This window comes from Brevundimonas sp. GW822-FHT03E11 (genome assembly GCF_058801445.1).
Genome location: NZ_JBXANG010000009.1, coordinates 1 through 56937, shown reverse-complemented (window position 1 = coordinate 56937; position 56937 = coordinate 1). Strand labels below are relative to the sequence as shown.

General features: G+C 65.9%; 50 protein-coding genes and 2 pseudogenes. 25 read left to right on the top strand and 27 right to left on the bottom strand.

Annotation, left to right across the window (positions count from 1 at the left end):
* The first annotated feature begins 450 nt into the window (after positions 1-450).
* The 3 genes from AC1RKE_RS13485 to AC1RKE_RS13475 are packed head-to-tail and all read left to right on the top strand — an operon-like array spanning position 451 to position 1933.
* Positions 451-1062: a DUF2975 domain-containing protein gene (locus tag AC1RKE_RS13485; protein WP_287397742.1), complete on the top strand. Its 612-nt coding sequence runs from the start codon at positions 451-453 to the stop codon at positions 1060-1062.
* Between the two features lie 23 nt (positions 1063-1085).
* Complete coding sequence (locus AC1RKE_RS13480; RefSeq protein ID WP_182714542.1) at positions 1086-1325, top strand: helix-turn-helix domain-containing protein; 240 nt, start codon at positions 1086-1088, stop codon at positions 1323-1325.
* Positions 1322-1933, top strand: a complete 612-nt coding sequence (locus tag AC1RKE_RS13475; RefSeq protein ID WP_348683332.1) for a Smr/MutS family protein — start codon at positions 1322-1324, stop codon at positions 1931-1933. Before AC1RKE_RS13480 ends, AC1RKE_RS13475 begins: the two co-directional genes overlap by 4 nt.
* A 431-nt stretch (positions 1934-2364) precedes the next feature.
* Here AC1RKE_RS13475 and AC1RKE_RS13470 read toward each other — a convergent pair whose 3' ends face one another.
* Positions 2365-3006, bottom strand: a complete 642-nt coding sequence (locus AC1RKE_RS13470; RefSeq protein ID WP_054764542.1) for a TetR/AcrR family transcriptional regulator — start codon at positions 3004-3006, stop codon at positions 2365-2367.
* 203 nt (positions 3007-3209) lie between these two features.
* Positions 3210-5045: a cation:proton antiporter domain-containing protein gene (locus AC1RKE_RS13465; protein ID WP_348682996.1), complete on the bottom strand. Its 1836-nt coding sequence runs from the start codon at positions 5043-5045 to the stop codon at positions 3210-3212.
* Between the two features lie 155 nt (positions 5046-5200).
* Here AC1RKE_RS13465 and AC1RKE_RS13460 point away from each other — a divergent pair, with 155 nt between their 5' ends.
* On the top strand, positions 5201-7321 hold the full coding sequence (locus AC1RKE_RS13460) for a M13 family metallopeptidase (RefSeq protein ID WP_054764544.1): 2121 nt from the start codon (positions 5201-5203) through the stop codon (positions 7319-7321).
* 370 nt (positions 7322-7691) lie between these two features.
* On the opposite strand, the gene hisS is transcribed toward AC1RKE_RS13460, so the two are convergent.
* The gene (gene hisS, locus AC1RKE_RS13455) at positions 7692-9179 is read right to left on the bottom strand and encodes a histidine--tRNA ligase (RefSeq protein WP_183216173.1); all 1488 of its coding nucleotides are present in this window, start codon (positions 9177-9179) and stop codon (positions 7692-7694) included.
* Between the two features lie 151 nt (positions 9180-9330).
* Here hisS and AC1RKE_RS13450 point away from each other — a divergent pair, with 151 nt between their 5' ends.
* Complete coding sequence (locus tag AC1RKE_RS13450) at positions 9331-9534, top strand: hypothetical protein (RefSeq protein ID WP_152951046.1); 204 nt, start codon at positions 9331-9333, stop codon at positions 9532-9534.
* Positions 9531-10112 carry a peptidase S14 gene (locus tag AC1RKE_RS13445; RefSeq protein ID WP_152949359.1) on the top strand — a complete coding sequence of 194 codons (582 nt, stop codon included), beginning with the start codon at positions 9531-9533 and terminating at the stop codon, positions 10110-10112. Before AC1RKE_RS13450 ends, AC1RKE_RS13445 begins: the two co-directional genes overlap by 4 nt.
* Before the next feature lie 10 nt (positions 10113-10122).
* Here the strand turns inward: AC1RKE_RS13445 and hslV are convergent, their stop codons facing one another.
* Positions 10123-10677 carry an ATP-dependent protease subunit HslV gene (hslV, locus tag AC1RKE_RS13440; RefSeq protein WP_152949360.1) on the bottom strand — a complete coding sequence of 185 codons (555 nt, stop codon included), beginning with the start codon at positions 10675-10677 and terminating at the stop codon, positions 10123-10125.
* 237 nt (positions 10678-10914) lie between these two features.
* On the opposite strand from hslV, the gene AC1RKE_RS13435 reads away from it, so the two are divergent.
* Both AC1RKE_RS13435 and AC1RKE_RS13430 read left to right on the top strand, forming a co-directional pair.
* The gene (locus AC1RKE_RS13435; protein WP_152949361.1) at positions 10915-11334 is read left to right on the top strand and encodes a BLUF domain-containing protein; all 420 of its coding nucleotides are present in this window, start codon (positions 10915-10917) and stop codon (positions 11332-11334) included.
* Positions 11335-11385: 51 nt separating this feature from the next.
* A complete protein-coding gene (locus AC1RKE_RS13430; RefSeq protein ID WP_054764549.1) occupies positions 11386-12123 on the top strand; it encodes a HesA/MoeB/ThiF family protein in 738 nt (245 codons plus the stop codon).
* Between the two features lie 10 nt (positions 12124-12133).
* Here AC1RKE_RS13430 and AC1RKE_RS13425 read toward each other — a convergent pair whose 3' ends face one another.
* A complete protein-coding gene (locus tag AC1RKE_RS13425) occupies positions 12134-12385 on the bottom strand; it encodes a hypothetical protein (RefSeq protein WP_054764550.1) in 252 nt (83 codons plus the stop codon).
* Between the two features lie 116 nt (positions 12386-12501).
* Complete coding sequence (locus AC1RKE_RS13420) at positions 12502-13488, bottom strand: 2-hydroxyacid dehydrogenase (RefSeq protein ID WP_348682994.1); 987 nt, start codon at positions 13486-13488, stop codon at positions 12502-12504.
* Positions 13489-13551: 63 nt separating this feature from the next.
* Between AC1RKE_RS13420 and AC1RKE_RS13415 the strand changes: the two genes are divergently transcribed.
* The 4 genes from AC1RKE_RS13415 (at position 13552) to AC1RKE_RS13400 (ending at position 17853) form a co-directional block, all read left to right on the top strand.
* Positions 13552-14124 carry an SH3 domain-containing protein gene (locus AC1RKE_RS13415; protein ID WP_333896578.1) on the top strand — a complete coding sequence of 191 codons (573 nt, stop codon included), beginning with the start codon at positions 13552-13554 and terminating at the stop codon, positions 14122-14124.
* 79 nt (positions 14125-14203) lie between these two features.
* A complete protein-coding gene (fabA, locus tag AC1RKE_RS13410) occupies positions 14204-14740 on the top strand; it encodes a 3-hydroxyacyl-[acyl-carrier-protein] dehydratase FabA (RefSeq protein ID WP_152949363.1) in 537 nt (178 codons plus the stop codon).
* A gap of 65 nt (positions 14741-14805) precedes the next feature.
* Positions 14806-16023, top strand: coding sequence for a beta-ketoacyl-ACP synthase I (gene fabB, locus AC1RKE_RS13405; RefSeq protein WP_152949364.1), 1218 nt, complete (start codon positions 14806-14808; stop codon positions 16021-16023).
* 102 nt (positions 16024-16125) lie between these two features.
* Positions 16126-17853: an ATP-binding protein gene (locus tag AC1RKE_RS13400; RefSeq protein WP_348682991.1), complete on the top strand. Its 1728-nt coding sequence runs from the start codon at positions 16126-16128 to the stop codon at positions 17851-17853.
* A gap of 86 nt (positions 17854-17939) precedes the next feature.
* On the opposite strand, the gene dut is transcribed toward AC1RKE_RS13400, so the two are convergent.
* Complete coding sequence (gene dut, locus AC1RKE_RS13395) at positions 17940-18398, bottom strand: dUTP diphosphatase (protein WP_183216163.1); 459 nt, start codon at positions 18396-18398, stop codon at positions 17940-17942.
* On the bottom strand, positions 18395-19618 hold the full coding sequence (gene coaBC, locus AC1RKE_RS13390; protein ID WP_348682989.1) for a bifunctional phosphopantothenoylcysteine decarboxylase/phosphopantothenate--cysteine ligase CoaBC: 1224 nt from the start codon (positions 19616-19618) through the stop codon (positions 18395-18397). Before coaBC ends, dut begins: the two co-directional genes overlap by 4 nt.
* A 108-nt stretch (positions 19619-19726) precedes the next feature.
* Between coaBC and AC1RKE_RS13385 the strand changes: the two genes are divergently transcribed.
* Together AC1RKE_RS13385 and AC1RKE_RS13380 are read left to right on the top strand one after the other, a co-directional pair.
* Positions 19727-20251: an S-type pyocin family protein gene (locus AC1RKE_RS13385; RefSeq protein WP_348682988.1), complete on the top strand. Its 525-nt coding sequence runs from the start codon at positions 19727-19729 to the stop codon at positions 20249-20251.
* A gap of 42 nt (positions 20252-20293) precedes the next feature.
* Positions 20294-21154: a haloacid dehalogenase-like hydrolase gene (locus AC1RKE_RS13380; protein ID WP_054764558.1), complete on the top strand. Its 861-nt coding sequence runs from the start codon at positions 20294-20296 to the stop codon at positions 21152-21154.
* Positions 21155-21156: 2 nt separating this feature from the next.
* On the opposite strand, the gene AC1RKE_RS13375 is transcribed toward AC1RKE_RS13380, so the two are convergent.
* The 8 genes from AC1RKE_RS13375 to sdhC all read right to left on the bottom strand — a co-directional run bounded on the left by AC1RKE_RS13375 (position 21157) and on the right by sdhC (position 29785).
* Complete coding sequence (locus AC1RKE_RS13375) at positions 21157-21504, bottom strand: PilZ domain-containing protein (protein ID WP_152949368.1); 348 nt, start codon at positions 21502-21504, stop codon at positions 21157-21159.
* 99 nt (positions 21505-21603) lie between these two features.
* Positions 21604-21924, bottom strand: coding sequence for a 2Fe-2S iron-sulfur cluster-binding protein (locus AC1RKE_RS13370; RefSeq protein ID WP_054764560.1), 321 nt, complete (start codon positions 21922-21924; stop codon positions 21604-21606).
* Positions 21925-22100: 176 nt separating this feature from the next.
* On the bottom strand, positions 22101-25667 hold the full coding sequence (locus AC1RKE_RS13365; protein WP_348682986.1) for a YobI family P-loop NTPase: 3567 nt from the start codon (positions 25665-25667) through the stop codon (positions 22101-22103).
* Between the two features lie 265 nt (positions 25668-25932).
* Positions 25933-26307: a gamma-glutamylcyclotransferase family protein gene (locus tag AC1RKE_RS13360; protein WP_191554878.1), complete on the bottom strand. Its 375-nt coding sequence runs from the start codon at positions 26305-26307 to the stop codon at positions 25933-25935.
* Positions 26308-26317: 10 nt separating this feature from the next.
* Positions 26318-27115 carry a succinate dehydrogenase iron-sulfur subunit gene (locus AC1RKE_RS13355; RefSeq protein WP_348682984.1) on the bottom strand — a complete coding sequence of 266 codons (798 nt, stop codon included), beginning with the start codon at positions 27113-27115 and terminating at the stop codon, positions 26318-26320.
* A 12-nt stretch (positions 27116-27127) separates the two neighbouring features.
* Entirely contained in the window at positions 27128-28912 is a 1785-nt protein-coding gene (gene sdhA, locus AC1RKE_RS13350) for a succinate dehydrogenase flavoprotein subunit (RefSeq protein WP_054764564.1), read from the bottom strand.
* Positions 28913-28919: 7 nt separating this feature from the next.
* A complete protein-coding gene (gene sdhD, locus AC1RKE_RS13345; RefSeq protein ID WP_348684579.1) occupies positions 28920-29324 on the bottom strand; it encodes a succinate dehydrogenase, hydrophobic membrane anchor protein in 405 nt (134 codons plus the stop codon).
* Positions 29321-29785, bottom strand: a complete 465-nt coding sequence (gene sdhC / locus AC1RKE_RS13340; RefSeq protein ID WP_348684578.1) for a succinate dehydrogenase, cytochrome b556 subunit — start codon at positions 29783-29785, stop codon at positions 29321-29323. Before sdhC ends, sdhD begins: the two co-directional genes overlap by 4 nt.
* 289 nt (positions 29786-30074) lie before the next feature.
* Here sdhC and AC1RKE_RS13335 point away from each other — a divergent pair, with 289 nt between their 5' ends.
* Positions 30075-30953 (top strand): pirin family protein, encoded by an 879-nt coding sequence (locus AC1RKE_RS13335; RefSeq protein WP_348684577.1) that lies wholly within the window; start codon positions 30075-30077, stop codon positions 30951-30953.
* A gap of 87 nt (positions 30954-31040) precedes the next feature.
* Here AC1RKE_RS13335 and AC1RKE_RS13330 read toward each other — a convergent pair whose 3' ends face one another.
* Positions 31041-31553: a hypothetical protein gene (locus AC1RKE_RS13330; protein WP_054764567.1), complete on the bottom strand. Its 513-nt coding sequence runs from the start codon at positions 31551-31553 to the stop codon at positions 31041-31043.
* 360 nt (positions 31554-31913) lie between these two features.
* On the opposite strand from AC1RKE_RS13330, the gene alaS reads away from it, so the two are divergent.
* A complete protein-coding gene (alaS, locus tag AC1RKE_RS13325; RefSeq protein WP_395941866.1) occupies positions 31914-34562 on the top strand; it encodes an alanine--tRNA ligase in 2649 nt (882 codons plus the stop codon).
* Between the two features lie 85 nt (positions 34563-34647).
* Here the strand turns inward: alaS and AC1RKE_RS13320 are convergent, their stop codons facing one another.
* From AC1RKE_RS13320 to AC1RKE_RS13310, 3 genes are all read right to left on the bottom strand, one after another.
* Positions 34648-35199, bottom strand: coding sequence for a DUF2939 domain-containing protein (locus AC1RKE_RS13320; RefSeq protein ID WP_191554885.1), 552 nt, complete (start codon positions 35197-35199; stop codon positions 34648-34650).
* Positions 35200-35244: 45 nt separating this feature from the next.
* Positions 35245-35826: a DUF2939 domain-containing protein gene (locus tag AC1RKE_RS13315; protein WP_191554886.1), complete on the bottom strand. Its 582-nt coding sequence runs from the start codon at positions 35824-35826 to the stop codon at positions 35245-35247.
* Positions 35827-36038: 212 nt separating this feature from the next.
* Positions 36039-37259, bottom strand: a complete 1221-nt coding sequence (locus AC1RKE_RS13310; RefSeq protein WP_152949378.1) for an NADP-dependent isocitrate dehydrogenase — start codon at positions 37257-37259, stop codon at positions 36039-36041.
* Positions 37260-37567: 308 nt separating this feature from the next.
* Between AC1RKE_RS13310 and AC1RKE_RS13305 the strand changes: the two genes are divergently transcribed.
* From AC1RKE_RS13305 to AC1RKE_RS13295, 3 genes are read left to right on the top strand one after another with little or no spacing between them, the layout of a single operon-like run.
* Entirely contained in the window at positions 37568-37780 is a 213-nt protein-coding gene (locus tag AC1RKE_RS13305; protein ID WP_152949379.1) for a hypervirulence associated TUDOR domain-containing protein, read from the top strand.
* The gene (locus AC1RKE_RS13300) at positions 37777-38925 is read left to right on the top strand and encodes a DUF1176 domain-containing protein (RefSeq protein ID WP_348684787.1); all 1149 of its coding nucleotides are present in this window, start codon (positions 37777-37779) and stop codon (positions 38923-38925) included. The genes AC1RKE_RS13305 and AC1RKE_RS13300 overlap by 4 nt, the downstream gene beginning before the upstream one ends.
* On the top strand, positions 38922-39830 hold the full coding sequence (locus tag AC1RKE_RS13295; RefSeq protein WP_263596137.1) for an NAD(P)/FAD-dependent oxidoreductase: 909 nt from the start codon (positions 38922-38924) through the stop codon (positions 39828-39830). Before AC1RKE_RS13300 ends, AC1RKE_RS13295 begins: the two co-directional genes overlap by 4 nt.
* 10 nt (positions 39831-39840) lie before the next feature.
* Here AC1RKE_RS13295 and AC1RKE_RS13290 read toward each other — a convergent pair whose 3' ends face one another.
* Both AC1RKE_RS13290 and glmM read right to left on the bottom strand, forming a co-directional pair.
* Positions 39841-41676, bottom strand: coding sequence for a DUF885 domain-containing protein (locus AC1RKE_RS13290; protein ID WP_348684789.1), 1836 nt, complete (start codon positions 41674-41676; stop codon positions 39841-39843).
* A 248-nt stretch (positions 41677-41924) separates the two neighbouring features.
* The gene (gene glmM, locus AC1RKE_RS13285) at positions 41925-43274 is read right to left on the bottom strand and encodes a phosphoglucosamine mutase (protein WP_082382587.1); all 1350 of its coding nucleotides are present in this window, start codon (positions 43272-43274) and stop codon (positions 41925-41927) included.
* 166 nt (positions 43275-43440) lie between these two features.
* On the opposite strand from glmM, the gene glmS reads away from it, so the two are divergent.
* Positions 43441-45255 carry a glutamine--fructose-6-phosphate transaminase (isomerizing) gene (glmS, locus tag AC1RKE_RS13280; RefSeq protein ID WP_348684399.1) on the top strand — a complete coding sequence of 605 codons (1815 nt, stop codon included), beginning with the start codon at positions 43441-43443 and terminating at the stop codon, positions 45253-45255.
* A gap of 15 nt (positions 45256-45270) precedes the next feature.
* On the opposite strand, the gene AC1RKE_RS13275 is transcribed toward glmS, so the two are convergent.
* Genes AC1RKE_RS13275 through AC1RKE_RS13260 form a run of 4 tightly spaced genes read right to left on the bottom strand, consistent with a single transcriptional unit; the run spans position 45271 to position 48978 of the window.
* On the bottom strand, positions 45271-46014 hold the full coding sequence (locus AC1RKE_RS13275; protein WP_182713353.1) for a Crp/Fnr family transcriptional regulator: 744 nt from the start codon (positions 46012-46014) through the stop codon (positions 45271-45273).
* Complete coding sequence (locus tag AC1RKE_RS13270; protein WP_224761162.1) at positions 46011-46280, bottom strand: DUF6894 family protein; 270 nt, start codon at positions 46278-46280, stop codon at positions 46011-46013. The genes AC1RKE_RS13275 and AC1RKE_RS13270 overlap by 4 nt, the downstream gene beginning before the upstream one ends.
* A gap of 53 nt (positions 46281-46333) precedes the next feature.
* Positions 46334-47833 (bottom strand): phosphomannomutase/phosphoglucomutase, encoded by a 1500-nt coding sequence (locus tag AC1RKE_RS13265; protein WP_182713354.1) that lies wholly within the window; start codon positions 47831-47833, stop codon positions 46334-46336.
* 59 nt (positions 47834-47892) lie between these two features.
* Complete coding sequence (locus tag AC1RKE_RS13260) at positions 47893-48978, bottom strand: glycosyltransferase family 4 protein (protein WP_182713355.1); 1086 nt, start codon at positions 48976-48978, stop codon at positions 47893-47895.
* Between the two features lie 270 nt (positions 48979-49248).
* Between AC1RKE_RS13260 and AC1RKE_RS13255 the strand changes: the two are divergent.
* A pseudogene (locus AC1RKE_RS13255) lies at positions 49249-50219 on the top strand (DDE-type integrase/transposase/recombinase).
* A 67-nt stretch (positions 50220-50286) separates the two neighbouring features.
* Here the strand turns inward: AC1RKE_RS13255 and putA are convergent.
* Positions 50287-53418 (bottom strand): bifunctional proline dehydrogenase/L-glutamate gamma-semialdehyde dehydrogenase PutA, encoded by a 3132-nt coding sequence (gene putA, locus AC1RKE_RS13250; protein ID WP_395941865.1) that lies wholly within the window; start codon positions 53416-53418, stop codon positions 50287-50289.
* A gap of 108 nt (positions 53419-53526) precedes the next feature.
* Between putA and AC1RKE_RS13245 the strand changes: the two genes are divergently transcribed.
* The 4 genes and pseudogenes from AC1RKE_RS13245 to AC1RKE_RS13230 all read left to right on the top strand — a co-directional run.
* Positions 53527-53988 (top strand): Lrp/AsnC ligand binding domain-containing protein, encoded by a 462-nt coding sequence (locus AC1RKE_RS13245; protein WP_287397813.1) that lies wholly within the window; start codon positions 53527-53529, stop codon positions 53986-53988.
* A gap of 124 nt (positions 53989-54112) precedes the next feature.
* On the top strand, positions 54113-56329 hold the full coding sequence (locus tag AC1RKE_RS13240) for an AGE family epimerase/isomerase (protein ID WP_348684856.1): 2217 nt from the start codon (positions 54113-54115) through the stop codon (positions 56327-56329).
* A gap of 175 nt (positions 56330-56504) precedes the next feature.
* Entirely contained in the window at positions 56505-56672 is a 168-nt protein-coding gene (locus AC1RKE_RS13235) for a leucine zipper domain-containing protein (RefSeq protein WP_348684854.1), read from the top strand.
* A gap of 55 nt (positions 56673-56727) precedes the next feature.
* Positions 56728-56937 (top strand): annotated as a pseudogene (locus tag AC1RKE_RS13230) (transposase); the annotation flags it as partial.

Here is a 56937-nt window from a genome sequence, read left to right as displayed (position 1 = left end):
CCTGAAACAGTCTATTGCCAAAGTTTAATATCGTTAAACGATATGTAACGTGATTTTCCGCAGGACACGGCCTATCTATTGATCGTCGGGAACGAGGCCGCAACGTTCAAGGCGCCGGAAAAAACCGGCATGATCATGCGGAAAAAACACAAAACGGGCGATGATCGCCCAACAGGAAAAACGGAGACACATTATGCATACGATGAACCTCTCGCTGCTGCTGGACAAGGTCGGCGCCGCCTTCGTCAACACGGTTCTGATCGCCGCCCTGCCGACCGCCCTGGTCGCCATCCTGGTCCAAGCCTTCTGATCCTCCTCAAGTCCAGTCCTTATCGATCACGAGAGCTTTGACGACCTTGACGAAGATCGCGATGTATAGGGCTGCGTGCGGGTTCGCCGGACCCCGCGCAGCCGCCGCGTCCTTCCTTCCGGCCTGAGCACCGATCAACCATGCGCCTGCCCCTGCCCCATCTGCTGAAGCGAGGCGAGGGGCGCACGCCGCAGCGGTGGGCCCCGATCACCGCCCCGTTTCGCGCCCTGGGACCGGGTTCGGTCTCCAGCGTGCTGAAGGTGGCCCTGGACGTGGCCTATGTCCTGCTCTGGCTGGTCACCGGCCTTCTTCTTCTGCTGCTGATCGCGGCCGTCTTCATCCCGCTGGACAATGTGAACATCACCGTCAGCGGCGAGACCGGCGGCCGCCAACTGCCCCTGACCCGGCTGCTTCTGCTGTTCGGCCTGGGGGCGGCCACCGCCTATTTCGGCGGCTTCATGCTGATTCTTCGCAGCCTGCGCCTCATCTTCCGTACTCTGATCATGGGCGACCCCTTTCATCCGGCCAATGTGCGCCGCCTGCGCCAGATCGGCCTGATCCTGGCCCTGGTCACCGGCGGGGTCTGGCTGGCCCAGGGCGTCGTCGCCGCCCGCCTGGCGCCCGGCGTCATGGACCCCCAGGGGCTGGGCGAACTCCTGACCCCGGTGTTTTCCGTCCTGATCGTCTTCGTCCTTGCGGAGGTCTTTCGCGAGGGCGCGCGCCTGCGCCGCGAATCCGAACTGACGATCTGAACCGTTTCCGCTAGGACTTCCCCATGGCCATCCGCGTCCAGCTTGATCGCGTCCTTGTCGAACGCCGCATGTCGCTGACCGAGCTGGCCGACCGGGTGGGGGTCACGGTGGCCAATCTGTCGGTCCTGAAGACGGGCAAGGCGCGGGCGGTGCGGTTTTCCACCCTGGACGCCCTGTGTCGTGAACTGAACTGCCAGCCGGGCGATCTCCTCATCCATGAACCCGGCCCCGCCGACCCGACCGAGGACGACGAAGCGGCATGAGGCGCAAGGGTTCCGGCCGGGACGAGAACGGCCTGACGCCCGAGGACCGTCGCATCTGGAACCGCATCACCGGCACGGTCTCGACGCCCCGAACGCGCAAGGCCGCGAGGGTCACGCCCGGCGCCGAGGCGCCGGCCCATCTGATCGCCCCGATCCCGGACCACCCTCTGTCGCGCGCGGAAAAGCCCCCGGCCAAGACCTCTCCCGCGCGGTTCGCCCGCACCGAACCGACGTCCGAGCCGCGCTCCCCGGTTCGCCCCGCGCCCTCTCGCCTCCGGCCCGCGCCTGAGGATCTGGAGCCCCGCCGCAAACAGCGGCTGTCGCGCGAGCGCGATCCGATCGAGGCCCGGATCGACCTGCACGGCTTCGGCCGGTTCGAGGCCGAGGACCAGCTGCGGGCCTTTCTGACCGGCTGCCAGGCGCGCGGCCTGCGGGCGGTCCTGGTCATCACCGGCCAAGGGCGGCTGGGCGGCGGGATCATCCGCGCCTCCTTCGCCGAATGGATGCAGTCGCCGGCCCTGCGCGGCGTGGTCTCGGGCTTCACCTCGGCCCATCGGCGCCACGGCGGCGACGGCGCCTTCTACGTCACCCTGAAACGCCGCGGCTGAGGGTCGATCCTCGCAAGTTCAAAGACAAGGTCCTGGCTTTTCAAGGGACAGGCTCTCACGGGCGGCCTCGACCCGGCGCCCTTTGAAACCGTGTTAGGCTTGCGGCCCGGTCTTTGACATTGTGCGGCTCTGGACGTCTCTCCGCCTCCCGCCGGCGGCCTCGAGGTCCATCGGACGCCCCGCCGGACACCGATCGGACTGTCCGACACGATGCGCCCAAAATCCGCTTTTAAAACAAAGGGCGTCGGACACATCGGACACATCGGACAGTCTTTTTCGATGTCCGAAACCCCGATCGCGGCGTCGGACCGATGGGACTCATCGGACTGTTTTTTCTCGGTCCGATGCGAGGCCCGGCCCCAGACGGACGAAGGCCCGCCGGCGACGGGCGCGGGCGGGCCTGAAGGGCGCTCTGAAAAGGGAAAGGCGGCCTATTTGGCCGACAGGGCCCCGGCCAGGATGACGTCGATCTGCTTGCCCATATGGTCCGACAGGGCGGCTGCGTCCCATTCGTCATAGGCGGCGCGGCGATAGTTGGACAGATAGGCGTCCCAGATCAGCTCGACCAACAGGCGCAGATCGGCGTCCTGGCGCAGCTCGCCCTTGGCGACCGCCTCCTGAAGAATATCGCCGATGGTCAGCAGCAGCTTCTTGGTCGCGGCCCGGGCGCGCATCTCGGCCGCCAGGGGCTGGAACCAGGATCGGGCGACGATGGCCTGGAACAGGGGCAGATGCTCCAGCGACGAATGATAGCCGGCGCTCAGCGCGCCCAGCAGACGCTGGCGGACCGGCTCGCCCTCGGGCGCCCCGGCCTCGACCACCTCGGCCAGGCGCGACATGTCCTCGGTCAGGACCGCCTCGAACAGCTCGGCCTTGTCCTGGAAGTTGGCGAAGACCGCGCCGGTCGACATGCCCGCGCCCTTGGCGATGTCGCGGATGGTGGCGGGTTCATAGCCCCGCTCAGCGAACAGGGAGCGGGCGGCGTCCAAAACCTTCTGGCGGGTCCGCACCTTGGCCGCCTGACGACGGTTCAGGCGGGGCGCAGCTTCGGTCGATAGGGCGGATTCGGTCATGAAATCAGGTTGAACTCTACGCAATTTCGGATGCGCCTAGGCGGTCCGAGTTGACTTTGGGTGAAGCGCCTTGAGCTGACGAGAGAGGCGTTGCGGCCCGGACCTCGTCATCGGCGCGATACTGAGGGACGGCTTGCATCACGGAACCATGACGAAAATGGGTCGGCCGATTTTTCTCCTGTGAGGCGAGAGAATATTCAAGGTTAACTTTCAAGCTTGGCTGTATTGATTTGGGACATTCTCAACGCGCGGGTGGTTCTACTGCGTCCTCCTGCGGGCATGGCGGCCTGGAAGGCTCTGCGGAATTGTTCGCGCTTCTCATGGATGGAGACCAGGACGCGGCCCATGGGCACGCCCAGATCGACCAGGGTGTTCTCAGCCAGCTGCAAACTGGCCTCGGTCGTCTCCGGCACGGCGTCCGTAACCCCCAGGGCGTAAAGGCGCGCCGCATGCTGATCGTCGCGCGCTCGGGCGATCAGGATCAGATCCTCGCGCAGGGCGCGGGCCGCCGTCACCACCTCATCGACCTTGCCCGGCGCGTCCATGGTGACGATCAGGGCGCGGGTGGTCTGAACCCCGCAATGGGACAGCATCTCGGGCCGACCGGCGTCGCCGTAGAAGACGTCGAACCCGTCCCGACGCCCCGCCGCCACGGCCGCGGCGTCCGTGTCCAGGGCGATGAAGGGCTGGTCGTGCGCCTTCAGCAATTCGCCGATCAGGCGGCCGACGCGGCCGAAGCCGACGACGATCACCGCCCCGTCCGCCTGTTCCGGCGGCGCGGCGCCCTCGGGCGTGGTCGGGCGGTCGGGGGCCTTGGTGCGCGACAGCCTCTGGCCCAGCAGGGCCAAAAGCGGGATGGAGAAGATGCTCAGGGTCGCCGACAGGGCCACTGTGCTGGTCAGGGCGGGCGGGGCGATCCCCTCCACCATGCCGGTGGCGAAGACGACGAAGGCGAACTCGCCCGCCGGCGCCAGCACCAGGGCCGTCTCCAGGGCGGGCCGGGCGCCCATGCCCCACAGCCGGGCCAGGGCGAAGATGACGCCGGTCTTGACCACTGTGACGGCCAGGGCCAGGCCGAACAGCAGGACCGGATCGGCCGCCACCGCGCCCAGGTCCAGCCCCAGCCCAACCCCGACGAAGAAGACCCCCAGCAACAGGCCCTTGAAGGGTTCGATCGACACCTCGACCTCGCGCCGGAACTCGGTCTCGGCCAGCAGCACCCCGGCGACCAGGGCGCCGATGCTCATCGACAGGCCGACCGACTGGGCCGCCAGGCCCGCGCCCACCACCACCAGCAGGCTGGCGGCGACGAACAGCTCCCCGCCCTGGGCCGCCTTGCGCGCCCGCGCCACCGACCGGAACATGGGCCGCAGCACCACCCGGCCCAGCAGCACCAGAAGGCCCAGGCCCATCGCCGCCGGGACCAGGGTGAACAGGGCGCGGCCCAGGACGGCGGGGTCCAGCGTTCCCCCGCCCTGGGCCAGGGCCGCCATCACGCTGACGGTGATCAGAATGGGGGCCACGGCCAGGTCCTGAGCCAGGAGGACGGCGAAGGTGGATCGGCCGACACTGGTCTTCAACCGTCCGCCCTCGGCCAGAACCGGCATCACCACCGCCGTCGACGACAGGGCCAGGCCCATGCCCAGGACGGCCGCGCTGACCAGGCTTTGGCCGAGCAGCATGAACAGGCCCGCCAGCACCAGGGTGCAGGCCGCCACCTGCATCAGCCCCAGGCCGAACACCAGCCGTCGCAGGGCCCGCAGCCGTTCCCACGACAGCTCCAGCCCGATCATGAACAGCAGGAAGGCGACTCCCAGCTCCGACAGCTGGGCCAGCTGGCCGGGGTCGCTGATGGTGAAATAGGACAGCCAGGGCAGCCGGTCGGCGAAGCGCGCCAGGCCGTCGGGGCCCAGCACCACCCCTGCGGCCAGGAAACCCAGGACGGGGCTGATCTTCAGACGATTGACCAGGGGCACCATGACCCCGGCGGCCGCCAGAAACACCACCAGATCCTTATAGTCGCCGCCGTGCGTCTGCATTCGCCCTCCGAGCTCTGCCGGCATGTGACCCGGAACCGGCGCCTGTGGCGAGAGGTCGCGGCGCTTTCATGAACTTTTTTTAAGGCGACAGGCCCCGCGTCGGGTCTAGGGTCCGCTCCGACCCGCCCGTGGGGGGTGGAACCGAGGATAGAGTGATGAAAAGACTGCTTATCGGGGCCGCGGTCGGCGCCCTTCTGCTGCCGGCCGCCGCCCTGGCCCAGGACGTCGATCACGACCACGCCTGCCTGGACGAAACCTGCTCCGTCGTCTCGCTCTTCTCGGGCGAAGAGACCGCGGCGGGCTGGCAGGGAACCCAGGCGCCCAAGTACGGGACCTGGGGCTTCGACATGGCCGGCCGCGACACCTCGGTGAAGCCGGGCGACGACTTCTTCCGCTACGCCAACGGGACCGCGATCGACAAGATCGTCATCCCATCGGACCGCACCAGCTACGGCTCATTCGCCCTGCTGCGCGAACTGTCCGACAACCGGATGAAGGAGCTGGTGCTGGGCCTGGCCGCGCGCACCGATCTGACGCCCGGCTCCGACGAGGCCAAGGTGGCTGACGCCTATCGCTCCTACATCGACGAGGCGCGGATCGAACAGCTGGACGCCCAGCCGCTGCAGCCCTATCTGGCCGCCATCCGCGCCGCCGACAGTCATGAGAAGATGGCCGTCTACATGGGCCAGACGGTCGGCCGTTTCGGCGGCTCCTTCTTCGGCAGCGGCATCACCATCGACGCCAAACAGCCGACGCGCTACGTCGTCTCCACCGGTCAGTCGGGCATCGGCCTGCCGAACCGCGACTATTATCTGGACGCCCGCTACGCCGACAAGAAAGAGAAGTACCAGGCCTATGTCGCCGACATGCTGGGCATGATCGGCTGGGCCAATCCGACCGAGACCGCCGCCCAGATCGTCGCCCTGGAGACCAAGATCGCCGAGGCCCACTGGAGCCCGGTCGAGAACCGCAACCGCGACCGCACCTACAACGAATACACCATCGCTCGCTTGGCTGAAGACGCGCCGGGCTTCGCCTGGCAGTCCTATTTCGACGCGGCCAAGCTGGGCGGCGTTCCGCGCCTGATCGTGCGTCAGGACACGGCCATGCCCAAGATCGCGGCCATCTACGCCGAGACGCCGGTCGAACTGCTCCAGGCCTGGGAAGCCTTCCACACCGCCGACGACATGGCGCCCCTGCTGTCCAAGCGGTTCTCGGACGCCCAGTGGGGCTTCCGCGCCCGCGACCTGTCGGGCCAGCCCGAGCAGCGCACCCGCGAGAAGCGGGCCATCTCCTTCGCCGAGGGTTCGCTGGGCGAGGCGACGGGCCGGCTCTATGTCGCCCAGTACTTCCCGGCCGAATCCAAGGCCAAGATGGAAGAGCTGGTCGCAAATCTGCGCACGGCCCTGTCGCACCGGATCGACAACCTGACCTGGATGGGCGACGAGACCAAGGCGGCCGCGCAGGAGAAGCTGCGCAAATTCACCGTCAAGATCGGCTATCCCGACAAGTGGCGCGACTATTCGGGTCTCGAGATCCGCGCCGACGACCTGGTCGGCAACGCCGAGCGTCGCGGCCTGTTCGAATGGAACTACGATCTGGCCCGCCTGGACGAGCCGGTCGACAAGTCCGAGTGGGGCATGACCCCCCAGACGGTCAACGCCTACTATAACTCGGCCAATAACGAGATCGTCTTCCCGGCCGCCATCCTGCAGCCGCCCTTCTTCGATCCGAACGGCGATCCGGCGGTCAACTACGGCGGCATCGGCGGGGTGATCGGCCACGAGATCGGCCACGGCTTCGACGACCAGGGCTCCAAGTCCGACGGCGACGGCGTGCTGCGCAACTGGTGGACGGCCGAGGACAAGGCCAATTTCGAAGCCCTGACCGCCCGTCTGGGCGCCCAGTACGCCACCTATGAGCCGATCGCCGGCTATAAGATCAATCCGGGCCTGACGATGGGCGAGAACATCGGCGACGCCTCGGGCGTGGCCGTGGGTCTTGAAGCCTATCACCTGTCGCTGAACGGCCAGCCGGCCCCGGTGCTGGACGGCACGACCGGCGACCAGCGCTTCTTCTACGGCTGGGCCCAGGTCTGGCAGTCGAAATATCGCGACGAGGCCCTGAAGCAGCAGGTCGCCACCGATCCCCACTCGGCCGCCCAGTTCCGGGTCATCGGCCCGCTGCGCAACGTCGACGCCTGGTACGACGCCTTCGACGTCCAGCCGGGGACGAAATACTATCTGACGCCGGAAGAGCGCGTCCGCATCTGGTAGGTCGCCGGATCGCAAAACGGGAAAAGGCCGGGGTTCGCCCCGGCCTTTTTTCATGAGCCCTTGGACACATCAGACTGAAAATTGGTCGATGGCCGCGACAGTTTCTGCAAATTTTCGATGTCGGCCTGGACTCCAGACGCGAAAAAGCCCGCTGCGGGGGATACATCGCAGCGGGCTTTCGCGCTCTTTAAAGAGCGGACGTTTCCTCCCCGAAACGCCTTCGAGTGCTGCGCGCTTGAGCAACGCTTGCCCTCGAGTGAGTTCATTTGACGCAACCCCGCCGAGGTCGTCAACGGGCTTCTGGGACGGAATCGAACTTTCTTCGACTTATCGTCGATAACTCACCCTGCTCAGAGTTATTTATCGAAGCTTATTCGATAATGGCTCGAAGGGCGCCGACCAGTGCCGTTCGGGCGACACGCATCTGCCCCGGCCGTTGCGCCTTCCAGGCGTCATTGTCGGCGATGGCGGCGGCGGCGGCGCGCCCGGCGTCCAGGTCCTTGATCGTGACCTCGCCGGCGGCGATCTCGTCCCCGCCCAGGATGACGACCGCAGGCGATCCGCGGCGGTCGGCGTATTTCATCTGGGCCTTCATCCCGGCCCGTCCCAGATAGAGTTCGGCCGCGATCCCCGCGCCGCGCAGTTCGGCGACGGCCGTCAGATAGTGGGCCATGTCCTCTTCAGAGAAGACGATGACCACGACCGGCCCGCGCACGGCGTCCTCCGCGCCGCGTCCGGCCGCGCGCAGGGCGGAGGCGAGGCGCGAGACCCCGAAGGAGAAGCCGGTCGCCGGGGTGCTCTGGCCGGTGAAGCGCGCGACCAGGTCGTCATAGCGGCCGCCGCCGCCGATGGAGCCGAATCGCACCGGCCGCCCCTTGTCGTCGGTCGTCTCCAGCAACAGCTCCGCCTCGAAGACGGCGCCGGTGTAATACTCAAGGCCCCGCACGATGGTGGGGTCGAACTTCACGGCGTTCTGGCCCACCGACATGGCGTTCAGCGCCCGGTCGATCGCCGCCAGTTCGCTCAGCGCCGCATCGCCCGCCGCCCCCAGGTCGCCGGACCGGGCTACGGCCTCCAAGGTCGCCGCTCGGGACAGGCCGGGCGTGTTGGCGGACGCCAGGAAGGCCTCGATTGCGCCCGTGACCTTTGCGGGCAGCCGCGCGCCCTTGGTGTAGTCGCCGGACTCGTCCAGTCGCCCTTCGCCCAGCAGCTGAACCACGCCTTCCCAGCCCAGCCGGTCGAACTTGTCGATGGCGCGCAGGGCCGTCAGCCTCTGGCCGGCCTCGGTCACGCCCCCCGCGTCGAACAGGCCGTCGAACAGTTTTCTGTTTGAGACGCGGATCTGGGCCTGGCCCGCGTCCAGGCCGGCGGCGCCCAGGCCTTCGCAGGCCATGGCGATGATCTCGGCGTCGGCCTCGGGCCGGTCCGAGCCGACGGTGTCGGCGTCGCACTGCCAGAACTCGCGGAACCGGCCCGGACCCGGCTTTTCGTTTCGCCACACCGGCCCATAGGCGTAGCGGCGGAACGGCTTGGGCAGGGTCTCCCAGGTCTGGGCGGCGAACCGGGCCAGGGGGGCGGTGTGGTCGTAACGCAGGGCCATCCATTCGCCCGGCTCGTCCGAACCCGCATCGTCCTGAAGGGCGAACACCCCCTCATTGGGCCGGTCGGCGTCAGGCAGGAACTTGCCCAGGGCGTCGGCGTATTCGAAGGCCGGCGTCTCCAGCGGCTCGAAGCCCCAGCGCTCATAGACTTCCGACACGCGCGCCACGATGCGGCGTTCGGCGGTCAGGTCGCGGCCGCGCTTGTCGGCGAAGCCGCGTGGATTGCGGGCGAGGGGGCGAGGAGGGGCGTCGGTCATGCCGGGCGCTTAAGCCAAGGGGCGGCGCGGCGCAAATGGTCCGGCGCCGCGCTGCGCCGCCCTGTTCGCCTCAGTCTGTGCAATGTACTGACCCTAAAGGAAAAACGCCTACACAGTGGGAACAGGCGTCGGTCGTCGCCGTTTCAGCGCCATGATCCCCCACGCCCTCGTCTTCACGCGGACCTGCAGAACCTCCGACCGGCGGACCATCCGGTGGTATGAGTGCGAACTGATCGACGACCAGGGCGCGCGCCGTCTGCGAAACCGGGCCTTCTTCTCGCTGGATGAGGCCAAGTCCTGGGCCTCGTCCGAAGGCTATCCGGTGGACGACGCCGACATCCAGGACGCGCGATGATCGGCGCCGCCCCCTCGGGTCCGCTCGACGCCTCGGCCTTCGACACCCCGCGCATCCTTCTGGCCGGCGCCGTAGACTACGCCATGTACGACCGGTTCCGCGACCGACTGACCCAGGCGCCCGACAGCGGCCTGGTGGTGATCGAACTGTCCACCCTGGGCGGCGATCCGGAGGTGGCGCGAATGATGGGCGAGGACGTGCGGTTTCAGAGCGACATCAACCCGGCGCGCCGTCTGGTCTTTCTGGGCAAGGCCGCCATCTATTCGGCCGGCGCGACCTTCATGAGCTTTTTTGCGGTGGAAAACCGCTATCTGACGCGCGGCGCTCGGGTGATGATCCATGAGCGAAAGATGGACAAGACGCTCCACATCGCCGGGCCGCTGACCACCTGCATCGCCTCGGTCAAGGCGATGCTGAACGAACTTGAGCACTCCATCGCCATCCAGAACGAAGGGTTCGAGAACCTGGTGCGCGGCAGCGCCGTCACCATGGACGAGGTGCTTCGGCGCGCGCCGGAGAACTGGTACATCGAGGCTCAGGAGGCGAAGGCCCTCGGCCTGGTCGCCGGCGTGCTGTGACCCCGCGGCGTCAGTCCCCCAGGGTCTCCACCGTCAGATTGCCGTTGGTGTAGACGCAGATTTCGGCGGCGATCTTCATGGCCTTGCGGGCGATCGCCTCGGCGTCCAGATCGGTTTCCTCGATCAGGGCGCGGGCCGCCGACAGGGCGTAGTTGCCGCCCGAACCGACGGCCGCGACCCCATGCTCCGGCTCCAGCACGTCGCCCACGCCGGTGACGGTGAAGATCGACGTCTTGTCCGCCACCAGCAGCATGGCCTCCAGCCGCCGCAGATAGCGGTCTGTGCGCCAGTCCTTGGCCAGATCGACGCAGGCCCGGGCGAGCTGGTCCGGGTACTGCTCCAGCTTGGCCTCCAGGCGTTCGATCAGGGTGAAGGCGTCGGCCGTCGCCCCGGCGAACCCCGCCAGAACCTTGCCGCCGGCCAGGGTCCGCACCTTTCGCGCCGCGCCCTTGACGATGGTCGGTCCCATCGAGACCTGACCGTCGCCGGCGATCACCGTGCGGCCGTTCTTGCGAACCGCCAGTATCGTGGTGCCGTGCCAGTCGGGAAAATTGGATTGGGTCATGGTCCGCAGATGGAGCGGCGGCCCGTCGCGATCAAGCCTCGCTCGCCTGTTGAGGGGTGTGTCACATTTCCTTGGCCTTACCTGGCTACCGCAGAGGTTCCGGCGTCCGTCAGCCTTAACCTAAGCGAGAGCGGCGCCGGCCGCAGTGTGCGATGGGTCGAACCAAGGGGGCTTCGTTAACCCTCTCGCTCCTAGAGCCTTTTTCGTCGGTCGAGTTGTTAAGCGTATGAGTACCCTATGAGTTTGTTTCGCATCTTCTATGTCAGCGACGCCGTGGGCGACGCGGGCGCGGGGCTTCTGCCCTTGATCGACATCATCGGGGCCTCGGATCGGAACAATCGGCGCGACCACGTGACCGGTTTCCTGCTGCGGCATCAGGACCGATTCTTCCAGCTGCTGGAAGGCGGGCGGGTTGATCTGGAGCGGTTGATGGGCCGGCTGGCGGCCGACCGCCGTCATCAGAATATTCGGGTCCTGGTCGATACGCCGGTGGACCGGCGTCTCTTTCCGCAATGGGCCATGGCCCAGATCGACCCCCTGCCCAGTCTTGAACCGATCTTGACCCGTTTGGCCGGGACGCGGCTCCTGTCGGAAGTGACCTTCGAAGTGGATCAGGTGATCGCCGACGCCCGTCTGGCCCTCGATGGGACGCGCTGACGGGGCCGCACGCGCCATTCCACCGCCCTCGCCGACGGTCTAGAGACGGGCATGGCCTTTTCTGACGATGAAGTCGAACGCTACGCCCGCCATCTGGTGCTGGCCGAGGTCGGAGGGCCGGGGCAGCAGGCGCTGAAGCGCGCCCGCGTCCTGGTCGTCGGCGCGGGCGGGGTCGGAGCGCCGGCCGCCCTCTATCTGGCGGCGGCGGGCGTCGGGACGTTGGGCCTGATCGACGACGACGTCGTGGCCCTGTCCAATCTTCAGCGTCAGATCCTTTTCGCCACCGCCGACGTGGGTCGGGCCAAGGTGGAGGCGGCGCGGGACCGATTGGCCGGCCTCAATCCGCATGTCGCGATCCAGACCTTCGCCGAACGTCTGACGCCCGAAAACGCAGCGCGCCTGATCGCCGACTTCGATCTGGTTCTGGACGGGACCGACGACTTCGCCACGCGCCATACGGTCAACGCCGCCTGTGTGGCGGCGGGCAAGCCCCTGGTCTCGGGCGCCCTGGGTCGGTGGAGCGGTCAGGTGGGGGTGTTTGCGGGTCGGCCCTGCTATCAGTGCCTGACGCCCGAGGTTCCGCCGGATGCGGAGACCTGCGCGCGCGTGGGGGTCGTCGGCGCCCTGGCGGGGGTGATCGGTTCGATGGCCGCCCTGGAGACGATCAAATGGATCGTAGGCGCGGGCCAGAGCCTTCAGGGGCGGCTGCTGATCTATGACGGCCTGGCGGGAACGGCGCGAACGGTGCGGATCGCGCCTGATCCCGCATGCCCGGTCTGCGGCGGCTGATTTGTCCGACTCAGGCGGCGGTTTCGAACCGCACGTCGTCCAGGGCCAACTCGGGCAGGGGAGCGGCGAAGCCCAGGGCAGGATTGCTGAGCACCGTCACCAGCCGCTCGCCGCAATAGAGGCAAAGAGTTTCGAATCCCGGCCAAGTCGCCGCCACATCGGCCAGGGCCCGGTCGGCGGCGCGATCGTCCTCGGCCTTCAGAACGCAGATGTCACGCACCGGAACACCCGGCAGGTTGACGATACAATAGTAGGAGTCCAACGCACGCTTCCCTTACAGGCCGCCGAAACGATCCCTGATCGCGGCGGTTCCTCCAGTGATCGGCGTTTTCGACAGGGGTGTGAGGCCCCCCCGACAGTCCTGTGAAATCGCAGGTCCTAAAGCATCGCCGGAATGACCCGGTCGGGCGGGCGATGGCCGTTCTGGAAGGTCATGACATTGGCGATGACCCGGTCGCCCATGTCCTGGCGCGCCTCCAGCGTCGCCGAACCGAGGTGGGGCAGGAGGACGACGTTGGGATGGCCCATCAGGCCCGGATGGATGGCCGGCTCATGTTCGAATACATCCAGGCCCACGCCGGCGATCGCCCGCGCCGCCACCGCCTGGGCCAGAGCCGCCTCGTCGATCAGTTCGCCGCGCGCGGTGTTGATCAGGATGGCGTGGGGCTGAAGCCGCGCCAGGCGTTCGGCCGACAGAAGATGATGGGTCTCCCGTGTGGCTGGACAGTTCAAGGAGACGATGTCCATCCGCGCCAGCATCTGGTCCAGGTCGTCCCAATAGGTGGCGCCCAGCTCCTCGGCGATCAGGTCCGAGACGGGCTTGCGATTGTGGTAATGCACCTGCAGGCCGAAGGCCTTGGCGCGACGGGCCAGGGCCTGGCCGATCCGGCCCATGCCGACGATCCCCAGCCGCTTGCCCCACAGCTTGCGCCCGCACATCCAGGTCGGGGTCCAGCCCTCGAAACGGCCTTCGGCCACCACCTGGGCCCCTTCGACGATGCGGCGGCTGACGGCCAGGATCAGGCTCATGGCCAGGTCGGCCGTATCCTCGGTCAGGACGCCGGGCGTATTGGTGACGATGATGCCGCGCGCCACGGCCGCCTCGACGTCGATATGGTCGACCCCGGCGCCGAAGTTGGCGATCATCTTCAGCTGTTCGCCGGCGCCGTTGATCAGGTCTGCGTCAATGAGGTCGGTGATGGTGGGCGCCAGGACCTCCGCCCGCTGAACCGCCGCCTCCAGCGCCGCCCGGTCCATCGGCTGGTCCTTAAGGTTCAGCTCGGCGTCGAACAGTTCGCGCATCCGCGTTTCGACCGCGTCCGGCAGGCGTCTGGTTAATACGACCTTAAGCTTGCGAACGGACATTGCGGGCCTTGGTTAGCGGGCGATGGTTCAGGATCGAAGCCCGCGCGACGGGTCGTTCCAACTGTGTCTAGCAAAGCCGCCGCCATCTTCCAAAGCCTGCGACGCCGCACCGCCGTCGCCCTGGCCGTTCTGGGCCTGGGGGTGATGGCCGGCGCCGGCGCGACCATGCCCGATGGGCGCCCCACCCCGACGGGGCTGGAGGTGCCGCGCTGGATCTCGCTGAAGTCCTCCCACGTCCGCGCCCGCCAGGGGCCGGGGCTGGACTATCCGATCCTGTGGGAGTATCGCGCCGCCGGCCTGCCGGTCCAGGTGATCGCCGAGACGACCGAATGGCGAAAGATCTGCGATCCGGACGGGGCCGTAGCCTGGATTCACCGCACCGTCTCTTCCGGCCGCCGCTATGTCTTCAACACCTCGGCCGAAGAGGTGATGATCCACGCCGGCAAGTCCCAGGCCTCGGCGGTCCGTGCGCGCCTGTCGCCCCGGTCCCTGGTGTCGCTGGACGAATGCGAGGACGGCTGGTGCCGGGTGCGGGCGCGCCGCCTGCGCGGTTGGATTCAGGAAAGGGCCGTCTTCGGCGTCCAGCAACGCGCGCTATGCAACGCCAACCGGCCCGCAGGAACCGGCCGAAGCTGAAGGGCCGAAAACCGGCGGTGTTGAGCGAAGCGGCTCGGTCGTGTAACCCGCAGGCAACAGCAGACCTGACGGAATCGCCTTGACCCAGTCCCAATATCCCTCGTCCTTCGATCACGAGGCCCTTCTCGCCTCCGGGCGCGGCGAACTGTTCGGTCCCGGCAACGCCCAACTGCCTGCGCCGCCTATGCTGATGTTCGATCGGATCACCCAGATCACGGCCGACGGCGGCGCCCATGGCAAGGGCTATGTGGAGGCCGAGCTGGATATCCATCCCGACCTCTGGTTTTTCCAGTGTCACTTCATCGGCGATCCGGTCATGCCCGGCTGCCTGGGTCTGGACGCCATGTGGCAGCTGGTCGGCTTCTATCTGGGCTGGATCGGCGGCCCTGGCCGCGGCCGTGCGCTCGGCGTCGGCGAGGTCAAGTTCACCGGTCAGGTGACGCCCGACATCAAGAAGGTCGTGTACAAGATCGACCTGAAACGGGTGATCAATCGCAAACTGGTGATGGGCATAGCCGACGGCGTGCTGGAGGCCGACGGCGAGGTCATCTACACCTGCAACGACATGCGGGTGGGACTCTTCGGCGCCGCCAAGGACGAGCAGGCGGGCGCCTAACACCTATATAACCGCGGACAGCGCGGAAGACCCCCAGGGTCGAGAAGCTAGAGTAAGGAAACACCATGCGTCGTGTCGTCGTCACCGGCCTGGGCATCGTCTCTTCCATCGGCCACGGTGCCGAAGAGGTGACCCAGTCCCTGCGCGAAGCCCGTTCGGGCGTCGTCCATGCGCCTGATCACGCCAAATACGGCTTCCGCAGCCAGGTCTGGGCCCCGCCCAAGATCGGCCCTTGGGAGGAGCTGGTGGACCGCCGCGCCGCCCGCTTCCTGGCCAACGGCACGGCCTGGGGCCATATCGCCTTCGAAGAGGCGCTGAAGTCGTCGGGCATGACGGCCGAGGAAATCCGGGACGACCGCATCGGTCTGATCGTCGGCGAGGGCGGCCCCTCGACCCAGGTCATCCTTCAGGCCGCCGCCACCACGGTGGAAAAGACCTCGCCCAAGCGCATCGGGCCGTTCGCGGTGCCGAAGGCCATGGCGTCCGGCCCCTCGGCCGTGCTGTCGACCTGGTTCCAGATGCGCGGCGTCAACTATTCGATCAGCTCGGCCTGCGCGACCTCCGCCCACTGCATCGGCGCCGGGGTCGAACAGATCCAGTGGGGCAAGCAGGACGTGGTCTTCGCCGGCGGCTGCGAGGACATCGACTGGTCCATGTCGAACATGTTCGACGCCATGGGCGCCATGTCGTCGAACTTCAACGAGACCCCCTCGGTCGCCTCGCGCGCCTATGACGTCAACCGCGACGGCTTCGTCATCGCCGGCGGCGCCGGCATAGTGGTGCTGGAGGAATACGAGCGGGCCAAGGCGCGCGGCGCGACCATCTATGCCGAGGTCACCGGCTATGGCGCCAATTCCGACGGTTATGACATGGTCGCCCCCTCGGGCGAGGGCGCCCAGCGCTGCATGAAGATCGCACTGGAACAGGCCGGCAATCCGAAGATCGACTATCTGAACCCGCACGGCACCTCGACCCCGGTCGGGGATTCGAAGGAAATGGAGGCCGTGCGCGCCGTCTTCGGCGATCAGATGCCGATGATCTCCTCGACCAAGTCCCTGACGGGCCACTCGCTCGGCGCGGCGGGCGCTCAAGAGGCCATCTACTGCCTGCTGATGATGCAGAACGGTTTCGCCGCCGAGAGCGCCCATATCGAGACCCTTGATCCGGCCTTCGAGGGCATGCCGATCCTGCGTCAGCGCCACGAGGGCGAGCTGACCCACGTCATGTCCAACAGCTTCGGCTTCGGCGGCACCAACGGAACCCTGATCCTGTCGAAGGTTTAAGAGCGGAGGGGCGACCCTCCGCCCTTAGGTAGTGTCCCTCAGCCCGGCGAAAGCCGCGGTTAGGGAATCCCGTGCATGCTGCAGGCCGGGAGAAACACAAGAATGCACGCGCGTTACGCACGGATCGCCGAGGCCAGGCAACGCGAAATTAAGGTCAGGGTCGGCTTCGCCGTCTTCATCGCCTGCACCGTCTGGGCGCTAGCGCCGTCGAAATGGCCGGCGATCTGGCTGGCGCTGGTCTTCGCCGGACAGTCGGCCGACTGGATCGTCTTCGGCGCCATCCGCAGGCTGGGAGGGGGAACGCCCTCGCGGGGGCTCAGGATCGCCGCCTGCATCAGCCTGTTCGTAAACAGCATCTTCTATTCCGCCATCGCCGCCTATCTGTGGGCGGACGGGGGTGGGTCCCAGATGGTGTTCGGCAGCATCTTAATCGCAGGGGCGCTGCTTCATGTGACCATACACCTCTATCATGAGCGTGAAATCCTCATCAGCGCCGCCACGCCGCCCGTCGTCTACTTTCTGGCCCTGCCCGTCATCCACGGCTATGTCCTGGGCCAGCCGACCGATCTTCTCGTGGCCGTGGGTTGCGTCCTGTACATGACCCATCTGCTGGTCGCGGTGCGGCAGAGTTCACAGACCAACCGCGCCATTCAGATCGCCAACGACCGCGCTCAGGAGGAGCGCCGCAGGGCCGAGGTGGCCAGCGCCGCCAAATCCGACTTCCTCGCCGTGGTCAGCCACGAAATCCGCACCCCCATGAATGCGGTGGTCACTTCGGCCAATCTGTTGGAACGGTCCCAGCTCGATCCGGCGCAGAAAGAGCACGTGGTGATGCTCAAGGACGCCAGCGAGGTTCTGATCGGCCTGTTGAACGACGTTCTCGACTTTTCGAAGATCGAGGCCGGAAAGATGGAGCTGGAAGAGGCGCCCGTCGATCTGGTGGACAAGCTGAAGGCTCTCGAGCGGATGTGGGCGCCCAAGGCGCAGGCCGCCGGCGTCGCCTTTGAGGTCTCCCTGCCTGACGACCTGCCGCGCCACGTGCGGACCGATCCGCTGCGGCTGCAACAGATTCTGTTCAATCTCGTCTCGAACGCCGTCAAGTTCACGGCGACGGGACGGATCGAGGTCCGGGCCCGCTGGAACGCCGCCCTGGGCCGGTTGACCGTCGCGGTGACCGATACCGGATGCGGTATTCCCGACGACCGCCTGCCCTATGTCTTCGACGTGTTCGAACAGGTCGATGCGGGGGTGACGCGCCGGCACGGGGGCTCAGGCCTCGGCCTGGCCATCACCTGCAAACTGGCCCAGCTGATGGGCGGGTCCGTGTCGGTCGAAAGTCGATTGGGAGAAGGCTCTATCTTCACGGTCGATCTGCCGATGGGGATCGCGGCCGCCCCCTCGGCGACCCTGGCGGTCAGCGCACCCTCGACCTTCGCACACGGGCTGGACATTCTGGCGGTGGACGATCACCCCGTGAATCGTCGGATCGTGGCCCTGCTGCTCGAGCCCATGGGGTGTGTCCTGACCTTCGCCGAAAACGGTCAGGAGGCTGTGGAGGCGGCGGCCCTGCGCCGGTTCGACGCCATTCTGATGGACATGCAGATGCCGGTTATGGACGGATTGACGGCGACGCGGGCCATTCGCTCGGAAGGGCCCAATGCCGGCACGCCGGTCATCGCCCTGACGGCCAACGCCCTGGAGACCCATCGCGCGGCGTGGGCGACAGTGGGGGTGGACGACTTCGTCACCAAGCCGATCGACCCGGAGCGCCTCGCCTCGGCGCTGGAGGCGGCCGTGCGAGGCGAGGCCGCCTTGGCCGCGACGGCCTGAGCGGCGCGCAATCGGATCAGCGCGCCGGGGCGGCGCCGTCTCCGACAAGGCCGGCCTGAGGCCGTGGTCCCGCCTTCAGGTGAGCCCTACCGCCCCGTCGAACCGAACCCCCCCGCGCCCCGCGCGGTGTCGTCCAGGGTCTCGACCTCGATCCAGTCCGCCCGTTCGTGTTTGGCGATCACCAGCTGGGCGATGCGTTCGCCCCGGCGAATGACGAAGTCTTCATCGCCGATATTGGCCAGGATGACGCCGCACTCGCCGCGATAGTCGCTGTCGATCGTGCCCGGCGCATTGGGGCAGATGATCCCGTGCTTCAGGGCCAGGCCCGAGCGGGCGCGGACCTGGGCCTCATAGCCCAAAGGCAGGGCGATCTTCAGCCCCGTTGGCACCAGGGCGCGCCGGCCCGGCGCCAGGGTCAGGGGCTGGTCCTCGGGCACGGCGGCGCGCAGGTCCATGCCCGCCGACCCGGCCGTCTCATAGGCGGGCAGGGGCAGGCCCTCGGCGTGGGGCAGGCGCAGGATCTGAACGGAGACGGCTTCGGTCATTGGGCGCTCTTGAAATGGTCGGCGATACGGTCGGCCAGGGCCTGGGCGACGGCGGTCTTGGATTGGCGGGGCCAGACCTCGGCGCCCTGGGCGGTGACCAGCAGAACGGCGTTGCCGTCGGATCCGAACACCTCGTCCGAGACGTCGTTGCCGACGATCCAGTCGCAGCCCTTCCTCGACAATTTGGCGCGGGCGTTGGCCTCGAGATCGGTGGTCTCGGCGGCGAAGCCGATGACCAGGGCGGGCCGGTTCGGTCCCGGCGCGGCGACCCCGGCCAGAATGTCCGGGTTCTCGATCAGGGCCAGCGTCGGCGGCCCGCCCGGCCCCTTCTTGATCTTGCCCCCGGCGACGGTGTCCACACGCCAGTCGGCCACGGCGGCGGACAGGACGGCGATGTCGGCCGGCAGGGCGGCTTGCGTCGCCGCCTTCATCTCCAGGGCGCTTTCCACCTCCATCCGAGTGACGCCGGGCGGAGCGGACAGGGCGGTGGGGCCGGACACCAGCGTCACCTCCGCCCCCCGCTGGGCCAGGGCGGCGGCGACGGCGTAGCCCTGTTTGCCGCTGGAGCGATTGGTCAGGCCGCGCACCGGGTCGATCGGCTCGAAGGTGGGGCCGGCCGTGACCACCGCCCTTCGTCCGGCCAAAGGTCTGGGGCCCGTCAGCAGGCCCTGGATCGCCTCCACTATGGCCGCCGGCTCAGCCATTCGGCCGGGTCCGTACTCGCCGCACGCCATCTCGCCCTCATCCGGTCCGACCACGGCCGCGCCGTGGAAGCCGGGGAAGGATTTCAGCCGCTCCATATTGGCCTGGACCGCCGGGTGGTCCCACATCCGCACATTCATGGCCGGCGCCAGCAGCACCCGCTTGTCCGTGGCGATCAATGTGGTGGAGGCCAGGTCGTCGGCGATCCCATTGGCCGCCTTGGCGATCAGCCCGGCCGTCGCCGGCGCCACGACCACCAGATCGGCCCAGCGCGACAGCTCGATATGGCCCATGCTGGTCTCGTCGTCCGGGTGGAACAGGCCGGACCGCACCGGATGGCCGCTGAGCGCCGCCAGGGACAGGGGTGTGACGAACTCGGCCCCCGCTTCGGTCAGGATCACCCGGGTTTCGCCGCCCCCCTTGGCGATCAGACGCACCAGCTCCAGCGCCTTATAGGCCGCTATGCCGCCGCCGACGATCAGCAGCACCTTTCGGTCGGTAAGCGCGCGCATGTCCATGGCCCCGCTCTAGCGGTCTCAGGCGACGGCGTCGAGACGATCAAAAAGAACATTGTGCGAACAATCGAGTTGTGCTTACGTCGCCTTCAGCGGGTATCGGAGGGGAAAATGATCGCGCTGAGGATAAGAGGGGCCGTTCCGGTCTCGTTTGGCCTGCTGTGCGGCCTAATGGCCCTGGCGGCCTGCGACAACAGTTCGGCGGTGCAGACGCGGGACCGGACGGCGTCGGCGCCCGTCGGGGCCGGCGATCCGTCGTCCGAGTCGGCCGAGGCGCCGGCGGCGGAAACGGCCAAGCCGGTGTTGACCGCCAGCCGCCGGGAAACGGTGGACGCCAAGATCGCCCGCCTCTATGCGCGCAACGGCGCTGATTTCGGCGCGACCTCGGCCGAAGCCTATCTGGACAAGGTGACGGCCTTCACCACCCGGCCGCCCGGCGACGCCGAGACGGTGAAACGGCCGAACGGCGACACCCTGATCTATCAGGCCTCGACCAACACCTTCGCCGTGGTGGCCAAGGACGGCACGCCCCGCACCATGTTCAAACCGACCACCGGGGCCGACTATTGGGCCGAGCAGAAGGCGGCGGCCCCGACCTTCGGTCAGAGGCGGAGATCGACGCAGGAGGCCGGCTGATATAGAGGGCGGGGTTCCCTGCCGCTCTTCCGGACCTCGCCCATGGCCGACGCCCCCTCTGCCGCGCCCCCGCTCAAGACCGCCCTGATCTATGATTTCGACGGCACCCTGGCGCGCGGCAACATGCAGGAGGTCAGCTTCATCCCCTCGGTGGGCATGGACGTCGGCGCCTTCTGGGGCGAGGCCGAGGCCCTGACCAAGGACGCCGACGGCGACGGCATACTGATGTACATGCAGCTGATGCTGCACCATGCGCGCCAGAACGGCGCCCCTGTGACGCGCGAGACCCTGCGTCGCCACGGCGAGGCGGTGGCCCTGTTCGAAGGTCTGAAGGACCTCAGCTGGTTCGACCGGATGAACGCCTTCGGCGCCCGATACGGGCTGGAGATCGAACACTATATCGTCTCGGCCGGGCTGGAGGAGATGATCGACGGCACGCCGATCCGGCCCGCCCTGACCCACGTCTTCGCCTCCCACTATGTCTATGACGAAAAGGGCGAGGCGGCCTGGCCGGCGGTCGGCGTCAACTACACCACCAAGACCCAGTACCTCTTCCGCATCAACAAGGGGGTGAAGAACCACTGGGAGCACGAGCGGATCAACCACTTCATCCCCGACGACCAGCGGCCCGTCCCCTTCGACCGGATGATCTTCATCGGCGACGGCGACACCGACGTGCCGACCATGAAGATGATGCACACCAAGGGCGGCTTTTCGATCGCCGTCTATGACCCGCGCTCGAACGAGAAGGACCAGAAGAAGGTCTATTCCCTGATCTCGGAGGATCGGGTCAATTTCGTCGCCGCTGCCGACTATCGCGAGGGCTCGGCCCTGGACCTGATTGTCAAGGGGCTGATCGGCCGGATCGCCATCAACGCCGGGGCCATGCCGGCGGGGATGTAGGCCTAGCGGCCCCCGGCCCTCACCCAGGCGTCGCGCGCCCCGGCCAGCCGGGCGGGCGCCAGGCCGCGCAGGGATTTGGCGCCCGTCTGTTTCAGACCCGCCTCCTGCCCCTTTTGCCAGACCAGGGTCGCCTCATAGGCCAGGCCCTCGGCCACATCGATCACCACCACCTGGGCCGGCAGGGCCGCGCTGCGGTCCAGCCTCAGCCGCATTCCCGTGTCCGACAGATCGACGATGACGCAGACCGTCTCCAGCCCCGCCGCGCTGACCACGCCGCGCGCATTGACGGTGCGACGAGCCTCGCCGCGTCGATCGGCGGGCAGGGCGGGCTTGGATCCGAACAGACGCATGGGGAAACTCGGCCTTGGAAACACTGCCGTCCTGCAACGCGCGCCGACGACAAAGGCGCCGGGCGGCCTGACCTCAGTACGGGGTCTTGGGGCGGGTTCTTAGTGCTGGTTTTGGGGCAGGCGCACGACCAGGCCGTCCAGCGCCTCCGACACCCGGATCTGGCACGACAGCCGGCTGTTGGGCTCGACCTCCTCGGCGAAATCCAGCATCGACTCCTCCATGGCCGAGGGTTTGCCCGTCGCCTCGCGCCAGGCCTCGTCGACATAGACATGGCAGGTGGCGCAGGCGCAGGCCCCGCCGCAATCCGCATCGATCCCCGGCACATTGTTCCGGATCGCGCCCTCCATGACGGACAGCCCCGGTTTCACGTCGACCACGTGCTCGGTTCCGTCATGCTCGATATAGGTGATGCTGGCCATGCGCCGCTCATATCAAGCCGGGGCGATGGTGCAAGGGCCGATGGACGGCGGGCGGCGGTTGAGGCGGGTTGGTGGAGGCGGAACCTGACTCAAGGCGGCGGTTGGCCCCTTCCGTTTCCCGCTGGTTACGTAGCGCACTTACCGAATGAACACGAGAACTACGTACATGGCAATGTTCACTTGCGATATAGATTAATCACAATATCATCGCCCCACCATGCCTTGCCAAAGGATGATATGACTTTTCTGTGAGTCAACCATTCTGCCAACGTACGGTTTTCATCAGAATTTTCTAGCTGCGGACGACCGTAACCGGTGGTAATCTCCTTGTACGGCCGAGGTAAAAGTTTCAACGTCTCTCGTACCTGCTGCACATCCATCGTTTGATGTAGTTCGTTAAGCAGTTTGATCTTTGTTATGGTGGGGCTAGATGCAAGGATCATCTCTTGCGCAACTTCGAAAGTAATATTTTTAACCTTGCTATCCGTTCTCGCAAGAATCTGACCTACTAGAGCAGCTCTTTCTGGACGGCCCACGAGCTGATTCAAGTCCATTAAGTCGATTAAATTGCGCTTATATCGATCCTCGATGTTTGACCTGAGAAGGCGCTCTCGGAAATCGTCATCAACCGAAACTGCGGCAGGATTATCCAGGTACGTCGCTATGTTATTAGCGACAAAAACAACCTGCAAATCCATATCACCATCGAGAGATGCGAAAATGTCTGCGTCGAACGTAACTCCGCACTCCTCCACTAGTATCCGGCGCTTCGTGGGCTCAAGGGTCGTCGGAATTGTTTTTGCCTTGTTACGCAGAGCAGCGACGTACTCTCGATAGACGTCGTCGGGCATTCCGTTTGCATTTCGCAAAAATCTTCGCAGTGAAAACGCGTCCTCCCCAGTGGGGATCGGAGTTTTCAAGAGTGCGGAGCGAGCATCATCATCTGTCAGAAAATGGATAAGGCTCTCGGCTTTGCCGGCATCATCGCGTAGAAACGCTAAGCAATTCGTCCAGCTGGGCTCGATCTTCACCAAGCGAAATAGCGACGAATGGTAGCGTTCGGGAACACCCTCCAGAGATGGGAAGACGGCGTTTTGCTTGTCGATGAACTTTTCAACCTTCTCGGCATCGAGCTCGTCGTGCGAAAGCAGCTCAAGCAAGGCCGAGACAGACTCGTCATCGTTACGGTCCAGCCGGCAGAGGACGCTATCGAAGTATACGCCAAACTCCGATCCTATACGCTCCAGAAGCGGTCTGCTGTTTAGCTCGCGGAGGGTAGAAAAGTGTCGACGATGGAGGCTCTCCACATCGGACTGTCCAAGTACCGACACGTAGATGAAATCCAAGTTCTCAACTGAAAGGCGATAATGACCGCTTTCAAATAACGCGCGGACGATCCCGTGATGATGCTCGATTGCGGATAGGTCTTGCACCTGGATTGCTAACGGTTCGAGCTTCGACGGATCTAACCCCTCGGCGTGAGACAGGATTCCGGGTAGCGCCCCGGAAAGATATCGGCCCAATTCGGAATGCTCGCCCGCAACACGACCCAGCACCTCGGCTGGAGCATGCTCGATCAGCCTCGCAAGGTGGATGTCACATATAGGGCTCTCGAGCACCGCAGGGACTAGACCCGGCCAAGCTGCGGAAAGCCCCACCAGCAACTTCTCGATCTGGGTGCCAGTGGAATAGTACGCTTGAAAGAACCCTTCGCACTCGGAAAACTCGGTTGCGAGGAATCTAAATATCTTGTCTTTGCGGCCATGCTGACTTGGCTCGCTGAGCAGGACATCGACAATCTTAACATTAAGAACGTAGCCAAGACCGAAGTCGTCCTCCCGCATATTTTCGATAACTTCTTTGGCATTATCGATTGGAAACTCTGGATCTGGCGTAACAAAACTTCTGATATGCCGAAGGAACTTGTTATCGCTCGGGGAAAGTCTTCCAGAATGAAACATGGAAGTGTATTGATAGTAGCTGTCGTCGAGGTGCCCTTCCAGCAGTAGGAATCGAGCCAATTCTCCGCCATCTCCTAGCTGGCCTAGCGTTTCTGTCAGTTGATCGATGTCATTCCTCAGCAAAAGGTTGAACTTGCAGGTGCGGACGTACGTCATCCTCGCTCGCAGTTCCCCGATCCGCTTTTGTGCCGCCTCCCTCCTCTCCTGCGATTTTCCCTCGATCAAGGCGGCTCTATCACGGTAGCTCAATTTTGGATCAACACCGGACTGTAAATCCCTGATATCGCGCTGCCCCCCACCATGCTGGGCCGAATTATAGGTAACCCTCTCGGCGGTGATGATGTCGTCGAACGCCTCGCTGTCCGTCAGCTGAGGGGCGGAGATCATGCCGTTTCCGCTCGTACCCACGGATATCAGGGCAGATGGCAACTTCTGAAACAGCGCCATCGCGTAAATGCGCCGTAGATCCCGGAGGTCCTTTGGAACCTGCTGTTCAGCGGCTTGTATCTCATGCTCGAGCTGCGCGATCTCCGTCTTATACTTCCGCTCCGCCTCCGCGATCAGCACGTCCTTCCGGTCAAAGATCGACGCCAAGACCCCGTCGCCACGATGCAGCTTTTCGAAGTCCCGCGGATAGGTATTTTTATATATCAGAACCGCTAGAAGCTTGTTCGGATCGAGGGAGTTGTCACCATCTGCTTCGAGACTCTCGTTATATATGGCATATTCATTGAATATATTGCTGATAAGTCTTAAGTCGTTAAGATATCGAGATACCTCACGAAGAAACCGAGAATCAAGACGATCCTCCAGCGCAAGCCTCGTTCCTTGCTTTAACACCATATCAATGGAGTTGGAGCTATTTATGATCGGCACAACAGGGATAATAAACTCGAAGAACTTCGTCCGGTCTGTATTGGTAAACATATCATCGCGGAGCGCGTAGAGAAATTGAACCCGCCTTTTGACTCCTGCGTATCCATTTACTAAGCTGTTGATCTCGCGGAGAGAGACGAAAATATCTGGATTGTCAAACCGATCAAGATCTTCAACAACTACAAGTTTGTATTTTGTGGACTGAAAGAAATATACGATCTCGTCAAGATGTCGATTAAGTATAGATGCTTGATCGGCCGCAGAAGGGCTAAGCTCCACATTCTTTAGAGATATACTCTTGAGGGATACGCCGAAACTGGCGACGTAAAAATATTGAAACGCAGTCCAAAGGAAAATAGCTGCGAATCCAAACACTGCTAACTTGAACCAATTCGTCAGAGCGAACGGCTCGAAATAGACCCCTGATAGAACAGATGCTCGTTCCGCGAATAGATACCAAAGAGCCGTGAACCCTAGCAGGATGTAGAGCGACCAGAATTTCGACCAAAACCCAGGTGACTTGATGCGTTTGAACCTCGACAATGGAAGCTTGTCGGCATCCGCACCGTATAGGAGTTGCTGGAGGATGCTGCGCTCGATCTCCTGTTTGGATACCTCACGCTTGGGATCACCCGCCTCAGGCAGAAACGCGGCGAGCGATATGTGCAGTGCCGAACGAGGATGGCGCTTCAGAAAGGTCCTGATGATGCTGCTTTTGCCAGACCCATAAGGTCCGGTGAGCGCGATGTTGAAAACTCTCGGATTAGCCGTCGCCTTCTCCAATGCTCGCGCATAGACGCCGTCTGGATCGGCCTCGTCGGTGGGGGCGAGGTCGACGAACTGTGAACCAGTTCTGGCCGGGGAAGCGTAATCTTTAAGAGAAGCGGCGGTGGTCTCGAGACGCACTGCGGACCATCGTGCCAAAGCCCGGAGTCGGTCATAGAACGGATTGGAATTTCGCGCGGTCATAGGAGCACGAACTACCATACGTTTCATGGCTTCCAAACCGCACCGCACATTGGCGATGCTCTTCCCGTCTGACCTCAGCGATCACCAACATCAGGGTTGGTTTGCGAAGTAGGCATCGCGCCCGGCAGCCTTCGGGCTCAGGGGCGGAATGTCGCGTTTACGGCGTAGTCCTCATGACCGCTTATGGCGCAACTTCCGCCCCTCACCCCTCCGCCACCACATACACCCACGCCGCCGCCCCCGCCGCCGTCGTCACGCGCACCCGGCGATAGGCCTCGCCCTCATAGGCGTCGGCGGCGGTCAGGTCGGCGGGGGTCAGGGGGTAGAGGCGGCCGGGCACGGGCGGGGCGGCGTCCGGCGTCGGGATCAGGATCGGATAGTGGATCAGGCCGGTCTCGGCCGTGATCTGGGGATCTTCGACGGGGATGTGCGACAGGCGAAAACCGCTCAGTCGGTCCGGGGCGCCGGGCCCCAGGTCGCGGCCGAAGACGGCCGTCTGGACCGCCGGGTCCTGCAGCGTGCCATAGGCGAACAGCAGGACCTCAGCGGTCATGGAGGCGGCGGCGTCGGCGGCCAAGCCGTCTGGATCAGGCCGCCTGTTTCTTGCGGCCGGGGGCGACCATCAGCTTCTTGGTTTCGGCGATGGCCTTGGCCGGGTTCAGGCCCTTGGGGCAGACCTGGGCGCAGTTCATGATGGTGTGGCAGCGGTACAGTTTGAACGGGTCTTCCAGGTCGTCCAGACGTTTCTGGGTGGCGTCGTCGCGGCTGTCGGCGATCCAGCGATAGGACTGCAGCAGGGCCGCCGGGCCCAGATATTCCTCCTGGTTCCACCAGTAGCTGGGGCAGGAGGTGGAGCAGCAGGCGCACAGGATGCACTCGTACAGGCCGTCCAGTTTTTCGCGCTCGGCCGGGGTCTGGAGCCGTTCCTTCTCCGGGTCGGGCTCGTCCGACTGGAGATAGGGCTGGATGGAGTCGTACTGGGCGTAGAACAGGCTCAGGTCCGTCACCAGGTCCTTGACCACCGGCTGGTGCGGCAGGGGGGAGATGGTGATGTTGTGCGAGGCGCACTCGTCCCAGCCCTTGGTGCAGGCCAGGGCGTTGCGCCCGTCGATGTTCATCGAGCAGGAGCCGCAGATCCCCTCCCGGCACGAGCGCCGGAACGACAGGGTCGGGTCGATGGTGTTCTTGATGTGGATCAGGGCGTCCAGCAGCATCGGCCCGTGATCGTCGGACGAGACCTCATAGACGTCCCAGCGCGGGTCGGCGTCGACCTCGGGGTCGTAGCGGTAGACCTTGTAGGTCTTGACGTTCTTGGCGCCGGCCGGGGCCTTGTTGACCTTGCCCTTGGCAGGCTTGGAGCCGCGGGGGAGGGAGAGTTGAACCATCTGCGTTCGACCTCAGTAAACCCGAGCCTTGGGCTCGATGTACGCGATGTCGTCGGACATCGTGTAATTGTGCACGGGGCGGTAGTCGATCTGGACCTGTTCGCCCGGGCGCTTCCACGCCAGGGTGTGTTTCATCCAGTTCGCGTCGTCCCGGTCCGGATAGTCCTCGCGGGCGTGGGCGCCGCGCGATTCCGTGCGGTTCAGGGCGCTCTCGATGGTGACGACGGCCTGGGCAATCAGATTGTCGTACTCCAGCGTTTCCATCAGATCCGTGTTCCAGATCAGGCCGCGGTCCGTGGTCTTGATGTCGGAACCGGCGGCGTCGATGGCGCGCAGCTTGTCCGTGCCCTGTTGCAGGGTGTCGCCGGTGCGGAACACCGCCGCATCGGCCTGCATCGCCTTCTGCATCGCCAGCCGCAGCTCAGCCGTCGGGGTGGAGCCGTCAGCGTTGCGGAAGCGGTCCAGTCGGGCCAGGTGGGCGTCGGTCTGGGCCTTGGAGGCGCTGGGCACGGCCGATGCCTTGTCCACCACCTCGCCGCAGCGCAGGCCGACGGCGCGGCCGAACACCACCAGGTCGGTCAGGGAGTTGGAGCCCAGGCGGTTGGCGCCGTGCACCGAGACGCAGGCCGCCTCGCCAACGGCCATCAGGCCGGGCACGACGCTGTCGGGGTTTCCATCACGAAGGGTCAGCACCTCGCCGTGATAGTTCGTGGGAATGCCGCCCATATTGTAGTGGACCGTCGGCAGGACCGGGATCGGCGCCTTGGTCACGTCCACGCCGGCGAAGATCTTGGCGCTTTCGGAAATGCCCGGCAGGCGCTGATGCAGGATCTTCGGATCCAGGTGGTCCAGGTGCAGGAAGATGTGGTCCTTGTTCGGGCCCACGCCGCGGCCTTCGCGAATCTCGATGGTCATGGAGCGGCTGACCATGTCGCGGGGGGCCAGGTCCTTCACGGTCGGCGCATAGCGCTCCATGAAGCGCTCGCCTTCCGAATTGGTCAGATAACCGCCCTCGCCGCGGGCGCCCTCGGTGATCAGGCAGCCGGCGCCGTAGATGCCGGTCGGGTGGAACTGGACGAACTCCATGTCCTGCAGCGGCAGGCCGGCGCGCAGCACCATGGCGTTGCCGTCGCCGGTGCAGGTGTGGGCGGAGGTGGCCGAGAAATAGGCCCGGCCGTAGCCGCCGGTCGCCAGAACCACCATCTTGGCCCGGAACTGGTGAAGCTGCCCATTGTCCAGCTGAAGCGCCGTCACGCCGGTGCAGGCGCCGTCCTGCATGATCAGGTCCAGCGCGAAATATTCGATGAAGAACTTCACCTCGCGGCGCACCGACTGGCCGTAAAGGGTGTGCAGGATGGCGTGGCCGGTGCGGTCGGCGGCAGCGCAGGTGCGCTGCACCGGGCCCTCGCCGAAGTTGCGGGTCATGCCGCCGAAGGCGCGCTGATAGATCTTGCCTTCCTCGGTCCGCGAGAAGGGCACGCCCCAGTGTTCCAGCTCATAGACGGCCTTGGGCGCGTTCCTGACCAGATATTCGATCGAGTCCTGGTCGCCCAGCCAGTCCGACCCCTTGACGGTGTCGTACATGTGCCACTGCCAGCTGTCCTCGCCCATATTGCCGAGCGAGGCGGAGATGCCGCCCTGGGCGGCGACGGTGTGGGAGCGGGTCGGGAAGACCTTGGTGACGCAGGCGACCTTCAGCCCCTGCTGGGCGGCGCCAAGCGCGGCGCGAAGGCCGGAGCCCCCGGCGCCGACGACGACGACGTCATATTCGTGATCGATCAGTTCGTAAGCGGCCATCTGGGGATCAGGCTCCGAAACCGGCGGGCAGGGGCGCAGAACCCAGCGCCAGCCGCACGATGAAGAAGACGCTGGCGGCCGCCAGCACGAGAAGGACCAGGTTCAGCAGGCCCGTCAGGGCCTTGCGGGCGCCGACCTGGGGCACATAGTCCTCAAGGATGACCTTCCAGGCCAGGCTGAGGTAGCCGAACAGCAGCACAGCCGTGACCGCCATCAGGCCGGCGTTCAGCGGCCTGGCGAACCAGGTCATGACGGCGTCATAAGAGGCGCCCGCCAGGGTGAAGCCGGTCGAGGCGACCCAGACGCCCAGCGGCAGCAGCGCCGTCAGCAGCACCCGCTCGGCCAGCCATTCGCCGGCGCCGTGGTGCTCGGAAATCTTGACGTTGTTCTTGAACTTGGCGACGCCGCTCACAGCGAAACCCTCCCGACAGCGAACAGAACGACCCAGAACAGGATCGCCAGGGGGATGGGCGCCCAGACCGCGATATTGGACAGGGTCGTCGCCGATTTGATCGTCAGGCCGTTGCCGGTGTCGTTGATCGTGTGGCGGGCGCCGTTCAGGATGAAGGAGAACAGGACCACCGTCAGGCCGAAGCCGACGAACAGGCCCAGCGGCGAGCCCGCCAGGGCCAAAGCCGTCTCATAGGCCTCGGGCCCGAAGGCCAGGGCGCCCAGCCAGGCGACGACGAAGACCAGGCCGACGGTGCCGGCGATCAGGGTCGCGCGGAACAGGATCGAGGCGGCCATGGTCACGTGCCAGCGCCAGATTCCCATATGGGGCGAGAGCGGGGTCAGATGGCCGTTGGGCTGGATGACGAAACGACCGGTTCGGTCGCCCGATGCAACCCCCGGGTTCGGCTTGGGCTGAGTCATGCGAATGCTTCTCAAAAGCGAATGAATTCAATCGCCGTGTGCGGTTGCGAAGGCTTTTGTGATCCTAGAACGGCGGTGTCAACGCACGGCGGCGCACAAGTCGAATTCTTGGGCCGTATTGGGCGTCTGTTTGTCGTGATCTTCCGGGTTTGTGCATGATCGCGCTCGATCGCTTGGCGAGATAAGGGATTTACGTCCGGGGTCTCGCCTCGGATGACGGCGGCGCCGGCCTCGGCCCTGACGACGAAGGTCTCTCGAAATCCGCGATCCGCCACCCTATATGTAGCGGATGAGCCCCGCCACGCCCCGCCCCGTTTTGCGCCTTCATCCCGCCTATCGCGACGACATAGGCGACCTGACCACGCGTCGGCCGGTGCCTGGTCCGGACCTGGATCAGGTCGATCCCTTCCTGTTCCTGAATCATCACGGGCCCCAGACCTATCCGCCGAACAACGCCGGCCTGCCGTTCGGCCCGCACCCGCATCGGGGGTTCGAGACCGTCACCTTCATCCTGGACGGCGAACTGGCCCACAACGACTCCGGCGGCGGCGAAAGCATCATCAAGGCGGGCGGGATCCAGTGGATGACCGCCGGCTCGGGCCTGATCCACGCCGAACTGTCGCCGGCCGACTTCAAGCGCGACGGCGGGCCGATGGAGATCCTGCAGCTGTGGGTGAACCTGCCGTCCCGGCTGAAGATGACCCGGCCCGCCTATGTGGGGCTTCAGGCCGCCGACATCCCCACCTTCACCACCGAGGGCGGCGTGGTGGTCGAGCCGGTCTCCGGCGAATGGCTGGGGGTCAAGGCGCCGATCCAGTCGCTGATCGACATCCATCTGGCCATCGTCCGCCTGCCCGCCGGCGCCCGGTTCGAAGTCCCGGTCGCGCCCGGCCGCACCGTCTTCTTCTATGCGATCAACGGCCAGGTGTCGGTCGCCGGAACCCCCGTGCCCGAATGGAACCTGGCCGCCCTGGGCGACGGCGACGCGGTCGAGATCACGGCCCAAAGCACAGACAAGACCGGGGCCGTCGTCCTGCTCGGCCACGCCGAGCCGATCAAGGAGCCGGTCTTCAGCCACGGCCCCTTCGTCATGACCACCCGCGAGGAAATCATCCAGGCCATTCAGGACTACCAGTCCGGCAAGTTCGGCCCGCCGCCGCGGGTGTGAGGCTGGCCTTTGGCTTTTAGGCCTCGTCGGCTGTGCAGAACGCAGACATTCCGAAGGGCTGTTCGGGGTGGTTGGAGGACCTTCCGATCAGTCCCAGTCGCCGTTGTTGATCTTGGAAACCCAATCCTCGTCAAGGTTCATGACCGCCTCCGCGAGCGCATGGTGACTTTTCGAGACAGCCATGGCGGCCATAGCGGCGACAGTCATGTCTCGACTCCAACTCTCGCCTCGATGAGCGAGCACACAGTCCGGCAGGCGAGAGATGGCTAAGTCGTAGGCGGGCAGGAGAAAGTCCGGCACCTCTGGCCCTCGACCATTTGTCCGAGCCACATCAACCGACGCCGGAAAGAGCAAAAAGCCGAAATCAATCGGGTTCGCTTGTGATAGCGCGATTTCCACGACATGCGGGATCGCTGCGTATGACGCGGTGTAGACGTCGCCTTGATGGCAAAGGCTCGACCAAAGCGTAAGCCACGGCTCGTCGTTTGGACCCTGCTGCTCTGGCCGTTTCGCCAATGCGTGGAGAAGATCGGGAATGTCCGATGCCGCCCCGTAAGCGTGAGTGAGTTCAGACCAGCGGTTATCGTCGAGTTCAAGCATAGCTACTAACCTTCCACGGGAAAGCACTCATGCCAATGTCCGCAACGGGTCGTGAGGCGTCTTATCTAATCGTAGCCACAGCAGACGCTGACTTTCGCTGATGCTATGTATGGCAGTGCGGTGGGGGGAGGACACCCCGCTAGGGGCACCAGAGGGTAATGCTGACCGCGCCCAGGGTCTTGGGCACCGTCTGCGTAATAGTCAGGCGCAGATCTAGCCCCACCGCACATTGATGCCGAAATGGGTCGAACCCAGGAAATCGCCCCGCCTCGCCCCCACCTCGCCCAGATGATGCGTTCCCCGACAAAACCCTATATGACGCCGGTTCCTTAGCGACCGCCGAGCCGAAGACACGCCCAAATGCCCAGCCTGAACGAGATCCGCGCCACCTATCTGAACTTCTTCGCGGCCGACGGTCACGAGAAGGTTCACTCGGCGCCGCTGGTGCCGCAGAACGATCCGTCCCTGCTGTTCGTCAATGCGGGCATGGTGCCGTTCAAGGACTATTTCACCGGCGCGTCCAAGCCGCCCTATCCGCGCGCCACCAGTTCGCAGAAATGCGTCCGCGCCGGGGGCAAGCACAATGACCTGGACAATGTCGGCTACACCGCCCGCCACCTGACCTTCTTCGAGATGCTGGGTAACTTCTCCTTCGGCGACTATTTCAAGGAACACGCCATTGACCGGGCGTGGAAACTGGTGACCCAGGACTTCGATCTGGATCCCAAGCGCCTGCTGGTCACCGTCTATATCGATGACGACGAGGCCGCCGCCATCTGGAAGAAGGTCACCGGCTTCTCCGACGACAAGATCATCCGCATCGCCGGCTCGGACAATTTCTGGGCCATGGGCGACTCAGGCCCCTGCGGCCCCTGCACCGAGATCTTCTGGGACCACGGCGATAAGATCGCCGGCGGCCCTCCCGGCTCGCCGGACGAGGACGGCGACCGCTTCGTGGAGATCTGGAACAACGTCTTCATGCAGTTCGAGAAGGAGAACGACCAGATCGTTCGCAACCTTCCCAAGCCCAGCGTCGACACCGGCATGGGTCTGGAGCGGATGACCACCGTGCTCCAGGGCGTGCATTCGGTGTTCGAGACCGACCTGTTCAAGACCCTGATCGCCGCCTCGGAAGACGCCACCTCGACCAAGGCCGCCGGCGACCAGGCCGCCAGCCACCGGGTCATCGCCGACCACCTGCGCTCCTCCTCCTTCCTGATCGCCGACGGCGTGACCCCGTCGAACGAAGGCCGGGGCTATGTGCTGCGCCGGATCATGCGCCGCGCCATGCGCCACGCCCATCTGCTGGGCGCGGCCGACCCGCTGATGCACCGTCTGGTCCCCACCTTGGTCGATCAGATGGGCGACGCCTATCCTGAACTGGCCCGCGCCCAGGCCTTCATCGAGGACACGCTGAAACAGGAAGAGGTGCGGTTCCGCACCACCCTCGGCCGGGGCATGGCCCTGTTCGACACGGCGGTTCAGGGCTTCAAGCCGGGCGACATGCTGGACGGCCAGACGGCCTTCACCCTGTCCGACACCTACGGCTTCCCGCTGGACCTGACCCAGGACGAGGCGCGTCGCCGCGGCTTCTCGGTCAATGTGGACGGCTTCGAGGCCGCCATGGCCGAACAGCGCCAGCGCTCGCGCGAGAACTGGAAGGGCTCGGGCCAGTCGGCCAACGCCGGCGAATGGCTGGCCGTGCGCGACCGCATGGGACCGACCGTCTTCACCGGCTATGACTCCCTCGAGGGCTCGGGCGAGGTCTTGGCCGTCATGAACGGCGGCGCGCCCGTCGAGGCGGCCGAGGCCGGCGAGATCGTCGAGGTCTTGCTCGATACGACCCCCTTCTACGCCGAAAGCGGCGGTCAGACGGGCGATCAGGGGACGCTGGAATGGCCGGGCGGAGAGGCCGAAGTTCTCGACGTCAAGAAGCACGCCGGCGACCTGCACGTTCTGTCGGTCCAGATCACGGCCGGCCGGCTGGAGATGGGCGCCCGCGTCGCCCAACTGGTGGACGCCGACAAGCGTATGACCACCCGCGCCAACCATTCGGCCGCTCACCTGCTGCACACGGCCCTGAAGAATGTGCTGGGCCCGGCGGTCGCCCAGAAGGGCCAGCTGGTCGATTCTGAGCGCGCGCGCTTCGACTTCAGCCACGGCGCCCCCGTGACCGAGGACGAGCTGGCCGCCATCGAGGCCGAGGTCAACGCGGTCATCCGCCAGAACGTCCCGGCGGAGACCAAGCTGATGGCCCCCGCCGACGCCATCGCCGCCGGCGCCATCGCCCTGTTCGGCGAGAAATACGGCGACGAGGTCCGGGTGCTGACGCTGGGCCGGTCGCTGACCAGCGACAACGCCCCCTATTCGGTCGAACTCTGCGGCGGCACCCACGTCGCCCGCACCGGCGACATCGGCCTGTTCAAGATTGTTCAGGAGACCGGCGTCGCCGCCGGCGTCCGCCGTATCGAGGCCCTGACCGGCGAGGCGGCCCGCCTCTATCTGGAAGGTCAGGCCGGCGTGGCCCGCAAGCTGGCCCGCGACTTCAAGATCCAGACCCCCGACGTGCCCGCTCGGGTCGAGGCCCTTCAGGGTTCGGTCAAGACGCTGGAGAAACAGGTCGCCGAGCTGAAGAAGCAACTGGCCCTGGGCGGAGGTTCGGGCGGGTCATCCGCGCCGGAAGAGATCGGGGGGATCAAGCTGATGGCCCGCGTCCTGGACGGGGTGGACGGCAAGGGGCTGCGCGGCGTGGCCGAGGACTTCAGGAAACAGGTCGGAACCGGCGTCGTCGCCTTGATCGGCGTCACTGAGGGCAAGGCCGCCGTCACCGTCGCCGTCACCTCTGATTTGACCGACCGCGTCAACGCCGCAGACCTGGCCCGCGCCGCCGTCATCGCCATGGGGGGACAAGGCGCCGGCGGCAAGCCCGACTTCGCCCAAGGCGGCGCTCCCGACGGCTCCAAGGCCGAAGACGGCCTCACCGCCGTCCGCGAGGCGCTGAAGGCCTGAGCATACCCCGACCCTCTCCCGCCTGCGGGAGAGGTGTCGCGTCGATCGCGAAGCGATCCAGCGACGGAGAGGGCGATCGCCGCGCCTAGCCCATCGGGTCCGGCGTCAGATCCACCCCCGCCAGTTTCCAGCTCAACGGCCCCCGCCGCTCCATGATCAGCACCAGGGGGTCGTCGGGTCGGTCGTCGCGGGTCAGGGTGACGGCGAACCGGTTGACGCCGCGATAGGCCCAGGACTGATGAATCCGCTCCTTCGGCGTCGCCGGCGTATCGGCCGACGGGACCGGTTTTTCGGGCCGGGGCTTGTCGCCCGACCGGACCATGGCGGCTACGCCCTCTGGCGTGACCAGGCCGTCCACGGCGCCCTCGACCAGGGACGGCGCCAACATCATGCCCAGGGCGGCCAGAGCCCGGTTCTCGCCGGTCCGATCGCGGATCTCCATCGCCGCCCGGGCGTTCAGCTCGGCCTTCAGACTGGCGCGCAAGGCGGGGAAGTCCACCGTCTGCTCCAGGCCCGCCACATCCCCCGTCCGCGCCGCTCGGATCAGCCTCTGGGCCGCCACGAAGGGCGAGATGAAACAGGCGACAAGGGCCAGTCCCAGAATGGCCGCGACCAGACCAATGGCGATCTTCTTCATGGGTGCTCCTTCAGCCGAAACGTCGAGACGGGCCGGATGTTGCGTCTAGGGTTTCGACGAGGGCTCAGCCGGCGCGGGCGCGGCCGGCGCCGCCCCGTCGGGCAGGCCGATCTGGACCAGCACCCATTCGAACGGCCCCCGCCGTTCGAAGGTGAAGACGGTGCGCGATCCGCCCTGGTCCTGAACCGCCATCCGCGCCCGGTTCACGCTCCAGAACACCGGCCGAGGCCAGGGCTTGGGTGTTTCCGCCCCCGCCTGGGGCGCAACCGCGCCGGACCAGTGGCTGGCGTAGCGCCCCTCGCCCCGCGTCAGGGCCGAGATGGCCGCCGGAGTCAAATAGGCGTCGACGTCCGGGGCGTTGAGCACCGGGGTCCGTTCCATCTGGCGCCTTACCGCCCCGATCGGGTCTTCGAGGAAGGAGGGCGCCGGCGCCTGAACCCCGCCGCTCAGCTGCGGCCGCAACGACTGGCGAACGGCCTGGAAGTCGATCAGCCGGGTCAGGCCCTGGACGTCGCCCGCCTCCGCCGCCGACCGGATGGCGAAAAAGCCCACCGCCGGCGCCGCAAAAAAGGCCGCGACCGCCGTCACGAGCGCCAGAACCACCAGATTGCCGAACAACCGTTTCACGTCGCTTCCCCCACAGTGGGCCCGATCATGCACGGCCCATCGGAGGACGCAACGAAAAGCCCCGCCGGACGGATCCGGCGGGGCTGTCTCTCTCTCTCTCTCTTGGTGTCCTACCGCGCTTCGCTCTGCTTGAGGACGGCTGTTGTCCTGCCGCGCTTTGCGCGGCTTCAGGATGCTCGCTGTCCTGCCGCGCTGACGGCTTGAGGACCGGCTCAGCCGACGTCCGGCAGGGCGGCCTTCAGGTTTTCGGCGACCTTGTCGAGGAAGCCCTCGGTGGTCAGCCAGCCCTGTTGATCGCCGACCAGCAGGGCCAGGTCCTTGGTCATGTCGCCCGACTCCACGGTCTCGACGACCACCTTCTCCAGGGTGTCGGCGAAGACGCCCAGGGCCTCGTTGCCGTCCAGCTTGGCGCGGTGTTTGAAGCCGCGGGTCCAGGCGAAGATCGAGGCGATCGAGTTGGTCGAGGTGGCCTCGCCCTTCTGGTGCTGGCGATAGTGACGGGTCACGGTGCCGTGGGCGGCTTCCGTCTCCAGCACCTTGCCGTCCGGCGTCATCAGGACCGAGGTCATCAGGCCCAGCGAGCCGAAGCCCTGGGCCACGACGTCCGATTGGACGTCGCCGTCGTAGTTCTTGCACGCCCAGACGAAGCCGCCCGACCACTTGATCGCGGCCGCGACCATGTCGTCGATCAGGCGGTGCTCATAGGTCAGGCCGCGCTTCTTGAACTCCTCGGCGTATTCGGCGTCGAACACCTCCTGGAAGATGTCCTTGAAGCGGCCGTCATAGGCTTTCAGGATCGTGTTCTTGGTCGACAGATAGACCGGATAGTTGCGCGCCAGGCCGTAGGCGAAGGAGGCGTGGGCGAAGTCGCGGATCGAGGCGTCCAGGTTGTACATGCCCATGGCGACGCCGGCGCCCGGCGACTTGAACACCTCATGCTCGATCACCTGGCCGTCGTCGCCGACGAACTTGATCGACAGGGTGCCGGCGCCCGGCATCAGGAAGTCGGTGGCCTTGTACTGGTCGCCGAAGGCGTGACGGCCGACGACGATCGGCTGGGTCCAGCCCGGCACCAGGCGCGGCACGTTCGAGCAGATGATCGGCTCGCGGAAGACCACGCCGCCCAGGATGTTGCGGATGGTGCCGTTCGGCGACTTCCACATCTTCTTCAGGCCGAACTCCTTCACCCGGGCCTCGTCCGGGGTGATGGTGGCGCACTTCACGCCGACGCCGTGCTTCTGGATGGCGTGGGCCGCGTCGATCGTCACCTGATCGTCGGTGGCGTCGCGGTTCTCCATGCCCAGGTCGTAATAGTCCAGCTCGAGATCCAGGAACGGGAAGACCAGCTTGTCCTTGATCATCTGCCAGATGATGCGGGTCATTTCGTCGCCGTCGATGTCGACGATGGGGTTTTCGACCTTGATCTTGGCCATGCGTGCGGTCCGCCTGTGACTGTGGGGAAGGGAATGTCGTGGCGGCGGTATAGCGAGGCCAAGCGCCCGCGCAAACCCCGCCGCCCATCGTCGCCGCGCGGAATAACGCAGATCCCGCCTGAACCCTTTGGCGCGCCCGGACTTCTCTTTGGCTCAGCAACAGACACGGACCTCAGGATGACGGAGGAAGAGCGCCGACTGGTGGATCAGTGGATCGTCACCTTCTGCGAGGCGCCGCCGGTGGTCGATGCGGAACTGATGCGCAGGCTGATCGCTGAGCAGGAAACGACGCAGCAGGAAGCGAAACCATGTCGGACAAGACATTCAAGGCCGGCGACAAGGTGAAATGGGACCACAGCCAGGGCGTGACGACCGGCAAGGTGGTCAAGAAGGTGACCTCCGAAACAAGGGTCAAGGGCCACAAGGTTGCGGCCTCCGAGGACAATCCGGAGTATATCGTCGAAAGCGCCAAGACCGGCGCACGCGCGGCGCACAGGCCGTCGGAGTTGAAGAAGGCATGAAGCTGAACGCACTGTCGCGCGGCGTCCCCCTGTCCTCTCTTGTTCTGGCTGCGTTCGCTGTCGCCGGATGCGGCGATAAGGATGCGGCCGAGACCCCTGCTGCGCCTAAGGCCGCCAGTACGGCGGCGCCCGCCGTCGCCGCGCCGGTGCTGCAAATTCGCCCCGAGACCAAGACCTTCCGCGACTGGCGCGCCACCTGCGGCAATGACGGAACCTGCTGGGCCTTCGGCTTCGCGCCCGAGTTCGCCGCCGGCTGGGTCCGTATCGCCCTGGCGCCCGGACCGGACGCCCAGCCGCAAATCCTGTTTGGCTACTGGCCCGACGGCGACGCCAAGGGCGCCAACCCCCTCGGCTTGACCATCGACGGCCGCGCTTATCCGGCCGCGCTCAGCGAGGCGAGCAACGCCGACGCGCCCATCGGCGAAATCCGCACTGGGGTCCGCGGCGCCCTTGACGCCCTTGCCCAGGGAAAGGTCATGACCATTCGCGGGGCTTCCACCCAGGAAGTCTCGCTGCACGGCGCCGCCGCCGCCCTGTTGTGGATCGACGAGAAACAGGGCCGTCTGGACACGCCCACCGCCCTGATCCGACGCGGCTCCCGTCCGGCCGCCCTCGTCCCGGTCGCGCCGCCGCTGCCGACCGTCACCCCCGCTCCGGCCGTGGACCAGTCGGGGTTCGGTGATCAGAACCAGCGCGTGCCCGCCGCGCTGCGCGCCCGCACCGAGGTCGGAAACTGCCTGAAAGAGTCCGCCATGCCCGCCGTCAGCGACATGGTCATGTCCGCCCGACTTGACGCGCGGACCGAGCTGTGGGGCGTGCCCTGCGGCGCAGGCGCCTATAACGTCACTCACAACTGGTATCTGACGGGGCCGAGCGGCCGCGATCCTCGTCCTGCGATCCTCGCCGGAACGGAAGGCCCAGGCTCCGATCCGGTCATGCCCGACAATGCGACCGTCAACGGCGCCTATGATCCGAAGACCCGCACGCTGTCGGCCTTCGCCAAGGGGCGCGGCATCGGCGACTGCGGCGCGGCCCAGACCTGGGCCTGGACCGGGCAGGGCTTCACCCTGACGCAGGAAAGCGTCATGGGCGAATGCGCCGGCGTGCCGTCCGATCTGTGGCCCGTCGCCTGGCGCACGCGGTGAACGACCCGGAGGTTCTGATCATCGGCGCCGGTCCGGCCGGCCTGACGGCGGCGACCTATCTGGGCCGGTTTCGTCGGCGCACCCTGGTGGCGGACGGCGGCGCGCCTCGCGCCAGCTGGATTCCGCTCAGCCACAATATGCCGGGCTTTCCGGCGGGCGTCACTGGCGCGGGTATTCTGAAGCGGATGCGCGAACAGGCTGAAGAATACGGCGCCGTCATCACGCCGGGTCTTATCGATCGCCTGACCCACGACGGCGAGCGTTTCATCGCAGAGAGGGCTGGCCGATCTGTTCGCGCCCGCGCCGTTCTTCTGGCGACGGGAGTCGTCGATCATCATCCTGACTTGCCGGGCGTCGAAGCGGCGGTGCGCAGGGCGCTGGTCCGCATCTGTCCGATCTGCGACGGCTATGAGGCCGTCGGCAAGGCCGTCGCGATCATCGGCCAAAGCGACAAGGGCGCCCGTGAAGCCGCCTTCATGCGCACCTATTCCGATCGGGTGACACTGATCCACATCGGGCCGCCTCACGCGCTCAGCCGTCCTGACGAGCTGGAACGGCTCGGCGTCGAACTGATCCTGGCGCCGTTGGACTCGATCGACATCGAAAACGACCGGGTGACGGCCCTGAGCTATGGCGGCCAGAGCCGCGCCTTCGACCTCGTCTACTCCGCCTTGGGCGCGTCGCCCAACGCCGATCTGGCGAGGGGGCTCGGCGCCCGGCTGGCCGCCGACGGCCGGCTGGAAGTCGATCTGCATCAGGCCGCCAGCGTGCCCGGCCTCTACGCCGCCGGCGACGTGGTGCGCGGCCTCAACCAGATCGCCGTCGCCACCGCCGAGGCGGCCGTGGCCGCCACTGACATCCACAATCGCCTGCGCCGGATCGACGGGCTGACGGTCGCCGACTAGGGTCCCTTACTTAAGCCTGGGTCGCGATCCAGCCGTCCACGATCCGCTCCAGCACCGACAGGGGCACGCCCCCGGCGGCCAGGGCCGTGTCGTGGAAACCCTTCAGATCGAACTTGGCCCCCAGGCTGGTCTTGGCCTTCTCGCGCAGCCGGACCCATTCGTTGTGCCCGACCTTGTAGGCGCAGGCCTGGCCCGGCCAGCCGCAATAGCGTTCGACTTCGGACACGGCGGCCCCTTCCTGATCGCCATAGGCCTCCATCATGTACTGGATGCCCTGTTCGCGGCTCCAGCCCTTGGAGTGGATGCCGGTGTCCACCACCAGGCGCGCCGCCCTGAACATCAGCGACTGGACATAGCCGATCTGGCCGATCGGATCGTTTTCATAGGCGCCCAGTTCGTCGGCCAGCTGTTCGGCGTACAGACCCCAGCCTTCCACATAGCTGGAGAAGCCCAGCAGGTTCATATATTTGGGCGCCGCCTCGCTCTCCTGCTGCAGACTGATCTGCAGATGGTGGCCCGGCGCGGCCTCGTGATAGGTAAGGGTCGGCAGGGTCCAGGACGGCCATTCCGCCGTGTCCTTCAGATTGATCCAGTAGATGCCCGGCCGCGACCCATCCAGACTCGGCGAGTTGTAGTAGCCCATGGGCGCGCCAGCCTCGACCGCAGGCGGGACGCGCTTGATCTGGACCGAAGCCTTGGGCAGGCGGCCGAAGGCGCCGGGCAGACGGGCCTGCATGTCGGCCATCTGGGCGTTCAGCTTTTCGATCAGCTCGGCCTTGCCGGCGTCGGTGTTCGGATAGACGTATTTCGGGTCCTGGCCGAGCGCGCGGATCCGTTCCGCCACGGCGCCCTGGGTCAGCCCCTGGACCTTCAGCAGGGTGTCCGCGCGGGCGGTCAGCTCGGCCATCTGGGCGCGGCCCGCGCGGTGGATCTCGTCGGCCGTCAGCCGGGTGGTGGTGATGTAGCGCAGGCTGTTGGCGTAATACTGCTGGCCTTGCGGCAGGCGTCGGACCGAAGCCTCATGTCCGGCGCGCGGCAGGGCGGCCTTCAGCAGGGCGTTCTGGGCCGACAGGGCGGGATAGACCTTTTGGGTCAGCAGGGCCTCGACCTGGGCGCCCCAGTCGCCCGACAGGCCCTTGGCCTGCGTCCTGTCCACCACCGAGGCGACCATGGGCGAGGCGGCGGCGGCGGTGCTCAGAATCCCGTCCTGCTGGGCGATGGCCTTGGCCAGGATGAAGTCCGGCGGGATCACCCCCAGGGCGTAGTCCTCGCGCAGACGTTCGGTCTCGGCGGTCAGGACGTCGGCGAAGGCGGAGATGCGGGCCACATAGGCGTCGGCGTCCTCGGCCGTCTGGATCGTATGCTGGTTGGCCAGGAAGTCCGGCGTCGACTGATAGGCCCCGCCCTGCTGGCTGACGCGGTAGGGATTGGGCCAGCCGCCCTGGCCGTAGGGGATGGCGAAGGTGGCGATCACCCCGTCCAGATTATCGGCGATTGTGTCGTAGTAGATGCCGTCCTGGGCGTCCATGGACGACCGATCCAGAGCGCCGAGTGCGGCCCGCTGGGCTCTGGTGAAGGCGCGGAACTTCTCCTCGTTCTCCGGAGTCGGAACGGTCAACTGCGACTTGGCGGCGGCGCGCGCGCCGGCGTCCAGGCCGAAGGCGGTCACGGTTTCGGGACTGAGGTCCAGGGTCTGTTCGAAGGCCTGGTCCATGAAGGCGGCCAGGGCGGCCTTGGACTGGGCGGCGTCGCCGGCCGGGGCGTTCAGCGCAAACGCCTGGCCGTGGGCGGCGGCGAGACCCGCGCCCGCGGCGGCGGACAGAAGAAGGCGGCGACGGTCGATCATGGAAGGCCCCAGCGAATATGTCTGACCCCAATGGAGCGCCGGTCGTCTCGACCCGCAAGTGAAATCGCGGACAGGCGCAGACCACCTTCCCCCGCTTGCGGGGGAAGTGTCAGCTCGTAGAGAGCAGCGAGACGGTTGACGATGGGGGAAGTTCCGCTTCTGCAAGAAAGAAGACTTCCCCCTCCGACCCTGGTTCGCTTCGCGAACGCCGGGCCACCTCCCCCGCAAGCGGGAGAGGGTCTTGAAAGTCACCCCGCCGCCTTCACCGCCGCCGAAACCTCCGACACCACCCGCTTCACCAGGGCCGCGTCGTCGCCTTCCGCCATGACCCGGATCAGCTTCTCCGTGCCCGAGGGCCGCACCAGCAGCCGCCCCGAGCCGTTCAGCGCCGCCTCGGCTTCAGCGATCGCCGCCTTGACCTTCTCGTTCTCCAGCGGCTTTGCGGCGGTGAAGCGCACATTCTCCAGCTTCTGCGGCACCGGGTCGAACTGGCGGGCCAGTTCGCTCATCGGCTTGCCGGACTCGACCAGAACCGCCAGCACCTGCAGCGCCGCCATCAGGCCGTCGCCGGTAGTGGCGTGGTCGTGCAGGATGATGTGGCCCGACTGTTCGCCGCCGATGTTGAACCCGCCCTCGCGCATCCGCTCCATCACATAGCGGTCGCCGACCTTGGTCCGCTCCAGCGTCAGGCCCTCGGCCTTCAGCCGCCGCTCCAGTCCCAGGTTGGACATGACGGTGGCCACCACCCCGCCGCCCGCCAGCCGGCCGCGCCGGGCCCAGTCCAGGCCGACCAGGGCCATGATCTGGTCGCCGTCCACCACCTGGCCCTTCTCGTCGCAGATGATGACCCGGTCGGCGTCCCCGTCCAGGGCGATGCCGATATCGGCTCGGTATCGCTTGACCGCCTCGACCAGGGTTTGCGGATGGGTGGAGCCGCATTCGGCATTGATATTGGTCCCGTTCGGAGCCACCCCCACGGGGAAGACCTCGGCCCCCAGTTCGAACAGTGTGGTGGGGGCGACCTTGTAGCCGGCGCCGTTGGCGCAATCGACGGCGATCCGCAGGCCCTGTAGCGACAGCCGTTTCGGGAAGGCCTGTTTGGCGATCTCGATATAGCGGGCCTGGGCGTCATCGATCCGCTTGACCCGACCCAGCTTGTTCGACGGCGCCAGCCCCTGGTCCAGGCCGTCGTCCATCAGGGCCTCGATCTTCAGCTCGATCTCGTCCGACAGCTTGTAGCCGTCCGGGCCGAACAGCTTGATCCCGTTGTCGGCATAGTCGTTGTGCGAGGCCGAGATCATCACCCCCAGGTCCGCGCGCATCGACCGGGTCAGCATGGCCACCCCCGGCGTCGGCACCGGGCCGAAGGTGCGCACGTCCATGCCCACTGAGGCGAAACCGGCGACCAGGGCCGGCTCGATCGTATAGCCCGACAGGCGCGTGTCCTTGCCGATCACCACCAGATGGCGGCGGTCGTCGCCGGTGCGGAACAGTTTCCCTGCGGCCAGACCCACGCGCAGCGCGACCTCGGCCGTCATCGGATAGGTGTTGGCGCGCCCGCGAATGCCGTCGGTGCCGAAATATTTCCTGTCGCCCAAGGCGTCGTCCTTCGTTTCGGGTAACGTTCCGAAACCCCATTTTTGATGCAGTCCGCCTTAAGATTGCCTAGACGGCGGGTGGGGTCTGATGCGTGGCTTAGCCCCGGATCGCTGCCAGTGCAAAGCGGCGCCCTTCTGTTTCCTTTCTCTTCGGAGTTCCCAGCGCATGTGCGGCATCATCGGCGTCACCGGCAATGGACCCGTCGTTCCCCGGCTGATCGACAGTCTGAAACGGCTGGAATACCGGGGCTATGACTCGGCCGGGGTCGCCGCCGTCGTGGACGGCGCGGTCGAGCGCCGCCGCGCCCAGGGCAAGATCCGCAATCTGGAAGCCGTCCTGGCCGAAGCGCCGCTGAAGGCGACCGTGGGCATCGGCCACACCCGCTGGGCCACCCACGGCGCGCCCACCACCGCCAACGCCCACCCGCACAAGGCCGGCCGCGTCACCCTGGTCCACAACGGCATCATCGAGAACTTCGCCGAGCTGAAGGCGGAACTGGCCGCAGAGGGTCATGTCTTCGAAAGCCAGACCGACACCGAGGTCATCGCCCACCTGCTGGACGCCGAGCTTCAGACGCAGAAGACGCCGCTGGAGGCCTTCAAGCGCGTGCTGGACCGGCTGACCGGCGCCTACGCCCTCGCGGTGCTGATCGACGGCGAGGACGATCTGATCCTGGGCGCACGTCGCGGCAGCCCCCTGGTCGTCGGCTGGGGCGAGGACGAGATGTATCTGGGCTCGGACGCCCTGGCCGTCGGTCCCTTCACCCAGAAGATCAGCTATCTGGAAGAGGGGGACTATGTCGCCGTCACCCGAACCGGCGCCCAGATGTTCGACGTCGCCGGCAAGCCGGTCGAACGGGCCGTCGTCCAGGTCTCGGCCTCCTCGGCCATGGTCGAAAAGGGCGAATACCGCCACTTCATGGAAAAGGAGATCCATGAACAGCCCGACAGCGTCCAGCACACCCTGTCGGAATACCTCGATCTGGTGACCGGAAAGGCCAAGACGAACGCCGTCGACTTCGCCGCCGTCGAGCGGATTCAGATCGTGGCCTGCGGCACCGCCTTCTACGCCGGTCAGATCGGTCGCTATGCCTTTGAAAAGCTGGCGGGCCTGCCCTGCGACGTAGAGATCGCCTCCGAGTTCCGCTACCGCTCGCCGGCGGTGTCGCCCAAGACCTTGGCCGTCGCCGTCAGCCAGTCGGGGGAGACCGCCGACACCCTGGCCAGCCTGACCTGGTGCAAGGCCCAGGGGCTGAAGACGGCCGCGGTGGTCAACGTCCACTCCTCCTCCATGGCGCGAGAGGCCGAGGTGCTGTGGCCCACCCATGCCGGGCCGGAGATCGGCGTGGCCTCGACCAAGGCCTTCACCGCCCAGGTCGCGGCCCTGCTGGCCCTGGCCGTCGCGGCCGGCGTGGCGCGCGGTCGGATCGATGCGGCCCAGGAGGCGGAACTGGTCAAGGCCCTGTTCGAAAGCCCTCGCCTGATCGCCGAAGCCCTGCGCATGGACGCCAGCATCCGCGCCGTGGTCCAGGACCTGGCCAAGGCCGACGACGTCCTGTTCCTCGGTCGGGGCGCCATGTTCCCCCTGGCCATGGAGGGCGCTCTGAAGCTGAAGGAGATCAGCTATATCCACGCTGAGGGTTACGCCGCCGGCGAGCTGAAGCACGGCCCGATCGCCCTGATCGACGAGGAAACCCCGACCATCGCCCTGGCCCCCCTGGACGATGTGTTCGAAAAGACCGCCTCAAACCTGCAGGAAGTCGCCGCCCGCGGCGGCCCCGTAATCATGATCGCCCCGGAAAACGCCCCCGACCCGCACGGCGCCGGCATCCGCCGCATCCACGCCCCGGACTGCCACCCCCTGATCGCGCCCTTGGTTTACGCCGTGCCGATGCAGCTTCTGGCCTACTACACGGCCGTTCAGAAAGGCACGGACGTCGATCAGCCCCGCAATCTGGCCAAGTCCGTCACGGTGGAGTGACGCGCGGGGCGCGGGTCACACCGGTTCTCGCTGCAGACGCAGATAGGCGGGATCGAATTCCGCGATCGCGGCCAGCCGCGGCCAATCCAGGATTTCGACTTGGCCGCCGGTCCAGTTGACCAGGCCCTGGGCGCGCAACTCGGCGACCAGACGATTGATATGGACCGTCGACAGGCCCAGCATGTCGCCCAGTACGGATTGCGTCAGTGGAAGCCTGAAGCTTCGGTCTTCCGCCTGTCCCACGACCTCAAGGCGCAAATAGAGTTCGCACAACAGATGGGCCAGGCCGCCGAGGCCGCTGCGGCGGCCGATGACGGCCAGCCACTGCCGGTGGATCGCCGCGTCGATCAAGGTGTCCAGCCACAGCAGTCGGGCCAGATGCGGGTGATTTTCCGTAAGGGCGATCAGTTCCGCGTGCGGCGCCTGGGCGATGACGCAGTCCGTCAGGGCCTGCACGCCGTGATCCATCTGCTTCATCAGCAGGCTGTGCAGATCGACGAAGTCGCCATCGACATTGATCTCGGTGATCTGCCGGCCGCCGTCGGCCAGGGACACATGGCGCGCTGCGAAGCCGCTGATCAGAAGGGTGCTGTGGGTCGGATGGCCGTGGCGCTGGACGAAGTCCGCCCCGCTGCGGACCTCCCTCGGCGGACCGAGCACCTTGTCCAGGGCGGCGATCTCCTCGGGCGACAGCCGGTCGCGAAGCGCCAGCTTATCGACCAGGGTTCTTATGGTCGGATCGGTTGGGACGGCGTTCATTCGTCGGCGTCCGCCAAGGCCCAACCCTGGGGGGCCTCTTGGGACGCCTTAGCCGTAACGCTGACCACCGTCACGCCCTCTGCATCGGTGACGATGACGCTGAAGACGCCCGTGTCCCAAAACCCGGCGCTGCGATAGCGCAGAATTTCCCCCAGGATCGTGACCGCCTCCTCTCGTGCGGCGTCGACGTTCGGCAGGTCCTCGCCCTGGTCGTCGCGAATGCGGTCCCCATTCTGGGTATGAAAGAAATAGCGCGGCAACCCCACCTCCAGCAGCAGACCTGCAAGAAGCGACGATCGGCCGGATTGGTTCAGCCTTTTTAGATTTCCTGATTAAAGGCGCCGATCTCGGAATAGGCGGCCAGGCGCGGCTTGATCTCCTTTCGGAACAGGTCGCGCATGTCGTCTTCTGAGCGCATGCTCTCGACCACCACGACCAGCTCCGGCTTGTTGGACGAGGCGCGGACCAGGACCCAGGAGCCGTCCTCCAGGTGCACCCGCACCCCGTTGACGGTGATGGCCTCGACGATCTTGCGCCCCAGGATCTCGCCGCCCGCTGCAGCCAGATCGGCGTATTCCTTCACGATCCGCTCCAGCACCCCGTACTTCAGCTCGTCGTCGCAATGGGGCGACATGGTCAGGCTGGTCCAGGCGTCGGGCAGGGCGGCCTTCAGCTCGCTGAGCTTCTTGCCGGGATTGCGGTCCAGCATGGCCAGGACTGCGCCTGCCGCCACCAGGCCGTCGTCATAGCCGTAGCCCAGGTCGCCGGCCATGAAGAAGTGGCCTGACTTCTCGAACCCGGCCAGGGCGCCCAGTTCGGCCGTCTTGCGCTTGATGTAGGAATGGCCGGTCTTCCAATAGACCACCTCGGCGCCGTTGGCCTTGAGGATCTCGTCGGTCTTGTAGAGGCCGGTCGACTTCACATCGACGACGAAGGTGCTGTTCGGGTGGACCTTGGACAGGTCGCGCGCCAGCATCAGGCCGATCTTGTCGGCGAAGATCTCCTCGCCCGTGTCATCGACCACGCCGCAGCGATCCCCGTCGCCGTCGAAGCCCAGGGCCAGGTCGGCGCCGGTCTCCTTCACCCGCTCAGCCATCTGCACCAGCATGGCGTGGTCTTCCGGGTTCGGATTGTATTTGGGGAAGGTGTAGTCGAGGTCTGTGTCCATCTCGATCACCTCGACGCCCATCCGGCGCAGGGCGTCGGGCGCGAAGGCGCCGGCCGTGCCGTTGCCGCAGGCGCACACCACCTTCAGCGGCCGCTTGATCTGAACCTTGGAGGCCACGTCGGCGACATAGGTCTCCCGGAAGTCCTCGACCCGGACCAGTCTGCCGTGAGACCGGGCCACGCCCTCGCCGTTCAGCACGATCTCCTTCAGCCGGCCCATCTCCTCGGGGCCGAAGGTCAGAGGCTTGTTCGCCCCCATCTTGACCCCGGTCCAGCCGTTCTCGTTGTGGCTGGCGGTGACCATGGCCACGCAGGGCGCGTCCAGTTCGAACTGACCGAAATAGGCCATGGGCGACAGGGCCAGGCCGACGTCCAGCACCTCCATCCCGCCTTCCAGAAGGCCCAGGATCAGAGCCTGTTTGACGCTGAGGCTGTAGCCGCGAAAGTCGTGGCCGACGACGATCTTCGGCGCCACGCCGATCTCATGGACATAGGTCGCCAGCCCCAGCCCCAGGGCCTGAACGCCCAGGAGGTTGATTTCTTTTTCCAAGATCCAGCGCGCGTCATATTCGCGAAACCCCGTCGGCTTGACCAGGGGCTCTGTCTCATAGGCGGCCGTGTTCGGCTTCAGGTCCTGGCGGGGCTTGAGCATGGTGGGTCCTTGAAGGCGGTCGGCGGTGGGCGGGAGAGGAACCGGCAGCGGCGACGGCGCTAGGCGGCCGCGCGTTTGCGGATGCGGGCGATGCGACGCAGGCGCCGCCAGAAGCGGCCCCGTTCAGGCTCGGGATAGGGCTGCAGATTCTCCACGAACTGCTCGGCCGACGCCCGCCAGCTGAACTTTTCCGCATAGGCCCGGACCGTCCCCCGATCCAGATCGAGGCATTTCAGGCAGGCGGTCTTCAGATCGTCGTCTATCACCCCGGCGCCGGATCCCGGGATGATGTCGATCGGTCCGTGGGCGGGATAGGCGGCCACCGGCGTGCCCGCCGCCATGGCCTCCAGGATCACCAGGCCGAAGGTGTCGGTCCAGCTGGGGAAGACGAAGACGTCGGCATCCCGGAAGCACCGAGCCAGTTCGCCGCCGAAGCGCGCGCCCAGGAATTTGGCCTCGGGGTATTTTTCCTGAAGTTCCGCGCGCGCGGGGCCGTCGCCGACGATGATCTTGGTGCCGGGCAGATCCAGCTCCAGGAAGGCCTCGATATTTTTCTCCACCGCGACCCGGCCGACGTTCAGAAAGAAGGGACGGGGCCAGTCCTTGGCGCCCATCTGGTCATAGATGGGCTCGAGATCGGGCCGGAACACCTCGGTGTCCACGCCGCGCGACCAGGGCGAGACGTTCTTGAAGCCGTGTTCGACCAGTTCGTCCCGCAGGGTCGGGGTGGCCACCATCAACCGGCCGGACGGCTTGTGGAACCACTTCATATAGGCGTAGCCGACCTGGACCGGGATCGGGAAACGCGCCGAGACATATTCCGGGAATTTGGTGTGATAGCTGGTGGTGAAGGGCAGTTTCCATTCCACGCATATGCGGCGGGTGGCGATGCCGATCGGCCCCTCGGTGGCGATGTGGACGGCCTCCGGCTCGAAGGCCCGCAGCATTTCGCGGATTTCTTCCTCGGCCCCGAGCGCCAGCCGAATCTCCGGATAGGTGGGGCAGGGGATGGTCTTGAACAGGCTGGGCTCGATGACCTCCACCTCATGGCCCATGTCGCGGCATTCCGCGACCGTGCGGGTCAGGGTGCGGACGACGCCATTCACCTGAGGTTCCCAGGCGTCGGTGGCCAGAACGATGCGCATGGAGGCGGGCGGACCCTGAGCCGTTGAGTAAGAGCGGAACTTCTAGACGGTTCGAATGACGATGGCGAGACGGCAGAAGTCGCCACATTGGCAATTGGCGGTTCACAATGTAGCGCGTAGCGGCGACCGTCATCGCGGACGCTTAAAAAATCGCGTATACAGAGCGGGGTGGCTAATGCGCCTTCCCACCTGTGAGATCGCTTGCTCTAGGTGTTCAGTCCCGCTGTGTGATGGCCTCAGTTTAGCTGGGTGCGCACATCGGGAGGAGCTATGGGCCAGATAATCCACGGCAGCGCCACGACCACGCACGCCGTGCGAGCGGCGATACAGTGATCGAAAGCTTCGCTCAAAGATCTAGCGGCGCGGTACGGGCTGAACCGGAAGACGGTAGCCAAGTGGCGCAAGCGGGCCTTTGTCCATGCCGCAGCCATGGGTCCTAAGTCCCCTCGCTCGACGGTGCTGAGCGCCGAGGAGGAGGCAATGGTCGTCGCTTTCCGCGGGCACGCCCTGCTGCCGCTGGACGACTGCCTCTACGCCTTGTAGGCGACGATTCCGCATCTGACGCGGTCAGCCCTCCACCGCTGCCAACGGCACGGCATCAGCCGGCTGCCTGAGGTCGAGGCGACAAAAATTCCCGTAAGGTCTTCAGGCGCTATCCGCTCGGCTATTTCCACATCGACATCGCCGATGTGCGGACCGAGGAAGGCGAGCTACACCTGTTCGTCGCGGTGGACGGGACCTCGAAATACGCCTTCCCTTGGCTGAAGGTGAAGGCGACGACAGCCACGGCACGAGAGTTCCTCGACGAACTCGCCGCGGCCGTGCCCTACCGAATCCACTCGATCCTGACCGACACCGGCATCCAGTTTGCGGACCTGCCCAAAAACCGCGAAAAGCCCGCTGCCCTGTGGCGCGGCCATCCCGTCGACCGCCTGCCGGATCCACGGCATCGAGCATCGACTCACCAAGCCCAACCGTCCCTGGACCAACAGCCAGGTCGAACGGATGAACCGACCCTCAAGGAAGCCGCCGTCCGGCGCTACCACTACGAGATACACGACCAGCTTGAAAGCCACCTCGCCGTCATCCCCGACGCCTACAACTTCGCCAGACGCCTCAAGACCTTGCGCGGGCTCACACTCTACGAAGCCATCTGCAAAGCTTGGTCGGGCGAGCCGGACCGCTTCAGGTTAAATCCTGTCCACTGGACCTCAGGGACTGAACAGCTAGGTGTATTTTAGCAACGTCCTGGATAGGCTTTCGTAGTTACGCCGCAGAGCTTCCGCATAGATGCTAGGCAAAATGATTCTACAGATTCAACAGCGCCGGATCGCCCCCCTGCGCCGCGATGTTCACGCTGATCGCCTTTTCCGCCGCATAGCGGATCAGGCTGTTCGGCCCTCCGGCCTTGGGGCCGGTGCCCGACAGGCCTTCGCCGCCGAAGGGCTGGACGCCGACGACGGCGCCGGTGATGGAGCGGTTGACGTAGACGTTGCCGGCGGGGACCAGGGCCGTCACCTCGGCGGCGAAGGCTTCGATGCGGCTGTGGACGCCCAGGGTCAGGCCATAGCCGCGCGCGGCTAGGCGCGAGGCGACCGATTGCAGCTCGGACGGCTCGTAGCGGTAGATGTGCAGGATCGGGCCGAACACCTCGCGCTCCAGGAAGTCAGGCGTGGGGATCTCGGCGATGGTGGGGGCGAACAGATCGCCCTTTTCCGAACCCAGCGGCAGGGCGGCGCGGGCGATCACCTTGGCTTCGCGGGCCAGACGTTCGACGTGGGCCTCCAGGGCGCGGCGCGATTCAGAGTCGATGACGGGGCCGATGTCGGTCTTGGGATCGGCGGGGTCGCCGACGGTCTGGACCGCCAGGGCGCCCTTCAGCCCCTCGATCAGGGCGTCGGCCGACTCCTTGGGCGCATAGAGGATGCGCAGGGCCGAGCAACGCTGGCCGGCCGAGCCGAAGGCGGACTGGATCACGTCGTCGATCACCTGCTCCTTTAGGGCCGTGGTGTCGATGAACATGCCGTTCAGTCCGCCGGTCTCGGCGATGAAGGGAATGATGGCGCCGGGGCGGGCGGCGATCGACCGGTTGATGGCGCCGGCCGTGTCGGTTCCGCCGGTGAAGGCGACGCCGTCGATCCCCGGATGGGCGACCAGGGCCGCGCCGACCGTCTCGCCGCGTCCTGGAACCAGGGCCAGCAGGTCCGGGTTCAGGCCGGCCTTGTGATACAGGCGCACCGCCTCCGCCGCGATCAGGGGCGTCTGTTCCGCCGGCTTGGCCAGGACGGCGTTGCCGGCGGCCAGGGCGGCGGCGATCTGGCCGGTGAAGATGGCCAGGGGGAAGTTCCACGGGCTGATGCAGGCGAAGACGCCGCGCCCGTGCAGGATCAGCTGGTTGGTCTCGCCGGTCGGTCCCTTCAGGGTCTGGGGCGCGGCGAAGTCGCGCTCGGCCAGCAGGGCGTAGTATCGGCAGAAGTCGGCGGCCTCGCGCACCTCGGCGACGCCGTCGTTCAGGGTCTTGCCGGCTTCGCGGCTGAGCAGGGCGACCAGTCGGTCCAGATCGGCTTCCAGGGCGTCGGCCATGGCGCGAAGGACGACAGCGCGTTTGGCTCCGCCTTGGCGGTCCCAATCGATCTGGGCGCGGCCGGCGGCTTCGACGGCGGCGTCTATGTCTGTGCTCGTCGCTTCCGAAACATGGCCCAGCACCTGGGACCGGTCGAACGGATTGGTCACCGCCTGAGGGTCGATCCCGGCGCGCAGCTTGCCGCCGATGATCGGGCCGGAGGTCAGCTTCTCGCGGTCGACCGTCTCCAGCGCCTTGGCATGGGCTTCGCGGTCGGCGGCCTGGGAATAGTCGCGGCCGAGGGAGTTCTGACGATCACCGTACATGTCTTTGGGAACCGGAATCTTGGGGTGGCGGTCGGGCGCCTGCTCGACCAGGGAGATGGGATCGGCCGCGACGGCCGAGGCGGGCACCCGCTCGTCGAGCAGGGCGTGGACGAAGGAGGAGTTGGCGCCGTTTTCCAGCAGGCGCCGCACCAGATAGGGCAGCAGTTCCTCGTGTCCGCCGACCGGAGCATAGGCGCGGACGATGACGGTCTCGTCTCTCCAGGCCTCCTGCGCCGCGTCGTAAAGGGCCTCGCCCATGCCGTGCAGCCGTTGATGCTCGACCGCGACGCCGCGATCGCGCGCCATGCGGCGGACGGCGGCTAGGGTATGGGCGTTGTGGCTGGCGAACTGGGAATAGAGGGCCGGCGCCGCCTCGATCATGGCGCGGGCGCAGACCAGATAGTTCAGATCGGTCGCCGCCTTGGTGGTGAAGACCGGGTAGTCGGTGCGGCCGAAGACCTGGGCGCGCTTGATCTCCGTGTCCCAATAGGCGCCCTTGACGAGGCGCACCATCAGCCGGCGACCAGAGCGGCGGGCCAGGTCGGCGACCCGCTCAATCGTCTCCAGCCCGCGCTTCTGATAGGCCTGAACCGCCAGGCCCAGCCCCGTCCAGCCGCCGAGCGACGGCTCGTGCGCCAGCCGATCGAGCAGTTTCAGCGACAGGGCCAGACGGTCCGCCTCCTCGGCGTCCATGGTGAAGTTGATGTCGTACTTCGCCGCGATCTGTGCCAGGTGGAGAATGCGGGGGTAGAGGCTCGTCCAGACCTCGTCCTCATGCGTGGCCTCGTAGCGGGGCGAGAGGGCCGACAATTTGACCGACACGCCATGGCCGTGCTCCGGCCCCTGGCCCTTGGCCGTCCTGCCCACCGCCTCGATGGCGTCGGCGTAGATGCGTTCATAGCGGTCGGCGTCGGCCAGGGTCCGGGCGCCTTCGCCCAGCATGTCGAAGCTGCACAGCCAGCCTTCCCTGTTCGAGCGTTTCAGCGCCGCCTGGATGGTGCGGCCGACGACGAACTGCTCGCCCATGATCTTGACGGCGGTGGCCACCGCCTGACGGATCACCGGCTCGCCCAGACGACCGGCGATGCGCTTCAGGAAGCCGGGCAGGTCGCTGCGCGCCTGGTCGTCCACATCCACCAGCTTGCCGGTCAGCATCAGCCCCCAGGTGGAGGCGTTGACGAAGAGACTGTCAGACTGACCCAGGTGCGCGGCCCAGTCGGCCGAGCCGATCTTTTCGGCGATCAGCCGGTCGCGCGTCTCCTCGTCCGGCACCCGCAGCAGGGCTTCGGCCAGACACATCAGGGCCAGGCCTTCGCGGGTGCCCAGGCTGAATTGCTGCAGGAAGCTTTCGACCACCCCCTGCTTCTTCTGGCTGCGGCGGGCCTGTTCGACCAAGGCCACGGCTTCGGCGACGACCGCGGCGCGTTCGGCGGCGTCCAGCGGAACGCGGGCCAGATTGTCGGCGACCACTGCCTTTTCATCGCGAAACTTGTGATGGTCCAGCTCGTCCCAGAGGGCCAGGGACGAGGGTGAGAAGGCGGGCGGGGTCATCGGCGACAAATCCTGTGGATTTTAGCCGTATATGCCGGAGTTCGTTGAAGGTGCTTCGTATGATATGCGCCAAAGCCGAAGATCGTTCGTGAAAAGGCGTGATTTCCGATGACGGATTTGGATCCGATAGACCGACGCATCCTGCGTGTGCTGCAGGCCGACGGTCGCATCTCCAACGCCGAACTGGCGCGCCGATGCCACCTCTCGCCCGCCGCCTGTTTCGAGCGGGTCAAGCGGTTGCGCGACCGGCAGGTCATCACCGGCTACGCCGCCATGGTCGATCCCGCCCAGGTCGGCCGCGACCTCTTGATCTTCGTCGAGGTCCTGTTGGACCGAACCACCGGCGACGTCTTCGAAGCCTTCGCCGCTGCGGTGCGCACACAGCCCGAGGTGCTGGAATGCCATATGGTCGCCGGCGGCTTCGACTATCTGATCAAGGCCCGCGTCGGCGACATGGACGCCTATCGCGCCTTTCTGGGAGACGTGCTGGTGCGCATGCCGGGGGTCCGCGAAACCCGGACCTATGCGGTGCTGGAAGAGGTGAAGTCGACGACCGTACTGCCGATTTGACCAAAAAGCGGTGCGCCTGCATAGCGATTGGATCACTCCTGCAACTTCGGACCGTCGAATCAGGTGACGCTGCCGCGCGACTGTCCTAAGAGCATTTGCTCCTAAGATTTCGCGGTGTTGACGAATGACCACCATCTATCCCGTCATCATGTGTGGAGGGTCGGGCACGCGCCTTTGGCCGGCGTCGAGGCCGTCGAGGCCCAAACAATTCATCCCCCTCGCCGGAAATCGCTCCTTGTTTCAGGAGACGGCCGTGCGCGTTGCCGCCCTTGCGGATCATGGCGGCGAGTTGGTGGTGGTGGGCGGCGAAGCCCACAAGCAGACTATTCTAGATCAACTTGAAGAGATCGGCGTCACTGCCGCTGTCATCCTGGAGCCCGAGGGGCGGGACTCGTCCGCCGCCATGGCTGCCGCCGCTCTCTGGACCGCGCGTCGGGCCCCATTAGCGATCAATCTCTTCGTTGCCTCCGACCACCACATCCCCGACGCCGCCGCCTTTCGGCAATCCGTCGAGGAGGCCGTCGCGGCCGCTGCGGAGGGACGCATCGTCACCCTGGGTGTCGTACCCACCGAACCCTCGTCGGCATACGGCTATATCGCACCCGCCGGTCCAGGCCTGTCGAAAGTCGTCGCCTTTGTCGAAAAACCCGACCAAGGGACGGCCCAACGTTACATTTCCGAGGGATACCTCTGGAACAGCGGCAACTTCATTGTTCGCGCGGATGTGCTGATGAAGGAAATTCTCGAACGCGCGCCCTCTGTCGGCGAGGCGGTCCAGATCGCTTTGGATGCGGCGGAAGTCGACGGCGCATGTTCGACGCTCGGCGCCGCGTTCAGCAGCGCACCGAAGATCTCAATCGACTACGCCGTGATGGAAAAGACGGGCAGCGCCTCGGTCCTACCTGTACGGTTCGAATGGTCAGACCTGGGCGCCTGGGACGCCGTTCATGCTTCGGGCGAAGGTGATGTCGGTCTGCACATACTGGAGGACTCTGAAGGCTGTTTGGTTAGGGCGTGCGACGGCGTCATGGTCGCGGCGATAGGCCTGCGAGATGTCGGCGTCGTCGTTGAGCGCGACGCGGTGCTTGTTACGGATTTGAAGAGGAGCCAAGACGTGAGGCGGGTGGTCGAGCGGCTGCGGACGTTGTCGCCTCAGCATCTAGATTTCCCGTCCGCACCGCCGGCCGAGTCACTGGAGGCGGGCGCGAAACGCTTCGCGGTCTGGCTCCGGCAAGCCGCCTTGCCCGTGTGGTCGACCCTGGGACAGGATGAGACCGGCGGCTTTGAGGAACTCCTGGCGCTTGACGGCAAGCACGTTGCGGCTGCCCGACGCGCGCGCGTCCAGGCGCGCCAACTGCAGGTGTATGCGGAAGCCGGGCGTCAGGGCTGGCGAGGTCCCTGGAAGTCAGTGGTGACCCGCGGCCTAGATCGGCTGCACGCCGCCTATCTCCGGCCTGACGGACAGATGCGCACCTTGCTTTCGCACGAAGGTGCGCCGTTGGATGAGACCGCGACGGTCTATGACCAAGCCTTCCTAATTTTCGCTCTAGCGGCCGTTTACAGTACGACCAGGAAAGCAGGGCTGGAGGACGAAGCCGCCGCAGTTCGCAATCTTCTGTTCCAGAGCGCCGATGCGCAGGGCGGGCTGAAGGAGGCCGGAACCCATCCCTACCAGTCCAACGCGCACATGCATCTCCTGGAGGCGGCCTTGGCCTGGGAGCAGAGCGGAGGCGGCAAACCTTGGACAGCCGTGGCCGATCAAATCGTTGCTCTAGCCCGCAACCGCTTTATCGATGCAGAAACGGGCAGCCTGCGGGAGTTCTTCAAATCCGATTGGTCGCCTGCCGACGGTGAAGACGGTGAACTGGTCGAGCCTGGCCACCAATTCGAGTGGGCGTGGTTGCTGGCGCGCTACGGTCGGAGCCGAAACAATTCCGAGGTGATCGCGGACTCGTGGCGGCTTTACGAGTCCGGCTTGCGGGGTGTCCACCCGAAGCGCGGCTTGGCCATAGATGCGATGAACATCGACGGCGGGATGCGGAACCCTCGCTCCCGCCTATGGCCCCAAACGGAATGGTTGAAGGCCTCGCTGATTCTCGCAAGCCTCAGCGAGAACGGTCGGAGGGATTATTGCCTAGAACAGGCGGCTCGCGCTTTACGGGCGCTATGGCTATACTTGACGCCGCAAGGAATGTGGCGTGACAAGATACTTGAAGATGGCAGTTTCATCGATGAACCTGCGCCCGCAAGCTCTTTCTACCACATCATGGCTGCTTATTCGGAACTGCGGCAGAGCTTGCCGGCATCTAGCTCGACCCCCATTACCGGGCTTGACCTCTAATGTCGACCGGCGGCGCTCGTCCGTCGCTGGCTTAGGGGGCCGCCCGCGAGCCAGTGGCGTCACAACACCAACTGGGCTCTAGGTGTGAGCTCTCAATAGGCTGTCCATCCGGTCCGGGCCGAGGAAGCTGGAGTTGCAGACTTCAGACCCTACCTCGGAGAAGGACCGAATCAACGTGCATCACAATGCCCGGCTGACGGCGCATAGTCGAGCCGCGCTGGTGCGGCGGGTGTTGGACCAGGGACAGCCGCGCAAGGTCGTAGCGACGGCCTTCGGCGTAGATCTCAAGACGGTCGGCAAATGGGTGCGCCGGTTCCAGGCCGAGGGCGTGGCGCTGACGTGACCCCCTGAAACTCCTCCAGGAATAGCTAGAGTCCGCCGAACGAAGGACGGACAGAATGAAGCGATCAAGGTTCACGGAAGAGCAGATCATCGGGATTCTGCGGGAAGCAGGAGGCTGGTGTGGCGACGGCGGAGGTGTGCCGGCGGCACGGGGTCAGCTCTGCGACCTTTTACAAGTGGAAGGCCAAATTCGGCGGGCTCGACGTGTCGGAGGCTCGGCGGCTGAAGGCGCTCGAGGATGAGAATGCCCGGCTGAAGCGGATGCT

Bases quoted from the DNA above. Each gene is read 5' to 3' on its own strand.
- AC1RKE_RS13485 (WP_287397742.1), top strand. From the start codon at position 451: ATGCGCCTGCCCCTGCCCCATCTGCTGAAGCGAGGCGAGGGGCGCACG.
- AC1RKE_RS13480 (WP_182714542.1), top strand. From the start codon at position 1,086: ATGGCCATCCGCGTCCAGCTTGATCGCGTCCTTGTCGAACGCCGCATG.
- AC1RKE_RS13475 (WP_348683332.1), top strand. From the start codon at position 1,322: ATGAGGCGCAAGGGTTCCGGCCGGGACGAGAACGGCCTGACGCCCGAG.
- AC1RKE_RS13470 (WP_054764542.1), bottom strand. From the start codon at position 3,006: ATGACCGAATCCGCCCTATCGACCGAAGCTGCGCCCCGCCTGAACCGT.
- AC1RKE_RS13465 (WP_348682996.1), bottom strand. From the start codon at position 5,045: ATGCAGACGCACGGCGGCGACTATAAGGATCTGGTGGTGTTTCTGGCG.
- AC1RKE_RS13460 (WP_054764544.1), top strand. From the start codon at position 5,201: ATGAAAAGACTGCTTATCGGGGCCGCGGTCGGCGCCCTTCTGCTGCCG.
- hisS (WP_183216173.1), bottom strand. From the start codon at position 9,179: ATGACCGACGCCCCTCCTCGCCCCCTCGCCCGCAATCCACGCGGCTTC.
- AC1RKE_RS13450 (WP_152951046.1), top strand. From the start codon at position 9,331: ATGATCCCCCACGCCCTCGTCTTCACGCGGACCTGCAGAACCTCCGAC.
- AC1RKE_RS13445 (WP_152949359.1), top strand. From the start codon at position 9,531: ATGATCGGCGCCGCCCCCTCGGGTCCGCTCGACGCCTCGGCCTTCGAC.
- hslV (WP_152949360.1), bottom strand. From the start codon at position 10,677: ATGACCCAATCCAATTTTCCCGACTGGCACGGCACCACGATACTGGCG.
- AC1RKE_RS13435 (WP_152949361.1), top strand. From the start codon at position 10,915: ATGAGTTTGTTTCGCATCTTCTATGTCAGCGACGCCGTGGGCGACGCG.
- AC1RKE_RS13430 (WP_054764549.1), top strand. From the start codon at position 11,386: ATGGCCTTTTCTGACGATGAAGTCGAACGCTACGCCCGCCATCTGGTG.
- AC1RKE_RS13420 (WP_348682994.1), bottom strand. From the start codon at position 13,488: ATGTCCGTTCGCAAGCTTAAGGTCGTATTAACCAGACGCCTGCCGGAC.
- fabB (WP_152949364.1), top strand. From the start codon at position 14,806: ATGCGTCGTGTCGTCGTCACCGGCCTGGGCATCGTCTCTTCCATCGGC.
- AC1RKE_RS13400 (WP_348682991.1), top strand. From the start codon at position 16,126: ATGCACGCGCGTTACGCACGGATCGCCGAGGCCAGGCAACGCGAAATT.
- dut (WP_183216163.1), bottom strand. From the start codon at position 18,398: ATGACCGAAGCCGTCTCCGTTCAGATCCTGCGCCTGCCCCACGCCGAG.
- coaBC (WP_348682989.1), bottom strand. From the start codon at position 19,618: ATGGACATGCGCGCGCTTACCGACCGAAAGGTGCTGCTGATCGTCGGC.
- AC1RKE_RS13385 (WP_348682988.1), top strand. From the start codon at position 19,727: ATGATCGCGCTGAGGATAAGAGGGGCCGTTCCGGTCTCGTTTGGCCTG.
- AC1RKE_RS13380 (WP_054764558.1), top strand. From the start codon at position 20,294: ATGGCCGACGCCCCCTCTGCCGCGCCCCCGCTCAAGACCGCCCTGATC.
- AC1RKE_RS13375 (WP_152949368.1), bottom strand. From the start codon at position 21,504: ATGCGTCTGTTCGGATCCAAGCCCGCCCTGCCCGCCGATCGACGCGGC.
- AC1RKE_RS13370 (WP_054764560.1), bottom strand. From the start codon at position 21,924: ATGGCCAGCATCACCTATATCGAGCATGACGGAACCGAGCACGTGGTC.
- AC1RKE_RS13355 (WP_348682984.1), bottom strand. From the start codon at position 27,115: ATGGTTCAACTCTCCCTCCCCCGCGGCTCCAAGCCTGCCAAGGGCAAG.
- sdhA (WP_054764564.1), bottom strand. From the start codon at position 28,912: ATGGCCGCTTACGAACTGATCGATCACGAATATGACGTCGTCGTCGTC.
- sdhC (WP_348684578.1), bottom strand. From the start codon at position 29,785: ATGACTCAGCCCAAGCCGAACCCGGGGGTTGCATCGGGCGACCGAACC.
- AC1RKE_RS13335 (WP_348684577.1), top strand. From the start codon at position 30,075: ATGAGCCCCGCCACGCCCCGCCCCGTTTTGCGCCTTCATCCCGCCTAT.
- AC1RKE_RS13330 (WP_054764567.1), bottom strand. From the start codon at position 31,553: ATGCTTGAACTCGACGATAACCGCTGGTCTGAACTCACTCACGCTTAC.
- alaS (WP_395941866.1), top strand. From the start codon at position 31,914: ATGCCCAGCCTGAACGAGATCCGCGCCACCTATCTGAACTTCTTCGCG.
- AC1RKE_RS13320 (WP_191554885.1), bottom strand. From the start codon at position 35,199: ATGAAGAAGATCGCCATTGGTCTGGTCGCGGCCATTCTGGGACTGGCC.
- AC1RKE_RS13310 (WP_152949378.1), bottom strand. From the start codon at position 37,259: ATGGCCAAGATCAAGGTCGAAAACCCCATCGTCGACATCGACGGCGAC.
- AC1RKE_RS13305 (WP_152949379.1), top strand. From the start codon at position 37,568: ATGTCGGACAAGACATTCAAGGCCGGCGACAAGGTGAAATGGGACCAC.
- AC1RKE_RS13300 (WP_348684787.1), top strand. From the start codon at position 37,777: ATGAAGCTGAACGCACTGTCGCGCGGCGTCCCCCTGTCCTCTCTTGTT.
- AC1RKE_RS13290 (WP_348684789.1), bottom strand. From the start codon at position 41,676: ATGATCGACCGTCGCCGCCTTCTTCTGTCCGCCGCCGCGGGCGCGGGT.
- glmS (WP_348684399.1), top strand. From the start codon at position 43,441: ATGTGCGGCATCATCGGCGTCACCGGCAATGGACCCGTCGTTCCCCGG.
- AC1RKE_RS13275 (WP_182713353.1), bottom strand. From the start codon at position 46,014: ATGAACGCCGTCCCAACCGATCCGACCATAAGAACCCTGGTCGATAAG.
- AC1RKE_RS13265 (WP_182713354.1), bottom strand. From the start codon at position 47,833: ATGCTCAAGCCCCGCCAGGACCTGAAGCCGAACACGGCCGCCTATGAG.
- AC1RKE_RS13260 (WP_182713355.1), bottom strand. From the start codon at position 48,978: ATGCGCATCGTTCTGGCCACCGACGCCTGGGAACCTCAGGTGAATGGC.
- putA (WP_395941865.1), bottom strand. From the start codon at position 53,418: ATGACCCCGCCCGCCTTCTCACCCTCGTCCCTGGCCCTCTGGGACGAG.
- AC1RKE_RS13245 (WP_287397813.1), top strand. From the start codon at position 53,527: ATGACGGATTTGGATCCGATAGACCGACGCATCCTGCGTGTGCTGCAG.
- AC1RKE_RS13240 (WP_348684856.1), top strand. From the start codon at position 54,113: ATGACCACCATCTATCCCGTCATCATGTGTGGAGGGTCGGGCACGCGC.